Raw genomic sequence first — 56273 nt, 5'->3', positions numbered from 1 at the left:
GCTAAAGCTATTAGTGACTAGCAAGGAGGAAGGGGAGCGAATAATTAGAGCCGTGCTAGAGGTTCAAGAACACCCGTTTGACCGTGATTACTTGCAGTATATCGACAACGACCGCACTTATCCAAATAACCCAGGGACACACAGAGTCTATGGTCGCACAGTCAAGAAATTTGTTCGTAGGCGAAAGTCCCAAGTGAAATTCAGTTACGCTCAATTGCTTGTCTGGGGCAAACAAAACCCCATTAACTTGGTTGCTAAATCTGGCTCTCGCTTGCGAAGCGTCATCGAACGAGTGTAGGCAGAATCATCACAAAAATTTGACGGACAACATATATGTTATCCGGTTGGAAATAGTGAGCCGTATTGGTTGCTATGACTGAAGTGTAGATAAATACACACCTTGACTGAATACTGATATGAGCAGACGCAAAAGCGCAAAACAATTAGAAGAGCAATTAAAATACGCCAAGGCGCGTGAGGCTTATAACCCGCCACTAAGAGAAGAAGGGGCCGCCACGCAAAGACAACCAAAGATCGCTGTTAAATATGCGATTCTCTCGCCTTTGGCTTTGCCAGATGCAGCGCTAACCATCCAAGCCTCAAAAAAAGCAATTGACTTTTTCGGTGGTATTACACCTCTGGGACTAGCTGCATTTAGTACAGACCCTGAAGCACCCAGAGGATTTAAACCTGCCAGGATTTTGGCAATGGTTAGCGATAGCAGCCCTGCAATCGTTAGGGCCAAAGGCAGCAACCGCCCGTATACTCGTTACGGTTCAGGTACTAGAGGTGGCGGGACTCAATATAACTACACCGCACCAATCACTGCTGATACTCCTACCAACTTAAAAGCGAAGGTGACAGCTGTGGTTGCTGCTGAAAAGGGTTCTGTTGGCGGTGCATACGGTCGCATTTGGTTTGAGCCAGAAGATTACCCTTACGCAGCAAGTGGTGAATAATGCCTAATTTGTCTACTCCAGCTATTTGGTGTCCTGGGCAAACTAATGAGGATGTCCAGGAAGAAATAGATTTGATGATGGTGAGGGCAAAGTATACATCGGCTTTTCTCAAAGGTGAAATTCACGCTGATACTTTCCTTGATTTTCTCAATGAGGCTGGTTTTAATGTCTTCGACCTAGCCGAAAGCTGGGGGTTGGGGGATGACACTACAAGTTGACCTAAAAGCAGTCGGAGCATGGGAACTCACCTATTACCAAAAGCACATAGGCAACTTAAATAACCGCCGGATTCGAGCGCCAATTCTTGAGCCAATTGAAATACCTTACCTGACAGACAAACATTTATTTTTGGTAGGCGCAACATCTAGCAAGGCTAAACCAAGCTGGCTCAGAGCTGGGTACTTTTATCAACAAATTGATGGTATCCAAATTAATGACACCATCATTTTTGAGGGATTGGGAGCAGTTCCCAGCACTGAAGTAGATTACACTCGCCGGATGATCAAGCTCAATGCGATTGAGCTTGTCCAGTTCCCTAAAATTTCAGATAATTTTCGCCTACGCTTTGAAGCACTCCCTTGGATTGAAGAAATTACCCTTGGTATTTGGGAGTACACGGGGACAGAAACCGACTCAACAGAAGAATTAATTCAGGCTGTTAGAGCCAAACTAGAAACCATTGAATTCAAAATCAATAATTTATGAGCAGTTCACTTAGTTATTCAGCATTATTAGAAAAACTTGCAGCAGGTTCCATTGAATTTGTTGGCAACAATCAGCTAAAACTAAATCTCAGTTTGTTAACTGAAAGTGGAAGCACCTTAACTACAGATACTTCTTGTGTCAAAGGGATAGTCAAGCTTTTGCAAGGTTTATCTGCATTAACGAATCAAGTAAATGAAGCTCGAATTGCAGCTAACTTGCCTCCCATTCAATTTGCCTCTCAACAGCTTACAGGTACGCCAGAAGCACCAGAATTTGAATTTACGGTGCGGGTCAAGGTCGATACTGCATTGTTTGTTGATAACCTTGATGACCCGACTGAATAATGATTAACAATACTCAAGAAGTTGGTGGTGTTATCAAATTTAGCAATTGTACCAATGCTGATAAATCGCTAACGGGGAATATCTCTGACGTTGTTTTAAGTGCTAACAGTGGTAGAAGTTACGCGGCATTTATAAATAATTCCTCAATTGATATCACTCTTATTTTGGGTGATAAAGCAAATGCAGCAGTCGGGAAAGGAATTATTCTCAAGCCGCGTGGAGGTAGCTATGAAATCAATAGCAACAACCTCTACATAGGCAAGGTCAGCGCCATCGCTACCAATAATTGCAAACTTTCTTTTGTGGAGTGTATTGAATAATGGCTCTTTATAATCCAGCGACTGCAACACTGGTTGAATCAACTAGTGGCACTTCAACCCCAACTACTGTTGCTGCTAGCACTAGTAGCCAGACAATTCTTGCTGCAAACTCTAACCGTAAAGGTGCAACGATTTGGAACGATAGCACAGCTACTCTATATCTAGAATTTGGTGCTACAGCAACAACGAGCGCTTTTACTGCCAAACTATCAGCTGGTGGTTATTATGAAGTGCCATTTCATTACACTGGTGTGATTAGTGGTATTTGGTCGTCTGCTAATGGAAATGCTTTGGTGAGGGAGTTAACTTAAATGCCTTTATTTCCTGGTGACAGTTTCCAAGTCCCAACACTGATAAAAACTACACTCGACGATAGTGATTATGTGTTGTTAGTTGATCCGACTGGAACACTCTGTAAAATTACAAAAGCTAATTTCCTAGCAAGTTTATCCAGTGCTGACGATAATGCAACAAGCAAAACTTATGTATCTGTAGGCGATAACAATGGAATTTTTTACTTCATTGGTACGTCAGAAGATACTTCTTCGTGGGTGAATCCTACAAGCAATGGCTTAATTATTCAATCTAGCAGTATTGGTTCTGGCTCGGTTAATAGTTTAGTAGATAGAAGTAACAGCAGTTTCTACACTAACAGCGATCCGAATAGTTTCGTCAGCTTCTTTCTTGGTGGAACTCGTCAGCTCAAGTGTAACTACTACACTATTAAAACTCGTGCTGATTCAAGTGATTATTACCCTCGTAATTGGAATCTGCAAGGAAGCAACGACGGCAGCACATGGGTGGATTTAGATATTCAGATTAACAATACTGCGCTTAATTCTACCAATCAATGGCTTGCCCTACCTGTTAGCAGTGATGTTGCTTATTCGTACTTTAGAATTTATACCACTGGCGATAATAGTGCCGGGTATCGACATTTAGTATTGGGAGAAGTGGAGCTATATGGTAAGTACTCCGCATAAATCACTAATATCGGAGTACTTGCCACAGTTCACTATAGAATTGATAATTTCATTAAATTTCCTTATGGAGGATTTATGCGGATAAATGTTTCTACTCTTTTTCAAGTTTTAGTGTTGATTGCTCAAGATGTTTTAGCTTTTGAAGGTAAACAATCTGCTGGCAAATCTATCCAGCCTTTACCGTCTGAAACGCCAACGACCAATAACCAGACTCCAGTTCAATAAATACAGGAGCGATTGCAGGAGTAATTAAAATTTATTCCTGCAATTGAATAACAAAATGGATATTCACAACTCAGTTACTTTTGTGGTCGGAGTTATTACGATATTTTCGGCTATTTACAAGCTGGCTCAAATTGAATCAAGCATCAATACTAAAATTGCAAACTTAGAATCGAATATGAACTCTAAAATTGCAAATCTAGAAGCCGCCAATTTTATTACAATTGATAACTTAAAAGATAAGTTCAATGATAAATTTATTGCCTTGGATAGAAAAGTAGACATTCATTTACAAGATTATACTAACTATAAAGATGCTCTTCTCTTACAACACAATGGACTGATTGACGCAATCAAGCACAATTGGAGCAAGACTGAAAAGCTCTTTAATAATGAAAGACAAAAATAAAATAAGTCTACGCGAGAGTTAACACGTGAGCTTACTCGCTGGTTGGTATAGTGTGGGGATTCCTGGCACTCTTTCCAAACGAATTCTCTAATGCTATGATTGCTCAAGAATCGCACAACTGCACCTTGAAAAATAAATACAACACGGCTTCCAGACCCCAGCCATTGCAATTCATCAAAATCCCTATTAGGGATTGAAACATAAAGGCGTAACTGTTAATGGTGGTGAAATGTATTGCAATTCATCAAAATCCCTATTAGGGATTGAAACAAAAGTTGTAGGAGTGATGGGTTGAAGGTCAGAAGGATTGCAATTCATCAAAATCCCTATTAGGGATTGAAACTTGGGGTAGGTAGCAACCAATGTGGCAAACAACCAAATTGCAATTCATCAAAATCCCTATTAGGGATTGAAACCCTTCATATCTTGATGATTACGGATTAGACCCTTTTATTGCAATTCATCAAAATCCCTATTAGGGATTGAAACAAGAGTGGTTTTAGAGTCGGGGTGGCAGCGTGATGGATTGCAATTCATCAAAATCCCTATTAGGGATTGAAACAACACCACCCAATATCCAGTGAATTAATTCTCGCTCTTGATTGCAATTCATCAAAATCCCTATTAGGGATTGAAACCTCTTGTCAATGAGCCGTATATTCTTTGTAGGAATTGCAATTCATCAAAATCCCTATTAGGGATTGAAACCATTCAATCTGATGGCACTGTTCGTTCGACTGACGGCGAATTGCAATTCATCAAAATCCCTATTAGGGATTGAAACAGAGCTTGGTGTAATTTACCAATACCTCCACACTTATTGCAATTCATCAAAATCCCTATTAGGGATTGAAACCTTACAAGCTGATTCATCATGGGATTTATTTATCAAATTGCAATTCATCAAAATCCCTATTAGGGATTGAAACACTTTATAACGTTTACCAAAGTATTTACGCACTATTGCAATTCATCAAAATCCCTATTAGGGATTGAAACGGGTACTACTTTGTATGTAGCATCCAAGACGTATGCTTTATTGCAATTCATCAAAATCCCTATTAGGGATTGAAACTTCACCGCGTCAACATGTTTATCTTTGAAGCCTTCATTGCAATTCATCAAAATCCCTATTAGGGATTGAAACGTGAGTGTTAACTACACTTTAGAGAATGGGCCAAGGATTGCAATTCATCAAAATCCCTATTAGGGATTGAAACGATTGTTTGGGTGAAGGCAAACTTTTAATCTATTTGATTGCAATTCATCAAAATCCCTATTAGGGATTGAAACTTTACCTCCGAAAGCACCGCTACGATGTGGATGTAATTGCAATTCATCAAAATCCCTATTAGAGATTGAAACAACTTATAACCATAATTACCAATAGTTCCAAGTATTGCAATTCATCAAAATCCCTATTAGGTATTGAAACGCAGTGGTATTATCCACCGCAGTCTGAACATCGGTGGGATTGCAATTCATCAAAATCCCTATTAGGGATTGAAACCATTTTCATTTGTCACCAGTGACCTATAAAATGCGAATCCCTCTCTACTGGAGTGTAGAAAGGGATTTATGGGATATCGATACCCTTTTTTTTGATTCCTAGTTTAAATTATTTGCTTTCTCAACTGCTTCCTTTAACTCTTCAAAAGTAATACTACCGTCTTTGTCTGAATCATAATTTACTAATAATTCCTGGGGACTTGTGGTATTTGTTTCTGATGAGATGATTGCACTTAAGCCAGGACTTAAAAAAAGATCGTTAATGGAGACTTTGCCATCTCGATCGCTATCTAAGGTATTAAAAAGAGATTGAAGCTCTTGCTCGGTTGCCATAAGTTTCTATTTGAATTACTTTTTCAGTTTAATATCTCAAAATCTTGACAAAGATGCAAGGATAGTGAAGACAGTCAAGTATGTAGATGTATTAAATTTAACACTTACTAGTGTATCTAAGGATAGTGTCTCAAACGCGATACTTCCAAAATCTCCCTCTAATTCAGTAATGTATTCTCTGATTATCGCTAATCACCTAGAAACGGCGAATCCCTCTCTAGTGGTATGTAGAGAGGGATTTTGGGTGGGCTATGAAGAGGTGAAGGGGATGTTCCCCAGTTAGGAGAGATGTCGGGAAATAAACTTTTTATTACAATAGACCTCTTGCAAAAATCCTTGAATCACCCCTCCCCAACCCTCCTCGATGTGTTGGGGAGGGCGCAAGATTTCAAGTTTCCCCCAATATATCGGGGGGATTAAGGGGGGTCTATTCGACTTATGCAAGAGGTCTAATTTATCAAAATCTCTATTAGGAATTGAATGACTCTTATTTATTCTCAGTAAATAGCTTGCTTGTTAAGCTTATGCGTGGTTTGATTAAATACGGCATCTACATCAATATATCGTATTTTATTGATAACTTAACTATCTGAATCAACTTGTCAGCCATAAAATAAAGATAAAACTTTCTATGACTATCCAAACTATTGGTATTTTAAGCCCAGGTGATATGGGGCAGGCGATCGCAGCTGTTCTCAATCAAAATGGATTGAAAACTATTGCTGCTCTAGATAATCGCAGCGAACGAACTCAGCAATTAGCAGCCGCAGCCAACATTCAAGATGTAGGTTCGCTCACACAACTGGTAATTGAATCTGATGTAATCTTATCAGTTCTAGTCCCCGCAGCCGCGACAGAAGCAGCGAATCTTGTAGCTGAGGCGATCGGCAACGTTGGTAAACAAATCCTCTATGTTGACTGTAATGCGATCGCACCTCAAAAAGTCATAAATATCGCCCAAATCATCGAATCAGTTGGCGGGACATTCGTAGATGCCTCAATAATTGGCCCACCACCACGAATTCCCAATCGTACCCGCATATACACTTCAGGAAAACAAGCACATCAACTCCAACAACTGCGAGATCGTGGCTTAGATGTGCGGGTAATTGGCGATGAAATCGGTCAGGCTTCGGGGTTGAAAATGTCCTATGCAGCCCTGACAAAAGGACTTACAGCAATTAGCACAGAATTGCTGATAGCAGCCCATCGTTTAGGCTTGGATAAGGAACTATGGGATGAAATATCTAATAGCCAAAAGGAACTGGCTAGCATATTAACCCGTTCCATTCCAGCGATGACACCAAAAGCGCATCGTTGGGTAGGAGAAATGGAAGAGATTGCAGAAACCTTTAAAGATTTAGGTTTGACTGAGCGCATTTTTTACGGAGCAGCCGACGTTTACCGTTTGGTAAAAGAAACCTCTTTGGGTAAGGAAACACCAGAAGAATCAAATGGCGATCGCCCCTTAGATGAAATCATTACAATCCTCTCCAACGAAGCAATTTCCGACACCTAATGTAAAAAGCGAAAATCTATGACTCAAGAGCAATGGACTGAACCACGCGTCAGCGCTACAGCAATCCAGACCGTGGGCAGCAAAAGATGCGACGTTGATCGCAATCGTAAACTAAATAATAGCCAGAGATTATGATTTGGTCAGTCTTAGGAGCGATTTTGAGGGAACAAGTAGGCGATCGCTGCGTAACCTGAAACGCTGAGTAAACTAACCAAAAAAGCAGCCAGAACAAAAGTAGACATACACACTTCTACCCAAATGCCAAATAAACTTTATATTCCATACAATTCCAAAATCTCGACACCCATCAAAAAAACCAGATTTTGGATTAATCCGCTTTAGTTAAGGCTTCATCCTCTCTACCACCCTTTTTAAGGAGGGAATAAAGCCCCCCTAGAAAAGGGGGGTTTAGGGGGAGCAAGCGGCGCAAAAGGTTACTAACGCCAAGCGGATTAAATTTTGTATATTTTTAAGTTAACAATTGGGTATGACACAACCGTGACTACCTTGTGTCAATGCCTTGTATCTCAAGGGTTTTGACTCCAATTTAAGCCAAAGGCAGAAAAAACCGAAATGTACTGCCAACTCCCAACTCGCTTTCTACCTGAGTTTGACCGCCTTGTAGTTCAATCAAACGATGGGAAATAGTTAAGCCAATACCTGTCCCTCCCGAATGGCGATCGCGCGATTGGTCGGCTCGCCAAAAACGCTCAAACACATGAGGCAAATTTTCTGGAGCGATACCAATGCCTGTATCTATAACCGCAATCGAGAGAAGAGATGCTTCAGTCCCAACACGAATCGTAATTGAACCTTCGTTAGTGTAACGCACCGCATTACCCAGCAGATTAACCAACACCTGTTCTGTGCGGTCAATATCTGCCAATACAGGAGGTAGCACAGATGGACATTGTAAGATCAGAACTGGCCCATCTTCTAACAGCTGATCGGTAAATTTTTCCACTAATGACTCTAACAATGGACGCAGATTTACCCGTTGGATATTAATTGGTAGATAACCAGCTTCTGCCTTAGACAGTTCTTGTAAATCGTTCACCAATCGCTCTAAGCGCCTAGTTTCTTTAGCTAAACGTCGATAAATTTCAGGAGATGCTTCAATTTCTCCATCAGCCAATTCTTCCAAGTAACCGCGCACTACTGTTAACGGTGTCCGTAATTCATGGGTCATATCTCCAATCACCTCTCGCCGCCGCGCTTCCACCCCTTCTAAACTGGCTGCCATCCGGTTGAAACTAGCACCCAGCCCATTCAGTTCTGGAATATCAGACATAGGTAATCGTGCATCCATCTGACCAGCAGCGAATTTTTGAGTAATTTGTTCCATTTCCGTCAAGCGCTGCATAATCCGTCTGGACACCCAGTAACTCAATCCTCCGGCGGCGGTAGTGCCGACTAAAACTGACCAAATAGTGCTTCGCTGCCAAGCAAGTTCAAATCCTGTAACCAATTCAGTCCGAACATCAATTAAGTCAAACCCCTGATTCTCTAATCGTTCCAAATGCAGCACGAATAAGCGGGGGGAAGAAATTTTGCTGATGCTCACCAGACTAGCTACCCCCACAATCATTACTACTAAGTGGGAGAAAAATAGGCGCGTTCTCAGCCCCATTTTCATAATATTTACGCTACCGGAGGATCTTCAAATTTATAGCCCACACCAACAACAGTTTTAATAAAAGTAGGATTTGCCGAATCAGGCTCAATCTTTTTTCGCAACCGAGCTACATGAGTATCAACCACTCGTTCATCGCCAAAAAAGTTATCTCCCCAAAGTTTATCAATTAGTTGAGTGCGGTTCCAAACTCGACCAGGATTGCTGACAAAGGTGGTTAGCAAGTTAAATTCTAGGGTAGTTAAGTCCAAAATTTCTGGTTCCTGAGAATTCATCTGACGGCTAGCAGTGCGCTGATCTACATCGACGATAAAGTGTTGGGTACGATTGACTTGATGTTGTCCCCCTTGGCGGAGACTACGCCGCAACAGTGCCCGTACCCTAGCTACCAATTCTCTAGGGCTAAAGGGTTTTACCATGTAATCATCAGCACCAGTAGATAGACCAATCACGCGATCGATTTCCTCACCCTTAGCCGTGAGCATTAAAATGTAAGGATCTTTTGCACCTGGTTTCTGACGAATTCGGGCACAAACTTCCAATCCATCCAAACCAGGAATCATTAAATCTAGAATGATTAGATCGGGTGGTTGCTCCTGAAACATCCGCAAAGCATTCATCCCATCGCGGCTAGTGCGACAAAAAAAACCTTCTTTTTCTAAAGATAGTTCAATTAAATGAGCAATTTCTGGTTCATCTTCAACTATTAAAATATCCATTTCAATTAATAATCAGACTTGGGGCAAATAAAGGGCAAACAAGGGGCAAAATCCCCTTGTTAAAAAGCAAGCTTCCGCCAGAGTGGATTAAAGGTTTGAATTTGACGGCGTGCGATAACTATAGCCAAGATGAGAATCTTTTTGAATGTATGTTTTAATACTATCGAGGTCAATGAAGCAGTCAGCAACATCAATCAAGCTTTCGCTAGTAGTAGTTTGGAGACTGACCACTTCCACCCGCACCCCCATTCTGCTAACAGCATTCACAGCATAAGCTAAATCTCCATCCCCACTGACTAAAACCGCAGTATCATAATAGGGAGCTAAAGTGATCATATCTACAGCAATTTCTACGTTCAGATTTGATTTTTTGAAATTCTCTGCTGGTTGCATGATATCTTTGGCAACTACACGATAGCCATTACGACGCATCCACAATAAAAAACCCTGTTGCTTTTCATTGCTGATATCAACCCCAGTATAGAAAAAAGCACGCAAAAGTCTTGAACCATTGGTTAAATGACATAGCAATTTAACGTAGTCAATTTCTATACCCAGTTGTAAAGCTGTATGAAATAGGTTTAAGCCATCAATAAAAATTGCAACTCGACCACGATTCAAGTTATTGACAATAGAACCATCAGGTGCAGGATCTTGGATTTTGGGATCTTTACTTTTGAGCGTAGTATCACTCAAATTTTGCCCTTGCCAATGTGGTTTAGTTTTGAGTACTTTCTGTTCTTTAAATTCATTTCTATGTTTGCTAAAATTAGTTATAATCATTGATACCTCTGATTTTATAAGCGAGAAAGAGTCTTGGGTAAATTGTCTATACTATAGTCTGTACTGATTTATGACCCTAGCAGGTAATTGTCTTGAGTCACAGTTGGGTTGAGGATATATTGCTTGTTTCCACAGATTATGTTAATCCTTACCCACCAAGACAGCAAGAGTTTGGAAAAAATAAATCTTGCTATCAGGGTAGAGGCAAGAATCAGGGAACGCCATCTATACCATTTTAATTTTACCTCTGTATTTTAATAACCTTACAGCTAGGAGGTTGAGATTTACAGCAAACTAAGGAAGCTCAAATATTGGCAGAGTTAAAGGCACTAATAAAGAATATGCGATCGCTCCTCAAATACCATTTATAAAGTAAATCTTAAGCTAGACTGGATTACGGCTTTAGCATAACGCATGACTATATGACATGGTGCGTTAGGTGCTCCTATCAAAATATGCACATAACACACCCGATAATAATTTTTATTTGTACTTTATAAATAGTTCCTCAAAAGGCAAGTTTTCTTAAGGTATTTGGGTAATCTTTAAAATGCAATTTTTATAAAGTTTATCTGAATGAGCTAATGCCCAACCTTCAATAGTTAGAAAATCAATCCGGCTTGGATAAAATCCCCCGCCTATGGCGAACTCTTAAAAAGGGGGGTAAAGAAGGAAAATAGCCCACCTTTTTAAGGTGGGTTTGAGGATCTTTGCTCGGTAAACAAGCTAACCGAATCGGATTGAAAGAAGACTGACGGAAATACATGATTCCTAACTTACTTTGAAGAAATAGGGAATCTGAATCTTAGTCTTTCGCTAACTTATGATGGGATATGTAGTAAACCTTACTACCAGTATCAGGGACAAAATGGCAGCTGATGCATGAATTCCATAATGACTTCCAAATTGGTTCTTCCGATTTGTGAAAATACTCACCCATCACTGGTTTGATTGCCTCAGTTGCCTTCAACAAATTGTAGTGAGGGATGTTAAGGAATATATGGTGAGCAACATGAGTACCGATATCGTGATGGATATGATTAACTAAACCATAATCACGGTCAATACTAGAAATTGCGCCTTTTAGGAAAGTCCAATCTTCTCCACGATACCAGGGAAGCTCAGGCTCAGTGTGGTGCAAGAATGTCACCAAATCTAACCAAACAATGAACACAAGGTAGGGTACAGCGTAATATTTCAGCAACCACATCCAGCCCCATTGGTAGGTGAGAAAACCCAGCAAACCTACCATCCCAATCAAAAGCACAGTACTAGTAATAACATCCCATTTTTCTGATGGTTTGAAAAGCGAACTACTGGGCAAAAAGTGGGAGCCTTCTTTGTTAGGAGAACGCTTAAACAAATACACAGGATAGGCTAATAGAAAAACATAATATCTACCTATTTTTTGTGCTAAAGGCATCTCCTTATATTGTGATTCGCTTACCGGATACCAGCTTTCATCATTATCGATGTTGCCAGTATTTTTGTGATGGGTTCTGTGACTAATCCGCCAACCATGATAAGGAACAAGTATTGGTGTGTGAGAAAGATGTCCAATCAAATCATTGAGCCATTTATGCTTAGAAAAAGATTGGTGTCCGCAGTCATGTCCGACTACAAATAAAGCCCAAAACATCGTTCCTTGCATTAGCCAGAAAATCGGAAAGAAAAGCCAAGAATCCAGGTAAGAAGCAACTGCATAAAGCAGACCGATGATCAGGATGTCACGAAAGAAGTAAAAAAGTGATTTTGTCACATTAGGCTGAAAGCATTCAGCAGGGATTGCAACTTTTAAATCCCCAAGTGTGAAAGGTAATTTAGTTGTCTCCTCAGACTTTTCAGAGCTAGGAGAATTATTGAACGTGATGATATTTGATGACACTGGATTCTTTTGTTGGATATAAATCGGAACTTTAATTAGGATGCCCACGATCCTAGCGATCGCTAACACCTAAGAGAATAATTTCTGGCAATTTATCTAAAAATTTATTCATTAAACAATTGCCAGATTCTATTAAAACACAGCACGATAAACGCTCTCGTTAATTAAAGAGCGTGAGTGCGATCGCAGGGCTATTTATTGCTTTGCGTAATGTTCGTTGAAAGTCTTATAGCCAACATCAGTTGTGTACAGTTGACACTCGTCTGTAATCTGCTTCATTAAAGGCCAAGAAAACTGACACTCATTATGGAGATAAGGCTCCCAATTTTCTTTGATGCTGCTGTAAGCTAGCCGCAAATTATATGAAGGAATTGCAGTGGAAATATGATGAGGGACATGAACATTGATATCGTGGCACAGGATTTCTACCCAACGTGGATAATCGCAGTGGATAGTACCAGATAACTGTGCTAGAGCCTCGTTCCACTTATTTGCTGTCGTAAAAGGAACATCTGCGGCAGTGTGGTGAACAATGGTAAAAGTACTCATCCAAAAATGGTAAATCATCCAGGGTACTAGCCAGAACTTGACAAATCCCCAGATACCAGTTGTGGCAATGAGAAGTGGAAAAGCGATCGCAGCAAATACAACCACTACAGCCACAGAAAGCTTGATGCTGGATTGGTCTTTAGTTTTGAAGTTCCGCCAATCAAAATGCACAACTGCCCAATGGCCGATAGAACCTACCCACCAGAGGCGTTTACGCATGAACAGCTTAAAAGCAGACTGACGGGTTGTATCCCAATCTTCAAACACTTCTGGTCTGATTGGATGCCAAGCATTATCCTCATCCAGTTTATTGGTATGAGTATGGTGATAATTATGCTTAATCCGCCAACTATGAAAAGGATAAATTAAAGGCATCATGAAGAAATGCCCCACCAAATCATTTACCCAACGGCGTTTGGCAAAAGACCTGTGACCACAATCATGACCAATTACAAAAAAACCTGTTAAAGCAGTACCCGTAAAAATCCAAGCTAGGGGCAAAAGAAACCAAGGAGTGATAATCAGGCTGTAATAACCCAAGGCAACTGCCAAGACACTTAGTATTACTTGTGTCCAAGCTTTGCGACGGTTTTGCTGAAAACATTCCCGTGGCAGGGTTTTGATAATATCTTTGAGCCGGAAGTCGGAATTACCAGGCTCGTCACTTAGTTTTTGGCTGTTAATTATTGATGTAGTCATGAACACCTGAAAAACAACAAACTCCTCCACCAAGTCACCAAAAGTAACTTGCCGCAAAAATTCTTCACATTAGCGCTTCGGATTATAGCAATCTAATAGACACAAGCGCACCAGTAAGTATTATTAGTCAAGAGTCAAAAGTAGAGAATTTTGACTAATAACTTTAGATTTTAGATTATTTCGGTTCATGTCCCGATGCCAAGTATCCTTGTGGTCTCTTTCAATTTAAAAGACGCAGGCTTTACACTACGCTATGGGCAATCCAAAATCCAAAATTGCTTGACTTACTGCTTTGTTGGGGCCAACTTCACATTACTAGCCAGACCAACCGCTTGTAGCAATTGAACTGTCATCCAAGTTAAATCGATTTCCCACCATTCCAGCCCATGACGAGCCGAGTATTGAAAGGCATGATGGTTATTGTGCCAGCCTTCACCGAAAACTAGTACGGCTACCCACCAGCAATTAGTCGAGCGATCGCCAGAATCATAGCTCTGATAGCCAAATTTATGAGTCGCACTGTTCACCAACCAAGTGCAGTGGTAAACCCAGACAATGCGAACAAAAATTCCCCAAATAACAAAGGGCCAGCCACCCAGAAGCAAAAGCAATACACCCAAGGCAACCTGGATCAAAATAAAATATTTTTCTAAAAACTGATAAACTGGGTCTTCGGCAATATCTTTGGTGAAACGAGGAACATCAGCGTGAGCGGGACAATAATGAGTCAGCCAACCCATGTGGCTCCACCAAAAGCCTTTATTAGAATCATGGGGATCGGTGTCTGTATCAGAGTTTAAATGATGAATCCGATGTGTCCCGATCCACTCAATTGGGCCTCCTTGACAAGAAAGTGTCCCGAAGAAAACCAAAAGATACTCTAGCCATTTGGGAGTTTGAAAACTGCGGTGGGTGACAAGGCGGTGAAATCCTAGAGTAACGCCTAAACCGCCAGTCACCCAGTACAGCAAGAAACCCACACCAACTGCTGTCCAGCTAAAGTTACCAGGAACAAAAGCAAATAAAGCGCCGATGTGCAGTCCAATGAAAAACAGGGTATTAACCCAGTTAATTTGAGGTTTGGTTGAGGTAGCAATTGTCATGCGATAACCTGAATTTGAATTTTCCTGCCTAGTCTGTGCGATTTTAAAATCCGCATATCTATAATTTAATTTTTTTTGAACGAGGAACTGATGAACAGCTTAGAACAGCTGCGGCAAGCAGAACAGGCACTATTAGAAATTTTTTCTGGAATTGACACTCAGGTCAAGCATAATCTAAAACGAGTGCTGGATGCCTTTCGTAATCACCGTGTGGGCGCACACCACTTTGCTGGTGCAAGTGGCTATGGTCACGATGATTTAGGACGAGAAACTTTAGATAAAGTTTTTGCCGAAGTTATGGGTGCTGAAGCTGCGGCCGTGCGGGTTCAGTTCGTTTCAGGAACTCACGCGATCGCTTGTGCTTTGTTTGGTGCTCTCCGTCCTGGAGATGAAATGTTAGCAGTGGTCGGTTCTCCCTACGATACGCTTGAAGAAGTCATTGGTTTACGAGGCAAAGGTCAAGGCTCCCTTATCGAGTTTGGCATAAATTACCGCCAATTGGAGCTAACCCCCCAAGGAACTATAGATTGGCCAGCTTTAAGTACTAATGTGACTGAAAACACTCGTTTAGTGTTAATTCAGCGCTCTTGTGGCTATTCTTGGCGACCTAGTTTATCAATTGCCGATATTGAAAAAATCGTCCACTTAGTCAAACAGCAGAATCCAAACACCGTTTGCTTTGTGGATAACTGCTACGGCGAATTTATTGAAACAAAGGAACCTACAGCCGTAGGTGCTGATTTAATGGCGGGATCGCTAATTAAAAATCCTGGTGGAACCATTGTCAGCGCTGGTGGTTATGTCGCTGGTCGCGCCGACTTAGTAGAAGCATCTGCTTGTCGCCTCACTGCTCCCGGTATCGGTAGTTATGGTGGTGCTACTTTTGACCAAAATCGCCTGCTGTTCCAAGGCTTATTTCTAGCGCCGCAAATGGTCGGGGAGGCGATGAAAGGGACGTACTTAACTGGTTATGTATTTGACAAACTCGGTTATCCAGTGAATCCTGCTCCCTTGGCTCCCCGTGGTGATGTAATTCAAGCGATCAAACTTGGTTCAGCCGAAAAGCTAATTGCTTTCTGTAAAGCCATCCAACAGCATTCTCCCATCGGTTCTTACTTAGATCCTATCCCAGATGAAATGCCGGGGTATGAGAGCAAAGTAGTCATGGCTGGAGGGACATTTATTGAGGGGAGTACTTTGGAATTATCGGCTGATGGGCCAATGCGATCGCCTTATGTGGTTTATTGCCAGGGGGGGACTCATTGGACTCATGTAGCGATCGCCTTAGAGGCTGCGATTAATGCGATCGGATTTATGACAAATTAATGAAAGGCGATCGCATTACTTATCTTTTGACAGGTTGGAGGAGATTTTTCTTTTTCCAATCTGGTAGAGATTAGGATAAATTTAATTGGAAGATTGGGGCTTTTTGTGCTGAAGCTTCTAAATTTTGGAAATCAGGACTACTGATTCTCAGCAATTCTCATTTTGAAAATAAAACATAAAAAATTCTCTATTAAAACAAGAGAACTTTTGTGGCATTATCATTTTTTTAGCGATCGCCAAATTTCAGATCGGTGCAAATCAGTTCTCATCCCGTCCGTGGACTTGAGCAGGTGGACTAGTTGCTTCAACAGCTGTGAATGGTTCCAAGATTTTGTATGTGTGGCTGGCTCCTATGGGCACAACCCAAGAACTTCCAGGCTCTAGCAAAATCATTTGCCCTTCAATGTGCAATTCGGCACGACCATTAATTACATAACCTACTGTTTCATAGTCGCGCGAACTTGGTTCTTTGTTTTCGCTTGGTTGTTCGTCTTCCCAAAGACGCAGAGAAACAGATTTACCAGAAGCAAGATACTTCTGACCAAGTTTACCTTTAGGGGAGTGGGTAGAATCTATTTTTTTAACGCTGGTGTCGCTCATTTTAAACTAATCACCTTAAGGTTTGAGTACAACTTTGACGCAGTTATCTTTCTTGTCTTTAAAAATTTCATAACCTGGGGCGCTTGTTCTAAAGGTAATCTGTGGGTGACAACAAAGATTGGATCGATTTCACCTTTTTAAACGTGTCTCCATACCAGCAAACTGCCTTCATCATTAGCTAATTCTGAGTTATGATTTCTGGCTCGTTAATATCAAGATAAATGCTTAAATGTAATTGATTTTGAAACGCGATAACTATCGCGTCTCAATAACTGATCGAAGATTGTGAAACAATGGATGAGTCAAAATTTTAGACTCAACCTTTACTACAAGTCTAGATTCTATCTCTCAGTTGTTTGCTAGAAGGATTTTGGTAATAACCTTCTTTATTTCCGGCTTTGTTTTTTGCAGGATCAAAAAACTCTTTTGTAGCTTTAGGAGTTTTTTCATCCAAGTTTAACTTTTCGCGGATATTATCAGCAGCACTTTTTAAGGGATTTTGAGTGCTTCTTAGTTGGGTATCGTTTCTTGTTTCGGTATCGTTTCTAACTTCCCCCCCGTTTGGTGTTCCTTTGTAATAAATACCCTCTGGAGTTTTAACAGTCTCAGCTTGCGCTACATTAACATAGCTAAAAGCCTGACCCAGTAAAAACATAAATCCTACCAGAAAAACTACAAGGATTTGGGAAATACGAATATTTCGCAGCCCTGAAATTACTCGACTCATAAAAACCTCAATTGCATTATGTTGGGTAGACAATTCAAAAGACTGAATGGTTATCAGTATTCAGGTTTAAGAATAACTTTGATGTAGTTATTCTTTTTTGTTGAAAAATATGATATCTGTGGGGTGTTTCCTCGCAAGCCACAGCCACCTGTCATTTCTTTCAACGCTTTGCCAGAATTAACTTTTTCGTAGTTAATCACTTCGCTTTGGCAAAATTTTTCGCCATTTTCAGGCGTTCGGGGAAGCGCTCGCTTTAGTCATTGGTCATTCGCTAAAGTTGGCAGCCCCACTATACCGCGAACGTCTTGATAATTACGAATTACGAATTATATTGACACCGCCGCCCCTGTAGTCGGCTTAGGAGCTTGAACTTGAACACCTATCCGCGCCCGATATAGTTCTACTAATCGCTGTTCGTATTTCAATAAATCGTGGTAAATTTCTTTGAAAATAGCAGTTGCGGCTGGGTCAGTCAACATTGCACACAAATTGCCAATATCACCGATACCAGTTTGCACATCTCCTAAAGCAGAACGTAACTGATATATGTCATCACTTCCTGTTAAGGCAGTTTTCACCTTGGCATACTGATTAGCAATATTTGCCCCTAAAGAAGGTTTTTCACCCAAATGATGAAGATATATTTCCAGTTTTTCAATGTGGGGCTGTTTATTAGCAATTATTTCTTGAAAGACTGAGTTTACTTCGCTATCTGATTCCTTTTCTAAGTATTTTTCAAATGCTTCTAGAGAATAACGTTCACCAGCAAGGGCATTATTTAAACCTCTGCTGATATCACCTTTAGTTGAGCCACCCCAAGCATCAGCTAGTTTCCACCATTCAGCACCTGTGTCTTTCTCATCTGGTAATGCCGCATCTTTGCCACCATAACCCAAACGGCTTAATATAGCTGTGGTGAAAATTGCCAAGTCTCCAGGTTCACGAGATGTAATCAAATTCCCGTCAACTACCACCGGCTCATCTAGATAATTTGCGCCAGCATTAATCATATCCTTGGCAATAGCGCTAAAACCAGTGGCTTGTTTGCCTTTGAGTAAGTCGCCATCAATCAAAACTTGTGGCCCATGACAAACAGCAGCGACTAATTTTCCTTGTTGTACAGCTTCTTGGACAAAACGGACTGTATTGGTGTTCCGCCGCATTTTATCGGGAGCCATCCCACCAGGAATTATTACTGCATCAAATTGGGCTGCGATCGCTTCTGTTGTAGTACCATCTGCTTGAATACTAAGTTTGCCGCGTTTACCCTTATATTTTTCATTCATTCGGGAACCAAGGACTACTACCTCTATTCCAGCTTGTTTTAGTCCATTATAAGGAACTGTAAATTCGGCATCCTCTACTCCCTGTTCAATGAGGATGGCAACTTTTTTATTCTCGGAATGATTGTTATAGTCAGTCATAGATTTGTATTACCTGTTTTTTTCTAGTTTTTAACTAGCTACAGTATTCATCAATAAAGACAGTTCAAGTGTCTGACTTGTTAACGGAATAAAATCACTCAAATTTTCTTTTTTCTCTAATAAAAAATAGCTATGAGTGAGAAGTTAACTACTGAATAATTTCGGTTGAAAAACTCCTAACTCATAACTAAAAATTTCAACTACAAGTTATTTGACCATGATTTCATATTTCCAATGATATGGTGCGATCGCTAGTTTAACTTCGTACCAAGGGGATAGATTCTTTTCTTTCTAAAGCTATACATCTGTAGTAAGATAACTTCGTAGGCGGAAAACGTTATTGTGAGAATGCAGAAAAAGGCTAGTATCATGGCAGAAAAAAATCATAATGACGAAATTGAAACCAATGATTTGCCACAGGAACTTACCGAATCCTACGGTACTGGTGTGAAAGAATTGCCAGGATACAATATTGGTGGGCGCTCAATGAAAGAAGAAAGAGGTGAGTATACAGAAACTAGTCCTAAACTGACTGGTGGTGATGTTGATGCTTATTGGCAAGATGCAGATGCAGTTGGAGATGAAGCTGTTGGTGGTAGCACTGCTACTCCCGATCAAAATGTAACTGAGGAGCTAGAAGCAGCAGTGGGGCTAGAAATGGATGACTCTGAGTTTCTCCATACCAATGATATTTTAGAGGATCGTGATGGCGATCGCTGGGAGTTAGATCCAAAGTCTTCTGAAGATTATCAAGATCGTCCAGAATAATCTTCTCAAAGTCCTCCTTTTTAAGGAGGATTTAGGAGGATCTAAACTTTTGGAGTCATCAGTTTTAAAACATTTTCTAGCAATTATCTAAATAAAGTTAACATCTATCCATCGATATATCTTTTTATAATATCTCGATTTATAGCTAACTTATAATTGCTAACTGCTTTGCTCTACTATTGCCAAGCATTATTTTTGTCTTTAATTTTGAGAATTATTAAACTGTAATCTTTCTAATGCAGGACTACATTCTACAAAATTTATGTTCTGTTTATAATTGTTCTTCTTTCTGATTTTAATACCTCTGTCTTCAGTAGGGTAAAACATTAAGTGTACATTTGATAACGTTGTTAATAGCACTTATAAATTGCAATCGGAGTTAATAATGACATACACACAAACTGGCGATCCTACTATTCGTGAACATGTTCAAGCTTGGCAAAAGTTGGATGTAGATCAACAACTGGCTTTATTTTGGTTCATTTACAAAGAAATGGGTAGCTCAATTACGCCAGCCGCCCCTGGTGCTAGCACTGTTTCCCCAGAAATAGCGGAAGGTTTGTTTAATCAAGTTAAGGAATTATCTCACGAAGAGCAATTACAAGTTCAGCGTGATTTGATTAATAAAGTAGATAGCGAAATTTCTCGTGAATATGGTTCTTTAGGTGATACTACCAAGCTACTGTTTTGGTATCGATTGTCTCAAGGTATGGATGATGGCACGATCATTCCTGTTCCTTCTGACTATCAACTCCCCTCAGAATCTAAAGTGTTGTTGGGCAAAATTCAAGGATTAGCCTTTGAGCAACAAATTACTCTTTTCCGTGATTATGTTTCGCCAATGGGTGCTGAAGCAAAAGCAGGTGCAGGAATTTAGTATATTTGAACTTTGTAAGCTACTTTAAAGTACTTATATAGTCTCTAGATGAGGATGGCTGTTATACGAAGTTCATTTACTTGCAACTTCTGTATACCCATCTATCCTCCTGTTGTTAAAGCTTGCTATATCCGCCAGTCGTTTAATATAAAGCTTAATTTTCATGGCTGGCGTATTCATTTTTTTGATAAATAAACATAGAGTGAAAATTAAAACTTTTATTCTGTGAGCATTTATGTAACACGCTACAATCGAAACGACCTTTGTTTCATACTCAATATATTAAAAGCGATTTCAGACAGAATTATAAATTTGATTTAATAATTCTGAGTTAATAAAGTAGTTATTTTGAGGTGTTTATGACTTCTACAAACGTCAATTTTTTAGAACAAAGTGTATCAAAATTTCAGAGTTTGGATACAGATGATCGCTTGACTGTCCTAGCCTTACTTTACACTGAAATTTCTGATGCAGTTCCGTCACTCTCTCTCAATAATGCACCAAATGAAAATACTGCAAATTTAGTTGCACAAATTCAAAACCTTGCACAGACAGAACAGCTTTCTGCTTTGCGTCAGTTACTAAACCAAGATGAAGTAGCAGAAAAAGGAATTCCTACTGAAGAGTACGCTTCATTGAGTGCTGAGGATAAATTGGCTTTTTGGTATCAACTCGCCCAAAATTTGGGAACTTCAATCATTGGTGTACCAAATGACTATATACCTTCTGAAAAAGCTACAGAAGTATTAGATTTACTTCACACACCGAACATTGAAGATTTAGTGAGTTTCTTCAAGCAGGTGTTGTAACAGTTTTAAGTCAAGAATCAAAGGTGGGGTTATGCCTCACCTTTATTTTTGAGTTAATTCTTTTACAGCTATTTTCAGGTAAATAAACCACGCGGTAGGGGCGCAAGGCCTTGCGCTCCTACAACAGATGTGGCTCAAATACTTGAATTCTGCTGTGATCTCATATCCGGTAAATTACTTGTGATATGTCATTGCGAGTGGAACGAAGTGAAACGAAGCAATCGCAAAGTACGGATGTTGCGATTGCTTCATTCCGCTTCGCTTCATTCGCAATGACAAGTCTTTTATATTCGTGAATGAGCCTTTTATACTCGCTGACGAGTCTTTTATATTCGTGAATGAGCCTTTTATACTCGCTGACGAGTCTTTTATATTCGTGAATGAGTCTTTGATACTCGCTGACGAGTCTTTTATATTCGTGAATGAGTCTTTGATACTCGCCGACGAGTCTTTTATACTCGTGAATGAGTCTTTGATACTCGCCGATGAGTTTTTTATACTTGCCTCCCCTGCCCCCTTCCCCCTTCCACTAACGCAAAACTGCTTGATAGCGACCTAGAGCGATTAAAGGAAAGTATTGTTGATATAGATGATACTTGAGATAAAAATGGCAGGGGAAGCCAGTACCTGTAAAGTCTGCCTCAAACCAAGTACCATCTGGCTGTTGAGTTGCCACTAGGTAGCTAATTCCCCGCTCAATAGCCTCAAGAGCTAATTTACCAGTTGCTTCACCTGCTGCCAAGAGGCCAATTAAAGCCCAAGCAGTTTGAGATGCAGTACTATTTCCTTTTCCTTTGAGACTGGAGTCATCATAGCTGCGGCAAGTCTCACCCCAACCACCATCTGGGTTTTGACATCCCACTAACCAAGCTGCTCCCCGTTCTATACTGAGTTTATGCTTTTGAGGGTCAATCAAGGCCAAAGCTGACAAAACGCCACTAGTGCCGTAAATATAATTTACACCCCAACGACCAAACCAACAGCCTTCGCTTTCTTGTTCGCGTAGAAGATAAGTCAGCGATCGCTCTAAATTATCACTATCAATTGACAAATCACAAGCACCAAGCATTTCTACGACTCTAGCCGTAACATCTGCGGTGTTTGGATCGATCATCGCTTTTAAGTCACCGTATGGGATGGAGTTAAGCCAATCTTGGTCATTGTCCAAATCAAAAGCAGCCCACCCGCCTGGTTTACATTGCATAGATGCAATCCAGTTTAACGCACGAGCGATCGCAGCCTGCTTAATTTTTTCATTGGGGAGTTTCGCTATATGTAGTGCCATTACCACCACAGCCGAGTCATCTACATCGGGATAAAAGCGATTCTCAAACTCAAAAGCCCAAGCCCCTGGTTTTCCCTGACGATTTTTTACAGCCCAATCTCCGTAATCTAAAATTTGTTTTTGCAATAACCATTCTCCAGCTTGTACTACAGCCGGATGATCTGGTGCAAAGCCAGATTCTACTAAGGCACGCATCACCCAAGCTGTATCCCAAACAGGTGAAACACAAGGCTGTACTCGGTAGCTATTTTCTGTTTCAATGGCAAAGTTATCAATTGCTTGCAAACCTCGTTCCACAATGGGATCGTTTCGGTCATAATCCAGACACCGTAAAGCTAGCATTGAATTTAGCATTGCCGGAATAATGCCGCCCCAGTCGCCTGTAGCTTCTTGCCGTTCTAAAATCCATTTTTCGGCAGCTTTGATGCCTTCTTCGCGGAAGGGTACTAAATTCAGGCTTTCTGCCAACTTGAATCCTCGATCAAGGGTGAGGAATAAATCTGTCCAATCACCAGTTTGGGGTAATTCCCACCGGACTTGATCAACACCTTCAGCGTACAGTTCATCTAGGTTGATAGCTGGGTTGGTGAGAAAAACAGGTTTGCGATCACATACAATCAGTAATGGTACTGTGCTGGAACGTGCCCAGCTAGACATCTCGTAAATATTAACTGGGAAAGCTTTGGGCAACAGCATCACCCAAGCCGGTAGCGAGGGAATACCCCGCCAGTTGTAGCAGCCAATCAAGGCTAAGTGTAACTTGGTAAAAATCCGAGTTTTGCTGATACCACCCCGTTGAAGAATAAAAGCTTGCGCCCGAATCAGCGCCGGATCGCTTGCTGGTACACCTAGCAGTCTTAGCGCCATGTAAGCTTCAACTGAAGTGCTAATTTCTCCGCCATCACCGTAGTAAAGTTCCCAGCCACCATGCTGCCGTTGCTCTTGACGCAGATATGCTTCAACTTTGTGTAAAGGTCTGGTTTGGTCTGTTTCCCAAATCTTATGCAAAAGGACGGCTTCAGCAGTGATGGTGACATTAGATTCTAACTCTGCCCACCAGTAGCCTGCTGGATTTTGAATCGAAAGCAAATATTGTTGACTGGCTGCGATCGCATCTGCAACTTGGTTGACTTTTACCCTGTCTTGTGTCTGCATCAAAAACTATTTAACCTCAACACTCAACACTAATTTTGAACACGGCAATCCGATAAAAAGTTTTTTTTCCTCTATCCTTAGACATAGTATTGTGTCTGAGTCACTGAGAATTTGCAATAGGTCATGGATGTAATTGTATTAGGATTGATGCTGTTATCCTTGACAATTTGGTTAGGATTACTGTGTTTTTGGGGACAATTTTGGCGGACAGATCAGCAATTAGAGGTTACAGAAACTCAGCTAGAATCGTTACCTGTGGTTTGTGCCGTCGTTCCAGCCCGTAACGAAGCCCAATTGCTTCCAACTAGCTTGCGATCGCTCTTACTCCAAGATTATCCTGGTTCTTTCAACGTGTTTTTAGTAGATGATCGCAGCACAGACAGTACAGCAAATTTTGCCGAAAGGGTTGCACACGCTGTAGGTAAACCCCAGCAATTGCATATTATCTCAGGTGAATTACTGCCTCCTGGTTGGTCGGGCAAACTTTGGGCAGTAGAGCAAGGTATAAAGAGCGCTAGTAAATTTGCGCCTGACTATTTTTTACTTACCGACGCAGATATCGAACATGATCCTGGTAATCTTCGCCGACTCGTTGCCAAAGCTGTCCAAGAAGATTTAGACCTAGTTTCGGTAATGGTGCGACTCAGGTGTAAAAGCTTTTGGGAAAAACTTTTGATTCCGGCTTTCGTGTTTTTCTTCCAAAAACTCTATCCTTTTCGCTGGGTTAATAATCCAAATAATCCCACAGCTGCCGCAGCTGGAGGATCTATTCTGATCGCCCGTGACGCATTAGAGCGAATCGGAGGTATTCAAGCCATTCGCCAAGCTTTAATCGATGATTGCGCCTTGGCTCAAGCTGTTAAAAAGACTGAGAGACAAAGGGACAAAAAGACAACGGGAATAAACAATGTTCCATACCCCATTCTTACTCAAGGGCGTATCTGGTTAGGATTGAGTAACTTGACTCGCAGTCTGCGTCCTTATGACTCGCTGGCGACGATTTGGGATATGGTTGCCCGTAGTGCCTATACTCAACTGAATTATTCTCCATTAATACTGTTGGGGACTTTAGTAGGAATGCCTCTGATTTATTTAGTTCCACCTGTGTGTGTAATTCTAGGTGCAGTTTGGGGTAATTGGGCGATCGCACTTACGGGTTTATTAGGATGGCTATTGATGACTTTCGCTTATTACCCGACAATCCGCTTTTATAAATGTTCTGTCTGGTTCGCGTTGAGCTTACCTGCGATCGCTTTTCTCTATACCCTGATGACTTTAGACTCAGCACTACGTCACTGGCAAGGGCGCGGCGGCGCTTGGAAAGGAAGAGTTTATCCCAGTTCTGATAATTTATAATTGGGATAAAATTGAAGTATGCCGACAGTGGTTGATTAAAATAATTATGACAACCGCAACACCAACAAATAATCCTGTCATTGTCCCTAAAAAGCTGCCTTTTCTGGAGTCAATTTGTTGGCAAACTGCCGATGTATATCGGTTTACTTTAGAAGAAATGCTGAGTCGTTATGAGCGTGGCTGGCAATATCGCAACCTATTTAATAATCTTGAGGGTGAAGAACTGAATTTTATTCAGGAACTCGCCAGACGCTATAAATCCTGGTTGCAAGTTTGTTTATGACTTCGAGATTTGAACACCATAATAAAATTATCACAGTTCTTGAATGCTTAGATTCTGAAATACTTAAGAAGGGTTCTGCTTACTTCGGTGGCGGAACCCTTCTTGCATTTGAGTTTGAAGAATATCGCTGGAGTAAGGACGTTGATTTTATCGCTTCTGTTGGTACAGAAGGCTATAAGTACCTGCGGACAGTGGTATTTGAGGGTGGGCATGAAGCATTATTTTGTGATTTAAGTAAAATCCAAGTTGGACGTAGCACAACTGACCAATATGGAATTCGGATGATAGTTTTTGTAAATGATGTGCCGATTAAAACGGAAATTATTGCCGAAACTCGTTTTCAACTAGACCCACCAAGGTATCTAAACTGGTCGCTTGTACCTTGCTTAAGCTTCAATGACTGTTTTACCTCTAAGCTACTGTCAAATTCTGACCGTTACGCGGATAACAGCGTTGAGGCAAGAGATTTAATTGATCTAGCAATTCTCAGGCTGCAATCTCCAATCCCTCAAGCATCAATTGAGAAGGCTGAAAAAGCCTATGAGGTTATACGTCCTTTGGAAAGAGCGATCGCACTATTCCAACAAAGACCAGATTACAGAGAGAAATGCTTTCTTAGCCTGCAAGTCGATCGAGATCAGATACCCAAAATTATTGACGGTATTGATTTACTCTCTACAGATTTAGGTTTATCTCCCACGCCAAGGGCTTTTCGAGAACAACATGATATCTTTGCTGATTTAGAAACACAAATTGAAAAACGAAAAGATTCTTAAACAAGTAGCGATCGCCCATCCCTAAATTCTTGAAACTGTTTGTTTATCACTCGCAGGACTAACAGGCAATGGTTGAGCCGCTTTCAATACCGCATCCAGCAACCCTGGAAACAGCATCTCTAAATCTTCACGCCGCAGGATGTTAATGTGATGTGTCCCTTCTTTACGTGTAAAGACTATCCCAGACTCCCGCAAAATCTTAAAATGATTCGACATAGTAGACTTAGCGATCGCAAAATCAAACTGGGCACAGCATTGTTCCCCCTCAGTCGCCAGCAGCCGCACAATCTCTAGCCGCACTGGATCGCCCAATGCATAAAGGACTCCCGGTAAAGAAATATTTTTTCTATCTGGATGATAAAGAAATCTCATAGTTGCATTATCTCATCAGGTGGCATATATTTTTATTATTCGATATTATCGAATTATAGAATTAATTAGGAGGGCAATTTATGTCATCCATTACAAATGTCACGGAAGCCACATTCAAGCAAGAAGTTTTAGAAAGTGAAATTCCGGTCTTAGTAGACTTTTGGGCACCCTGGTGCGGCCCTTGCCGGATGGTGGGCCCAGTTGTCGATGAAGTTGCTGCGGAATACGAAGGACAGGTGAAATTTGTGAAGCTGAATACAGATCAGAATCCTACTGTCGCCAGCCATTATGGAATTCGCAGCATCCCGACGCTGATGGTTTTTAAAGGGGGTCGGCAGGTCGATACTGTCGTAGGGGCAGTTCCAAAAACGACTTTAAATAAGACCTTAGCACAGCATCTTTAATCTAGATACTGTTGTGAGATGCATTTAGTTAGCAGTCTTTTCTAATCAAGGGAGTCAGAAGTCAGATGTATTCTGACTCCTAACTCCTGTAGAGACGCAATTAATCGCGTCTCTACTCCTAACTCTTGTACAGATGCGATTAATTGCGTCTGTACTCCTAACTTTTGAATTCTGAATTCTGTTTCAATTAATGGGGAAAGAGCGAAATGGACTTGAAATTGCCTGGTAAATCCGCGCTGGTGAGTGGCTCAACCGCAGGAATTGGTTTGGCGATCGCCCTTGGGCTAGCTCAAGAAGGTGCAGCAGTGATTGTCAACGGTCGAACTGAGGAAAGAGTAACCCAAGCGATCGCCAAAATTAAGCATTGTACACCTGATGCGAAAGTTTCTGGTGTTGTTGCAGACGCGGGTACTGCATCAGGGATAGAGCAACTTTTGCAAAAAGTTCCTCATGTTGATATCCTGATTAACAATGTCGGTATTTATGAGCCAAAAACCTTCTTTGATATTACAGATGAAGACTGGTTAAAAATACTTGAGGTTAACGTTCTCAGTGGAGTTCGTTTGAGTCGGCAATATCTGCAAAAGCAGCTAGAGCAAAACTGGGGGCGAATAATTTTTATCTCCAGCGAATCTGCGATTCAGATCCCGGTGGAAATGATTCACTACGGCACAACTAAGACAGCGCAACTGGCAATTGCTAGAGGTCTAGCAGAAATGACTGTCGGGACTGGAGTCACGGTAAACTCCGTCCTCCCAGGGCCAACCCGCTCAGAAGGAGTTGAAGACTTTATTTCCCAGCTAGGACAGGAACGTGGTATTAGTTCAGCAGAAGTTGAGGCTGAGTTTTTTCAAAATGTGCGTCCAAGTTCCCTAATCAAACGCTTTGCAACTAATGAAGAAGTAGCAGCGATCGTAGTTTACCTTTCTAGTCCCGTAGCTTCAGCAACTAATGGTGCAGCTTTACGGGTAGATGGTGGTGTTATTCGGTCGATTGTTTAATATTTGAACCACATCTATCGTAGGGGTTGCCCTACCTATGTGGTCTATTTACTTATCTCCGAGATACGGGGTTCCGAATTTTGAATTTTGTTAGCGCAGCGTAAAGGCTTCTCTACGAGAGGCTGCGCCAACGGCATGGCTTCTCTACGAGACGCTGCGCGAACGTTTAGAGCGAGCGATCGAGCGTCATTTTGAATTGGAGCAAAGCGACATGACTACTGATATCAACTTATTTTCTTCTTACCAGTTAGGGAATCTGGAACTACCTAACCGGATAGTAATGGCACCCTTAACCCGAAATAGAGCAGGTAAGGGAAACGTACCACACGAACTTAATGCTACTTACTACGTCCAACGTGCTTCCGCCGGACTGATTATTGCTGAAGCAACACAGGTAACTCCTGAAGGACAAGGCTATCCCGCTACACCAGGAATTCATTCGTCAGAACAAGTTGAAGGATGGAAATTAGTAACCGATGCCGTACATCAGGCGGGAGGAAGAATTTTTCTGCAACTATGGCATGTAGGCAGGATTTCTCACCCAGACTTACAACCAAATGGAGTTTTACCTGTAGCACCTTCTGCGATCGCTCCGAAAGGTGATGCTTCTACTTATGAGGGGCCTAAACCCTTTGTAACTCCCCGTGCTTTAGAAACTTCAGAAATACCGCAGATAGTCGAACAGTACCGTCAGGGAGCGGCAAATGCTCTAGCGGCTGGGTTTGATGGGGTGGAAATTCACTCAGCAAATGGTTATTTAATAGATCAATTTCTCCGCGATCGCACCAATCAACGTACAGATAAATATGGCGGTTCCATTGAAAATCGCACCCGATTCCTGTTGGAGGTGACTGAGGCGGTAACTAGTGTGTGGGATTCTAACCGAGTCGGGGTACGTTTCTCTCCCAGTGGGACTTTTAACGATATAGGTGATTCCAATCCCCTAGAAACATTCGGTTATGCGGCTCAAGCGTTGAACCAATTTAATTTGGCATATCTGCATATTTTTGAGGCAACAGAGGCAGATATTAGACATGGTGGAATAATAGTACCCACCACTCATATCCGCGATCGCTTTACAGGTACGCTCATCGTCAATGCTGGTTATACTCGTGAAAAAGGCGATGCTGTACTGGCAAGCAAAGCAGCTGATTTAGTTGCCTTTGGCACATTATTTATATCGAATCCAGATTTACCCCGACGCTTGGCTTTGAATGCACCACTAAATGAACCTAATCAAGCAAGTTTTTATGGTGGCAGTGAAAAAGGATATACAGACTATCCATTTTTGTCAGCTGCTAATTCGTAATTCGTAATTCGTAGTTCGTAATTACTTGTCAGGGATGTAGGCAAGTTGTTTATTCTGAAACAGGGAATAATTTTTATTTTTGTTTCATGAATAAATAGATTTGGTTGTACTCTAATTACGAATTATTTGGTCAATAACTCAATTATCAGGAGAATCTCATGAGTCCAATCACTCAAACACAACCTTTAGATGTACCCAGTGCGATCGCTCAACGTCGTTCAATCAAAACTTTTAAACCAGACCCCATTACCCCAGAACTGCTCAAGCAACTGGTAGAGTTGACCGTAGCAGCGCCCAGTAGCTATAACATCCAAGACTGGCAAATTATTCTTGTGCAAGATGAGGCTCAAAAAGCAGCACTGTCAGCCGCATCTTTTAATCAACAGCAAATTATTCAAGCACCTGTTACCTTTGTCTTTGCTGCCGATCCTAACGCAAGCGAACAAAACTTGACCCCAATTATAGAGCAGGGACTCGAAACTGGAGCATGGAATGAAGGCACGGTAAATTACTTTAAAACCGCGATTCCGCAATTTCAGGCTGGGCTAGGCGAAAAGCGACGCGAATATGCGATCAAAGATGCTATTATCGCCGCTACCCATTTGGTTTTAGCAGCAGAAAGTTTGGGATTATCAACTTGTTTTATGAACGGTTGGATTGAGGATCAGGTAAAACAAGTGATTGATGCTGGAGATAATCCAGATTTAGCGATCGCTGTTGTTGTTCCTGTTGGCTATGCAGCCGAACCACGCTTAAATCCAGGTCGTTTACCATTCTCCTCCAACGTCTCCGTAGACAGAATCGGTAATCCATACCAGGGTTAGTTCTCTCTAAATTAGGCATGGGGCAAAAGAGGCGCAGAGGAAAGACTTACTAAAACTTCTCCTCTGCTCCTCTGCTCCCCTGCTCCCCTGCTCCCCTGCTCCCCACTCCCCACTCCCCACTATGTCCTTAGCCTCCTTCTTAGCGCGTCGTTCGTTCCACTATGGCTGGCTCGTTGCGGGTTTAACATTCCTAGCCTTGCTAGTGGCAGCCGGAATTCGCTCTGCTCCTGGAGTTTTTATAGTGCCTCTCGAACAGGAGTTTGGCTGGAGTAGAGCAACTATATCTTTGGCAATCTCCATTAACTTAGTTCTGTACGGATTAATTGGCCCTTTTGCTGCCACAGTTATGGAGCGAATCGGCATTCGCAAGATGATGGTATTCTCACTTGCTATCATTGCTCTCGGTGTCGGTTTAACCACTTTGATGTCAGCATCTTGGCAGCTAGTCTTGCTGTGGGGTGTAGTTGTTGGTTCTGGTAGCGGAGTTATTGCCCTGGTTTTGGGGGCTATTGTTGTCAATCGTTGGTTTTTTGAGAAGCGGGGTCTAGTTCTCGGTGTCCTAACTGCTAGTACAGCTACAGGACAACTGGTGTTTTTGCCCATACTGGCCTCAATAGCCGATCGCTTTGGATGGCGAACTGCGGCTCTGGTTTTGACTGGTGCAGCACTTCTAATTATTCCAGCGATCGCAGCTTTTATGCGCGATCGTCCGGCTGATGTCGGGTTGCGACCCTTTGGCGACAACAGCGAAACTGTAGAGATATCAAAGCCTAGAGCAAATTCTATCGCCTCTACCGTCAACGCCCTCTGGCTGGGAATGCATAAACGCGATTTCTGGCTGTTACTTGGTAGCTTTTTTATCTGTGGCGCAAGCACAAATGGGTTAATTGGGACTCATCTAATTCCTGCTTGTATTGACCACGGTATCCCGGAAGTCAAGGCTGCTGGTCTTCTAGCAATCATGGGACTATTCGATTTTTTTGGAACTACTATGTCCGGTTGGCTATCTGACCGATGGAACAATCGCTACTTATTATGCTGGTACTACGGACTACGGGGTTTGTCTTTAATTTTCTTGCCCTTCAGTTTCAACTATTCCTTCTATGGACTTTCCATTTTCGCCGTATTTTATGGACTTGATTGGATTGCTACCGTACCACCGACAGTCCGTCTTGTTGCCAATGCCTTTGGTAAAGAAAATGTCGGCGTAATGTTCGGTTGGATTGTCGCAGGACACCAGCTTGGTGCAGCCACAGCAGCATTCGGAGCCGGAGTCTTGAGAACTTGGTCAGGTAGTTATTTACAAGCGTTTATTTTATCAGGCGTTCTCTGTTTGATTGCCGCAGTTTCTGTACTGCAAATTGGTCAAACTCCCACTAAGGGTAATTCACAGCAATCTTCAGTCACGCTCAATTCTTAATCTATGAATGTCTTAATCGAATGGCATTAAGAAAAGCTCTAAGCTAGGCAGAATAGGCACTACAGGTTTAAAATATGGCAATAACAGCTTTAATTGTCGGTGCAGGTAGCGGACTGAGCGCTTCTTTAGCCCGCTTATTTGCTAAAGAAGGATTTACCGTAGCTTTAGCGGCTCGCGAAATTGAAAAACTCACTCAATTAAGCAGTGAAATTGGCGCAGTTAGTTTCGCTGCTGATGTTTCAAAGCCAGATGAGGTAGAACAATTATTTATTGATATTGATAATAAAATTGGTTCCCCGAATATTGTCGTTTACAATCCTAGTTTTCGGGTACGGGGGTCTCTTGTTGATTTAGACCCTGGTGAGGTAGCAAAAACCTTAGATGTAACTGCTTATGGTGGCTTTCTTGTTGCTCAAGCTGCTACCAAAAGGTTTTTGCAGCTTGGCGGCGGTGCTATATTTTTTACTGGAGCCTCAGCGAGTATTAAGGGTTATCCTCTGTCTGCTCCCTTTGCAATGGGTAAATTTGCACTGCGCGGTTTGGCTCAGAGTATTGCTAGAGAATTAGCACCAAAGAATATCCATGTGGCGCATTTTGTAATTGATGGAGCAATCCGTTCAGCAGATCGCCAAGATCCATTAGATAATCCTGATAGTACTCTTGACCCAGATGCGATCGCTCAAACTTATCTCAGTATTCTACGCCAGCCCCGCAGTGCTTGGACTTATGAAGTAGAACTACGTCCTTGGGTAGAGAACTTCTAGCCTAGACAATTGTTACAAGGATGGTTTTGCAGGTATGAAAATTGATTTTGGTGCAACTGCTGTTGATTATGCAAAACACCGCGCTGGTTTTCCCAGTTCATTATTTAACAAACTGTCTGAATATGGTATAGGTTTACCAGGGCAGAATATTGTTGATCTTGGTACAGGAACCGGAACATTAGCGCGGGGCTTTGCTGATAGAGGTGCTTATGTAATTGGCATAGACCCATCAGCATCACTTTTAGAACAAGCCAGACAGTTAAGCGAATCTGCCCAAATCAAAGTAGATTATCGAGTCGCAACTGCTGAGAATACCGAGTTATCAGACGTAAGTGCCGATGTAGTCACTGCTGGACAATGTTGGCATTGGTTCGATCGTCCGCGTGCTGTCCAAGAAATTACTCGGATATTGAGAAAAAATGGCTCACTTGCGATCGCACATTTTGATTGGATACCCTTAAAAGGTAATGTAGTTGAAGCCACAGAACAACTGATCCAGGCTCATAATCCCGCCTGGAATCTGGCTGGCGGTAATGGCTTACATCCCCTGTGGTTACAAGATATTGGCGAAGTTGGATTCCGAGATATCCGCACATTTTCTTACGATGTATTTGTATCTTATACACACGAAGATTGGCGGGGACGAATTCGGGCTAGTGCTGGTGTGGGAGCCAGCTTGACACCAGAAAAGGTAGAAGTATTTGATCGAGAATTGGCAACATTACTCGAAGCAAAATATCCTACACCAGTCCTTCAGGTTCACCATAGAGTTTGGGCAGCGATCGCCAAAGCACCAGAATCTAATTCGTAATTACGTACAACACAATCACACAATTTTAGGAAAAATAACCATGATCGATCTTTATTATTGGGCAACCCCAAACGGTCATAAGATCACGATTTTTTTGGAAGAAGTCGGCTTGGAATATAGCATAATTCCTGTGAATATTAGCGCTGGGGATCAATTTAAGCCCGAATTTCTCAAGATTTCTCCTAATAATCGGATGCCTGCGATCGTTGACCCTCAACCAGCTGATGGAGGTGCGCCGATTTCAGTATTTGAGTCTGGAGCAATCTTGCTATATTTAGCAGAAAAAACCGGGAAATTAATCCCCCAAGATTTACGCCAACGCACTCAAGTTTTAGAATGGTTGTTCTGGCAAATGGCAGGGTTAGGGCCAATGGCGGGACAAAATCATCACTTTAGCACTTACGCTCCCGAAAAAATTGAATATGCCATTAAGCGTTATGTGAATGAAACGGGACGTTTATATGCAGTACTGAATAAGCAACTAGCAGATAGAGAATTTGTAGCTGGCGATTATTCCATCGCCGATATTGCTGCTTATCCCTGGATTGTGGCCCATGAGATTCAAAGTCAAAACCTAGAAGATTTTCCTCACCTCAAGCGGTGGTTTGAGACAATTAAAACCCGTCCAGCAACAATTCGCGCCTACGAGAAAGCAGAAGCATTCAAAACTCAAGCCCTCGATCCAGAGAAGTTACGAGATTTGTTATTTAACCAGTCGGCGAAAACTATTCAACCTTGAGCCTAATGAAATTGTCTTATGGGTATGGAAGGAGGCTTGATCCCGCATTTCTCACAAGCTTAAGGGGAAGGATGGGCAGAGGGGCAGAGGAGCGGAGGGGCAGAGGGGAAAGAACTTGGTATTTGAACTCTCCTCTGCTCCCCTGCTCCCCTGCTCCCCTGCTCCCCTGCTCCCCTGCTCCCTTGCTCAAGCGCAGGCTTAATCGAGATTGGGTGAAAAGTCTTCTTGTGTCTAAGTTTCATCATCTGTTGATGTCCTAACCACCAAGGCTTGTGCCATAGCATCGGCAGCACAAGATATAGCCGTTTCGTTCTTTGCCTTTAGCTTGTTTGTCGGACAGAGAATCGGCGTAGTAGTATTTGGTAGGATTGTAGATAACTTCAGCTACATTTATTGTTTTATTGTAGTTGATATAGCGATCGCTCTGCTCTGTGTTTGGTTAGTCAAGCAGAAGCAATACAGCACTTGACTTGAATAGTTGTAATTCAAGACTCCCCGCTTCCCCCGAAGTTCCGATCCTGTTAGAATCCATCGATGTCAAAAAAGCAACATCTCTTAAACAAAAAACCCGGTTGGTCTTTGGATGAGCGAGATCCAAAGTTCATAGAATCTGTAATGCCTCTATTGGGCTTTTTCTATAAGTACTATTTCCAAGTTAAAACTAGTGGCTGGGAGAATGTTCCCCACCAAGAAAAAGTCCTGTTTGTTGGTTCGCACAATGGCGGACTCTCATCTCCCGATATGGCGATGGTCATATACGACTGGTTCAGACGATTTGGTGTAGAGAAACCCGTTTATGGTTTGATGCATCCCAAGGCTTGGCAGGTTAGCACACCATTAGCGCAGCTGGTCGCCAAGGCTGGAGCAATCATTGCTCATCCGAAAATGGCTTACACTGCCTTGCACTCTGGAGCTAGTCTGCTAGTTTATCCAGGTGGAGCCGAAGATGTCTTCCGTCCGCATTATTTGCGTAACAAAATCTACTTTGCGGGGCGGCAAGGATTTATTAAGTTAGCGTTGCGAGAAAATGTGCCGATTGTGCCTGTGATTTCCTGGGGCGCTCACGATACGCTGATTGTATTGGCTGATTGCTACAAAATTATGCAGCAACTCCACGAATGGGGAATGCCTTGGTTGCTTGGGATCGATCCAGAAGTTTTTCCAATCTATCTTGGGCTACCTTGGGGATTAGCAATTGGCCCCTTGCCCAACATTCCATTACCTGTACCCATGTACACGCGGGTTTGTCCGCCAATTGTATTTCAACGCTACGGCCCTAAAGCAGCTAGCGATCGCCACTATGTCAATGAATGTTATGAATTAGTTGTTAGTCAGATGCAGCAAGAGTTAGATGACTTAGTGGAGCGAACTGCTAAGACCAATTCTCTATGATGATACATATTAATAATTTAGCTGGATAAGACAGAAGCCTCACACCAGAATGGCACGCTTGTAAAGGGAAAATCGTTGAACCTCTTGGGAGCAGGGGAGCAGGGGAGCAGGGGAGCAGAGGAGCAGAGGAGCAGAGAAGAAAGAATAAGTTTTAGGTATTGCGTTCGGATATTTAGAAATTCCCCTCTGTACCCTTGCCCCCCTGCCCCTCTGCAATCCTTACGCTGCATACTCTTCAGCTTAACTTAGTGCCATTCTGCTCTGAGACCCTTTTGGCAAGGGAATTCCAGGATTTTTCTCCCTCTGCCCCTAGCCAGAACTGCTCCCCTACCTCTTCAGTCAGAGCGATCGCCACAGTGAATCTGAATCAAGATGGTAGATTTTCGTACAACTTGGGTAATCTAAAAGCAGACATCGCCTAAGTGCATCAGGAATTTTATTCTTTTTTATAAGTGCCTTTTAACTTTTGCTTTGTTCGGTGAATGCGGTATTGCAATCACTCGCACTCATCTAAATTGTGCAATTTATCTGGCTGCTTCTGTCATTTGGCTCAATTGATGACACGCCCTAGCAGTACTACTTTTATTCCCACTGCGTTTAATGGTAATACTCCTGGTGATGGTGGCTTAACAGTAGCAGATCGAGGTATTGCCCTTGCTCTTGGTTCTAGCAATCCCACTGTTTACCTCACTAATATAGACGACGCAAGCGATCGCGGACGCTTTTATGCTGTCAACGATCCAACCCCATCATACTGCGGTACTAACACCAACGGGGCTGTAGTTGTGAATATCACATGTAGTCCAGATTTACCCAAGTTAGTCAAAGATTTTTACGGCTTTGTTCGCTTCTGTGCCAAGGTAAAATAATAAAAAGTTATGAGTTACGGTGTTGCTGAATTATGGGATGATTTTGTCTGATACGGAACGACTTTTCAATGAAATATGCAACGCCTAAATTTTTAACTTCTAACTCCTAACTATTTCCCTACCCGCCGCTAACTGGTGGAATTAGCACCACTTCATCACCATCTTGTAGTAGAGTATCTGGTTCGACAAATATTAAATTAATACCAAAACGGGTGATGTCTCGCCATTGAGAGAGTTCGGGGTGTTCAGCTATGAGGCTATCGCATACTGCCTTGACTGGCATACTATTAGGAAATTCCAGCACCATTTCTGAAACCTTAAAGGCTTCTTGATAAGCAGCAAACAGTTTGACGGTAACGGTAATTGCAGATTTAGACATACAACATGCTTTAGCAGTACCAGCAAGTAGTTTAATACCTGACAAGCACCCTGAACTCTTGGGCTTCATTATACATTACCAAGTACATTATTTCACAAACTCATAGCGAAAATTGCCCGATCGAGAAGAATTCAGCTTTAGTTAAGCGACTGGGTGATGAATAGAGGTTATACTAATTCTCTGTGAAGCTGCACTCAAACCCGCGATAATAGTGCGCTACGAACTCCGTTCTAACACAACGCCAGTTGCTACAACGGAGGGAACCTCCGCAACGCACTGGCTCCTCTACAATATCTAATTTCGTTCAAAAATCAAATAGTAGTCCTAATATAAGTCATACAGTTATTTACAATGTCAATCTTTCTATATTAAAAAAGCTATTGCGATGATTGCGAATATCCTTTATATTTTCTCCAGGGTTAGCATTAGACTTAACTATAGACAATAAAAAACGAGAACCTATTATTCGTAATTCATTTGGTATTACATGAGTTGGTATATCAAAAATCCATCCTGTTCCTGCCCATGCAGTATTTTCTGACCTTTCCCAGATTACCTTTGTGTATCCGCCATCCAAATGAAAAATTATTCTTACAGTTTCTCTGGCTAACAAAAATCTTTCATTCATTAAAATAATTATGTAAATATATTTGTAAAAGGGCGGGCAATATGCCCGCCCCACAATAATTACAAACTTTATACCTGTTAATAAACGCCCAGATTCTTTAACCTCTGCCGCATTATAACCTATCGCATTTTTAGTACAGCGTCCTTAAAGCTAACGCTCGACAAGTATTTTTACTTTTTATCCCTTGAATAATCTGATTTTCATGAAACACTAGGATCTTCAGCAGTTTTGATCTCTTTCAATAGTCGTTCGACTTGGTTAACTTTTTCAGCTCTATTCTGTGCTTTGAAAATATTTAAAGCTTTTTCTAGAGAAGATAGTGCCTCGTCTTTTTTATTTGTTTGCCACAATACCAACGCAAAATTAGTCAGGGCCTCGCCATAATTAGGATTGATTTCTAGAGCTTTTTTATATTCAGTCATGGCTTCTTCCCAGCGACTTTGGCTAGCGTAAACCATACCGATCGCATTGTAAGCTAGAGCATATTTAGACTGGAGGCGAATGGCTTCTTGATAAGAGCTAATTGCTTCGTCTGGTTTCTTTTGGCGAAAAAGCACATTTCCCAGTTGAAAGCGTCCAAAGGCATCATCTGGGAATTTTTTAATGAATTTGCGTAAATTTTCTTCTGCACCTGTTAAGTCTCCCTGATTAAATAAAGCATTGGCTTGTTGCAGCATCTGCGATCGCTCTGCCGATCCTGTGTCTGAAGACTGTGCTAGTTTTTGTGGTTGTCTCTGTACATCCGGTTCAGGCGAATGCAGATAAACTTTTCCAGAAACTGCGAATGCTAATGGTGATAAACCAATTACAGTTATCACACTCAGCGTTATGCCGCTAAATGATTGAACAAATGCTGATTTCAGTTTGCGCTTTACCTTCATCGCCCTGAATGCCTCAATAATGTTCTTATCTCCATAATAAAATGTGAGTGCGTTAGTAGGGGAACATAAGAGGTGTGCGCCCCTACAAGGTCATTTAAAATTATTTACGTACCTTCTCGCAATTTATCCAATACGCTCCTATCTTCTAATGTTGAAGTATCACCAGATACCTCTTGTCCAGCAGCTAGATTTCGCAATAAGCGCCGCATAATTTTACCCGATCGCGTCTTGGGCAAAGCGTCTGTAAAGCGAATTTCTCCGGGACGGGCGATCGCACCTATTTCTTTGATGACGTGCTGCTTGAGTTCTTTACTCAGTTCCTCACTTCCCTGATAAGTACCTTCTAAAGTCACAAAAGCAACTACTTCTTCACCCTTAAGATCATCTGGCTTACCCACTACCGCCGCTTCTGCAACGGCTGGATGAGAAACTAAGGCTGATTCTACTTCCATTGTACCAAGGCGATGCCCTGATACATTCAGTACGTCATCAACACGACCCATAACCCAGAAATAACCATCTTCATCGCGTCTAGCACCATCACCAGCAAAGTAAGTATAGTTACCATCTTGGGGCGGAATATGTTCCCAGTAGGTGCGGCGGAAGCGTTCTGGATCGCCGTAGACTGTCCGCATCATTCCTGGCCACGGATGGCGCACCGCTAGATAACCGCCTTCATTATTGGGTACGGTGTTTCCTTCCAAATCCACGACATCTGCAATAATTCCTGGGAAGGGAAGAGTTGCGGAACCTGGTTTAGTGGGGATTGCCCCTGGTAGGGGTGTAATCATAATACCGCCTGTTTCGGTTTGCCACCAAGTATCAACAATTGGACAGCGATCGCCACCAATTATTTTCTGATACCACATCCAAGCTTCTGGGTTTATCGGTTCGCCAACGGTTCCTAACAAACGCAACGAAGACAAGTTTCGCGCCTTGGGATGTTGTTCTCCCATCTTAATAAATGCCCGAATTGCCGTAGGTGCAGTATAAAAAACATTAACGCCATATTTTTCAATTATATCCCAGAAGCAGCCAGGATTAGACGCACGGGGCGCACCTTCATACATCACAGTTGTTGCACCGTTGGAAAGGGGACCGTAGACAATGTAACTGTGTCCCGTAATCCAACCTACATCTGCCGTACACCAGTATACATCTGTATCTTGTAGGTCGAATATCCACTTGGTGGTGATATGGGTATACAAATTATAACCAGCAGTTGTATGCACTACACCCTTCGGTTTGCCTGTGCTACCAGAAGTGTAGAGGACAAATAGCATATCTTCACTATCCATCGGTTCTGCGGGACAATCTGCTGATACACCTTTTTGCAAATCATGCCACCAATGATCGCGTCCGCCCAACTGCATATCAGTTTCTTGTCCGGTGCGCTTGACAACTAGGACATTTTCGACGCTGGGAACAGCACCATCAGCTAGAGCTTTGTCTACCTGTTCCTTGAGAGGAACGATCGCATCTTTGCGCCAACCACCATCAGCCGTGACTACTAATTTAGCTTGAGCGTCAATTAAGCGATCGCGCAAAGCTTCAGCACTAAAACCACCAAATACTACGCTGTGAGGTGCGCCAATTCGGGCACAGGCTAACATGGCGATCGCAGCTTCGGGAATCATTGGCATATAGATTCCAACGCGATCGCCTTTTTGGACACCAAGTTGCTTCAATACATTAGCAAACTGACAAACTTCCCGGTGCAGTTGGGCATAAGTCAGAGTACGAGAATCACCCGGTTCTCCTTCCCAAATCAAGGCTGCTTTATTTTTGCGCCAAGTAGTGAGATGTCTGTCAAGGCAGTTGTAAGAAATATTCATCTTACCGCCAACGAACCACTTTGCAAAAGGCGCTTGCCAGTCTAATACTGTATCCCATTTTTGGAACCATTCTAATTCTGTTCCAGCCAAATCTGCCCAAAATTGCTGCGGATCGGCTTTGGCTTGATCATAGAGACGCTGATAGTCTTCTAGGCTTTTGATATGGGCGTTGTGCGAGAATTCACTAGGAGGATGGAAGAGGCGATTCTCTTGGAGGATTGATTCGATATTTGGTTCAGACATGGTTAGTTATGAGTGCGATCGCTATTATTACTAAAAACTATTGTTAGTCTAGTTGTGCTAGACGATGTTTAGATTTTCGTTAAGCTAGGTGGAAATTGCCGAGTTATTTAGTTTACATTCATTTTCATCGACCAAAAGCAAGCGCTCAAGAAATTTCAGAGGGAACAGGGGAAACCCACGCTTAAAAGGGTGAGATTGTAATCAGTAAACCAAATTTAAGAGCGCTACGCATCTCGAAAAACATCTTTTTTAAAATGGCTTTTGAACTATAACTAAAATTTCTATCCCAATTCCCAACTCCCTTTACATTGCAGCCTATCTACTGCGAATGTTGCAAAATATAAGTAGTCTTGACAAACAACGCCTGAAACTATGACCCTCACCGTCGAAGCTAGCAGCCTATCTCTCTACGATGTTCATCGCTTTCTTAAACTAGACAAGCTTTCAAATGGTTCATTTACAGATTTCTTAAATTTAGAACCGCTAACAGAATTTGAACAACAGGATATATTGCGAATCAGAAATGATTTTGATCGTTATCTAACAATGGGTAAAATTTCTGAAGGTTTGGTTAAATTTTTAACAATTGCGCCACTAATGCGGTTAGCAGGGTTTTACGATGTGCCAATTCGGTTGACAATGGAAGATAGCGTTGCGATCGCAGTTGAAGATGAAGACAGAAGAATTACCGGCCGGATGGATATTTTAGCAATCAACAGTCCTCAAAGTAATATTGCACCGCCTTTTTGGGTTCTAGTGATTGAAACAAAAAATAGTTCGGTGAATGTGATTGAGGGTTTACCTCAATTACTCACTTATGCTTTTAAAAGTTTATCGCAACAAACATCAGTTTGGGGTTTGGTAACTAATGGACAGCTTTATCAATTTGTTTATCTAAGACGTGACACCCAGTCAACTTATGAGTTAATGCCATTATTAAATTTGAGTCAATCTCCAGATGCAATTGAGTTATTGCAAATTTTCAAATCCATCTGTAAGTTACCAAATTTTCAGTAAATAGATTGTGGAGCGATCGCGGATGTCTGAACCTGCTACTTTAGAAATCTCCGATCATATTTCAGAGGAAGAAGTAATTTTTCCTCCTGGTGATATACTGAGTGACGAACCACCCTTGGAAAGCAACTTACAGCGCGATCGAATCGATTTGCTGATTCGCATCCTGAAATTATGGTGGCGAGAGCGGCAAAATTTCTATACTTCTGGTAATTTGACGATTTACTACAGTCATAACCAGAAAAAATCAGAATATTTTCGTGGCCCAGACTTTTTTGTATTTTTGGGAACCGAGAAAAAAGACCGTAAGAGTTGGGTAGTTTGGCAAGAAGACGGAAAATATCCAAATCTGATTTTGGAAATTTTGTCAAGTTCAACGACAGCAGTTGAGAAAGGGTTAAAAAAACAAGTTTATCAAGATACCTTCCGTACACCAGATTATTTTGGGTTTCACCCTGTAACAATGGAACTTCAGGGATTTCATTTATTTGATGGGAAGTATCAAAAAATCCAAGTAACTACTGATGGACGTTTGTGGAGTCAGCAGTTAGAACTTTATTTGGGAGTTTATGAAGGTAAATTAAGATTCTTCACTACTGAAAATCAATTAATATTATCATCGGAAGAACTAGCTGAACAAGAACGTTTACGTGCCGAACAGGCAGAAGAACGGGCCCAACAAGCAGAGCAAGAACTTGCTCGATTGAGGGAGGTATTACGCACACAGGGCATCGACTTAGAAATATTTAATGACATCAGGAAATTAATTGAGTACACTTTCAAGTTAAGATTTAGTGATTAGTGTGTAAAAAAGCGTTATCTTCTGAAAGTAGGGCATCGTTTGCAAGCAACAGAGATTAAGGATAAGCTAAGGTCCCTTACCCTGCAAGCCTCCTCGGTAGATGAGAATTTGGCGAGCAGATTAGAGGAAATCAATCGTTGGGTAAAGAATATCAAGCCAGGTTCACTGACTGCGAAACCATTTGTGATTGCATTTCTCTTAGAGGTAATTACGGATTCTACCATTTGGCTGATAATCAAATCCTTACCTTCGGAAGAAGAACAGAAAGCAAAGTTTGAGTTGATGACACCGATTGAGAGATATTGGTATGGTTATCTATTTCCTAGATGGATTAATGCAAGTGACTCCAAGTTTTATATTTGGAAACAAAAATTGATGTCAGGTGAATTTAATCAGGTTGATGATGATATCATTAAATCAATAGCCCAAGATGTTGTTAGTCGAGAAGGTAGTTTTTGGCAGCGTTATATCGCCGACCTATCGATGGCAACAGACCTAATTGTTAGTAGTCGTAACAATCAACCGCTTTGCATTCAAGTTACTAGTGTTTCTGAAGAACTTAATTACCAAAAGTACCAAGCTTGGCAAAATACACTGCGATCGTGGGAAATAGAGAGAGGATTGTTCTTAAGTTACAATCCCAAGGATGCCAATTTTGTCAACCAGTTAGTCAACGTGGCCCTGTATAACAGTGATTACCTTTCTGGTGGCAAATATTTAAAATTTTCGTGAACTTTAAGGAATTTGATATTCCAGATTTGTGTTCAGCCTACATACTTACGTGCTAATTACAGCTTTTATGGCTAACAAAAGAGAAACTCACTGCAACAATCAAGTAGATACATTTGCTGAAGCTTTAGCAACAGCGCGACAAATGCAGCAGAACTGGCTAACTTACGGGGTTGATTTTGTAAATTTTTACGTTGAAGATGTAGATGGAGACTGGTTAGAAACGTGGGGACATGATGAAATTTTAGGTAATTCCCAATTAGATGCTATCAAAGAATTTTTGGTTAGTTATGATAGTGTAGCTGTGAAAGTAAGAGAGCATTTGGGCGAGCGATCGCTATTTGATTTTGCAGTAAGGTTAGATGAATCTTGGAAAATTTCTGAAAATAATGACAGGTTCTCTGCTGTAAAAAATCTGTTAGCTGGTGAAGGGAATAGTACTAATACAGATGACATCAGGTTCTTGGATTTAGTAAACAGTCTGGTGGGAAAGTTAGCAGAGATTTTGTGAGACTTAGAATTGCATAGTGGTAGAGTAAATTTGGAACTCAAGGGTTTTCATGTTTTATTTTGGTTGCGATTGGGTGGTATACAGGCGATCGTTTTTCTAGATAAGCTTTAATAATTTTTGAGATGTGCAATCTTTATGACTGTTACTAGTAAGGGTTGATACTGAATCTGGTAAATAATGCGGTATTCACCCAAAAGAACTTTATTAGGTTCTCCAAAAGCAGTTCCTAGCACAATTCACTATCTGCAAGTGATTGGCTACGCCTGCATCGGCGATTGGAGTCCGCTACTACCAACCGCCAACCCAGGCGAGGTAATGAGTATTTTAATCCGTCAGATTTTAATGCAATAGGACATATCAAGTCTGACTTTTCACTCATGTGAAAAACAACTACGAAAGACTTAACCCCCTTCCCGACGCGGGAAGGGGAAAAATTCAAAGTCTCTCTCCTAAAAGGAGAGAGAAATAGAAGTGAGATTTTTTAGATACCGTGAAAAGTCAGATATCAAGTAGGGGTAAAGCACATTCCTAAACCCAAAAAGTATCGTCTATGATGAGTTTTTGTAACTAATTGTCTGAAATCCTTTAAAAGGAAAATAGCGATCGCATTTAGGGAACTGTAAGAAATAAATTTACGAGTTACGCATTTTCTCTTATCTCTGTGTTTTCTGCGCCTTTGTGGTTCAAAAAATCACTCTTAAACCGCAGAGGCACAGAGAGCGCAAAGAGGAAAGCTTGCGATCGCATTGCCTAGATGTTAAAACTTTCTATGTATTGACTTATACGCAAATAACCCCGCTCGCACTACGATCGCATCCATTCAAACCCCTTCAAAATGCACCACAACCACGTTAAGCTGAATTAGAGTGGCAATTTATTGCGCTTTTTAATATGCAAATCTCTGTTCTTGTCAAATTTTAATTTTTTCTGCTTGAGAAACCCGGAATGCTAGACCAAATTTTTGATTACCTCGACTTTCATTTCAGCCTTGAAGCCCTTATAGTTCTGGCGATCCTGGTGCTTTTAGAGGCGCTGTTATCTGCCGACAATGCGATCGCTCTGGCTGCGATCGCAAGGGGGTTGGAAGACAAGGAACTAGAGCGTAAAGCCCTCAACTTTGGTTTAGTGGTTGCTTATGTGCTGCGAATCTCCCTGATTCTCACTGCCACTTGGGTACAACAATTCTGGCAATTTGAATTATTAGGCGCTGCTTATCTGCTGTGGTTGGTATTCCAACACTTTATCTCTCAAGAAAGTGAAGACGATCGCCCTCACGAGCCGCGATTTAATTCCTTGTTGCAAGCGATACCTGTGATTGCATTTACAGATTTGGCATTTTCTTTGGATAGCGTGACAACTGCGATCGCTGTTTCTCAAGAAAAATGGCTAGTGCTAACGGGTGCAACAATTGGTATTATTGCGTTGCGATTCATGGCAGGATTGTTCATTCGTTGGTTAGACGAATACGAAAACCTAGAAGATGCAGGGTATGTAACAGTTGCCTTGGTTGGTTTACGCCTGTTGTTGAAAGTGGTGAACGATAGTTTAGTTCCACCAGAATGGATCATGATTGCTGCCATCTTCCTAATTTTAGGCTGGGGATTTTCTAAGCGTGCTGCCATTGAAGTGTCCGAATTAGAACCAGAAAAGAGCGAAGTCTCTAAATAAAAATAGCAGGGAGCAGGGGGCAGGGGAAATAACTAAATTCCTAGTCCCCAGTCCCCAGTCCCTAATGCCTTACTCGTGCAACCAAGGGGTTATGTGTGGTTGCCAATTGACTAATTCTTCATCTTTAAACCATAGAGCTATTTCCTGTTGTGCGGTTTCTGGAGCATCAGAACCGTGGATTAAGTTGCGACCAATATTGATGCCGAAATCACCGCGAATCGTTCCCGGTTCGGATGTTAAGGGGTTTGTAGCACCAATAATCTTTCTGGCAGATGCAACAACGCCATCACCTTCCCATACCATCGCTACCACTGGGCTAGAAGTAATAAATTCCACTAGACTACCAAAAAATGGGCGTTCCCGGTGAACACCATAGTGTTGTTCAGCCAGTTCCTTACTAACTTTCAAGAACTTTAAACCAACTAGGGTAAAACCTTTAGTTTCAAAGCGACGGATAATTTCCCCCACTAATCCCCGTTGTACACCATCTGGCTTAATTGCTAAAAATGTCCGTTCCATTGCCATCTCCCAAAGCTTAATAAAGTTTTTATCTTGTCATTAGTCATTTGTCCAAGGGTAAGGGTTTTGCACTCTTGACCAATGACTAATGACCAATGACTCTTGACCAATCAGAGTTTATCTTAGAAATTATCTTTGGGTACATATACGTTCCCAAATGAATGCGTTAAATTGTTAAATTGTGGGCGACAAACAGAGGTTAGGAAGAAATGGGTGTTGAGTCAACTGCTACATCTGACGAGGTGGTACAAGTACCGTCCAATGGACAAAAATCTGAAGTGAAAAATCTTAAACAAAAGAAACTTTTACCACCTACTACTACCACAGGAACTTTACCTCGCTCCTGGAAAATTGAGGATAGCGAAGAATTATACCGCATTGAAGGTTGGGGACAACCCTATTTTTCCATTAGCGCTGCTGGTCACGTCACCGTCTCACCCAAGGGCGATCGCGGTGGTTCTCTTGACTTGTTTGAATTGGTCAACTCCATGAAACAGCGCAACTTGGGACTTCCGATGTTGATTCGCTTTTCCGATATTTTGGAAGACCGGATTGAACGGTTGAATGCTTGTTTTGCCAAAGCGATCGCTCGCTACAACTACCCTGGTGTATACAGGGGTGTGTTTCCCGTCAAATGCAACCAAGAACGGCATTTGATTGAAGATTTAGTCAAATTTGGCAAACCCCATCAATTTGGCTTAGAAGCTGGTTCCAAGCCAGAATTAATGATTGCTCTGGCTGTCCTCGATACCCCCGGAGCATTGTTAATTTGCAACGGCTACAAAGACCGAGAATATATCGAAACGGCAATGTTAGCCCAAAGACTAGGACAAACACCAGTCATCGTCTTAGAACAGATTGAAGAGGTTGATTTGGTAATTGATGCCAATCGCCAGTTAGGTATTAAGCCGATATTAGGTGTTCGTGCTAAACTCAGTACCCAAGGTATGGGACGTTGGGGAGCCTCTAGTGGCGATCGCGCTAAATTTGGTTTGACAATGCCTGAAGTAATCGAGGCTGTTGATAAGTTACGCGAAGCAAACTTGCTCGATTCTTTGCAGTTGATGCACTTCCATATCGGCTCACAAATCTCTGCCATCAATGTAATTAAAGATGCCATCCAAGAAGCCAGCCGTATTTATGTGGAATTGGCCATGCTGGGGGCAGATATGAAATATCTTGATGTAGGTGGCGGCTTGGGCGTAGATTATGATGGCTCCCAAACCAACTTCTATGCATCGAAAAATTATAATATGCAAAACTATGCCAACGACATCGTGGCAGAGTTAAAAGATACCTGCGCCGAACGACAAATTGACGTACCAACACTGATTAGTGAAAGTGGACGAGCGATCGCTTCCCATCAATCGGTGCTGATTTTTGATGTTCTTAGTACTAGCGATGTCCCCCTTGATTCACCAGAACCTCCACAAGACGGAGAATCCCCAATAATTAATTACCTTTGGGAAAGCTACCAATCCATAAACCAAGAGAATTACCAAGAGTTATATCATGACGCGGCCCAATTCAAAGAAGAAGCCATCAGCCGCTTCAACTTAGGAATTTTACGCCTCAGAGAACGAGCCAAAGCCGAACGGTTATACTGGGCTTGTTGCCAGAAGATTTTGAACATAACTAGACAGCAAGAATACGTACCCGATGAGTTAGAAGACCTTGAGAAAATCATGGCTTCCATCTACTACGTTAATATGTCAGTGTTTCAATCAGCACCAGATTGCTGGGCGATCGACCAGCTATTCCCCATCATGCCAATTCACCGATTGGATGAAGAGCCAATCCGACGGGGAATTTTAGCAGACCTCACCTGCGATAGTGATGGTAAAATCGACCGATTTATTGACCTGCGCGATGTCAAATCGGTTTTAGAACTACATACTTACAAGCCCGGAGAACCCTATTATTTAGGGATGTTCTTGAATGGAGCTTATCAAGAAATCATGGGGAATTTGCACAACCTATTTGGAGATACCAACGCCGTTCACATCCAATTAACGCCCAAAGGCTACCAGATTGAACACGTTGTCAAAGGCGACACCATGAGCGAAGTAGTAAGCTATGTTCAGTATGACTCCGAAGATATGGTAGAAAACATTCGCCAGCGTTGCGAGAAAGCATTAGAAGAAAAACGTATCACCCTAGCAGAATCCCAGCGATTACTGCAAACTTACGAGCAGAGTCTCCAAAGATACACATATCTAAATAGTTAGGGACTGGGGACTGGGGATTATAGCGAATCCTTAAGCAACTAAGGTACAGCTTAACCTCACTCCGATAAAGCTGTCCTTTATCTGCCCTCTCCTTAGTAAGGAGAGGGGTTGGGGGTGAGGTTTCGAGATGTACTTCACTCTTGGGAGCAATGCGATTTTGTGAGATGGGTAAGCAGGGGAGGCAGGGGAAGAGAAAGAAATAAGTGTAGAAGCAGTCTGTTTCGGTAGTAAAAAATACTAAAAATGCCTCTTTACTCCCCCTGCTCCCCCTGCTCCCCCTGCCTCCCCTGCCTATTTCACAAGGATCTCACTTTTTCGCGTTGCTCCCTTCACTCTTATTGGGAAATGCTATAGGAAGATTTCCTAATTCGCGTTTGTCCCCAGCAATTCCTCTATTGCTTGTCGCTCAACAGGGGTATGTGATGGCGGTGTTTGACGGGCATCGGTAATCAGCCAGTCTAAAGCCGCAGCTTGGACATCTATGGCGGCTCCAGTTTTATCCACACAATAACGTCCAAACACCAGCTTATCAACTAAGCGGACTCCTGGCCCCAGGCGCGACCATTCAAAAATCACGCTGTTTTCTACTGTTGCGCCACTACATATCCAACAATTGGGGCCAATCATGGCTGGGCCAACAATTTTCGCTCCGTCTTCTATTCTTGTCATCCCGCCAATGTAAACTGGGCCTGTGATGTCTACTTTATCCCAATTTACAGCGACATTTAATCCAGTGTAGATACCGGGGGCAACTTCATGACCGGGGATTTGCACATTTTTTATTTCACCCAGCAGTACACCGCGAATCGCCCGCCAATAGTCTGGGACTTTACCAATATCTACCCATTCAAAGTCCATAGGAATGGCGTAGAAGGGAGCTTTGATTTCTACCAATTTGGGAAACAATTGGCTACCAATGTCGTACTCGACATCAGAGGGGATGTAATTAAACACCTCTGGTTCAAAGATGTAAATACCTGTGTTGATGTTGGTGCTGAGGGCTTCTTCAGTTGAAGGTTTTTCTTGGAAAGCTTTAACACGCCCCTCTTCGTCAGTGACTACTACACCGTAGCTAGAAACTTCTTCCTTGGGGACAGATTTTGTAATAATAGTAGCGATCGACCCTTTAGCTCTATGCCATTTAACCGCAGCAGTTAAATCTAGGTCAATCAACGCATCACCGCACAAGACCACAAAGGTATCATCAAAAAACGGTGAGAAGTCTTGGATACGCCGCATCCCTCCAGCAGAACCGATTGCTTCTCCCTCTAGTTTCCCTTCGTCATCAATTTTCCCTTCAAAGGAATAGGCAATCTGCACCCCAAACCTTTGACCGTCACGAAAATAGTTTTCTATTTCTTCAGCCAAATGACTAACGTTGACCATAATCTGGTCAAATCCATGTTGGCGTAACAGTTCCAGCAAAAACTCCATCACTGGCTTTTGCAGGATGGGAATCATTGGTTTGGGAATTGTGTAGGTAATCGGACGCACGCGAGTACCCTTACCAGCCGCGAGAATCATCGCTTTCATAAAAATTTATTCCTCAACCACAAGCCAGTTTACTTTTATCAAGTGATACTTAATCATCAGTTTTTATTTCTGCTGTAAGTCATCCCTCAAACAGGGATAACAGGAATTTAGTGGTTATTGCAACCATAAGTATACTTAGATGACAAGCGATCGCTTATCTTTTCAGGGTAACTGAAAGTTTCAACATTTTAAAACCCCTCATTTGTATGAAGGGTTAATGCATCAAGTCATTTTAGACAATTCACCAAACAGCAAAGCTAATTCGACACAGTTGTGAACCTCTAGCCTATGGTTTATCCGTTTTTACGATCGCCTCCGGCACGCGGAACGCAATCGCGCATATTACAGCAGAATTCAGAATTCAGGAGTCAGAATTCAGAATTAGAATAGCCTCTGTGTCTAGCTACCAGACCTAGATGCTGTACTTCTCTAACCTGAAATCTGCTGTATTTATAGTAAATTTAACTAGTAATTAAATTAATTATATAGGATTAATATTTGATTTCTGAACGAAATTAGGTATGTAGAGGAGCCAGTGCGTTGCGGAGGTTCCCTCCGTTGTAGCAACTGGCGTTGTGTTAGAACGGAGTTCGTAACGCACTATTGTCATGGGTTTGATGCCGTACTCTCCGTGCTAACACATCCTACGTATATTTTCTCCAAATCAAACCGGATTCCTATAGTCATAAATGTGACTATTCTAGAAAATATTTGCTATGATATCGGGATTTAATCTAATATCTATGGTAAATATCTAGATATTTTTAACTAATTCAGATAAAATAATAAATTTGTCTGTTGCGTCACACTTCCTTATATGTCCAAAACTTACACCGTAGAAATTAATCACCAAGGCAAAATTCATACATTGCAAGTTCCCGAAGATGAAACGATCTTATCAGTTGCCGATGCTGCTGGTTTGGAACTACCAAGTTCTTGCAATGCAGGTGTTTGTACAACTTGCGCTGGTCAAATATCTCAAGGAACTGTGGATCAAGCTGATGGCATGGGCGTTAGCCCAGATTTACAAAAGCAAGGTTACGTGTTGCTTTGTGTTGCCAAACCCCTTTCTGATTTGAAAGTTGAGACAGAAAAGGAAGACATCGTTTATCAGTTACAATTTGGCAAAGACAAATAATCTGTGAACAGTTATCAGTATATCGGATGATTATTCATAACTGAATAACTGTTCGCTGGAAATTACTAAACCCGATGGATAAGATAAGTATTTCATTGCAACTGACATCAGCTATTCTAGAAACTACAAATTAACAGGATTTCCCAAGATGACAACTCATTTTATTACCGCAGAAATTGATTTACAAGAAACTCCCGCAGAATTACTAGAAGTAATTGAAACAGAATTGAAGAAACAAGGTGAACCCCTGCGTTGGGCTGTTACCTCTGTAGATGTTAAAGAACAAAAAGCTACAGTTGAAGCTGTGGTAACTACAGTCAAGAATTAGGAGTTAGGAGTTAAAAGTTATGAGTTGATGGCTTCTGATTTCTGTAATTCATCACTCATCACTCATCACTTAAAATGAATCGTCCATACACAGCTATCTTAATTGTACCAACTGGCGTTGGGGCTGCCATTGGGGGTTATGCAGGAGATGCTTTACCTGTTGCCAAAGTTATGACACAGGTTTGCGATCGCCTAATTACTCACCCCAATGTCCTTAACGGCGCAAGTTTATACTGGAATCTCCCTAACGCTTTCTATGTTGAAGGTTACGGGCTTGACAAATTTGCCTCTGGATGCTGGGGTTTGCGTCCAGTCCGAAACAACAAAATAGGTTTGCTTTTAGACCAAGGCATTGAGCCAGCGTTACGGCTACGACATATACAAGCTGCCGATGCAGTCAGAGCAACTCTGGGATTGACCTTAACAGATTATGTAATTACAGATGCACCGTTAAATGTAGAATTACGGACTACAGCATCAGGAGCTAGTTGGGGAACAATTGGCAACCCAGATAGTTTGTTACGGGCAGCTGAGATATTAATTGAAAAAGCGGGGGCAGAAGCGATCGCAGTTGTTGCCCGTTTCCCCGATGATATGGACTCAGAAGCAGTAGAAAAATACCGCCACGGTGAAGGCGTTGATTCCTTAGCAGGTGCAGAAGCCGTAATTAGCCATTTGCTAGTGCGAACCTTTCAAATTCCTTGCGCCCATTCTCCCGCCCTTTTAAGCGAACCTCCCCAACCTGATTTATCTCCCCGTTCCGCCGCCGAAGAATTAGGTTATACCTTTTTGCCATGTGTCCTTGTCGGATTAAGTCGTGCCCCACAATTTATAATAGAGAAAAGAGCGATTGCATTAGATAAAGGAGATATTTGGGCAGATGAAGTGGATGCTGCGATCGCACCTGCAAATGCTTGTGGTAGCAGTGCCTTACTGAGTTTAAGCCAAAGACGATGCCAAATAATTACAGTAGAAGAAAATAAAACTCTGATCGAAGTTCCTCCCCAAGCGTTGGGGATCAAAGCTCTACAAGTAAACTCATATTTGGAAGCAGTAGGCGTATTAGTAGCACACAAAGCAGGCATCAACCCTTCCGCTCTCCGTCCCAAATTATTACCTTTGCAGCCAGGAATTAAAAGTTAGGAGTTAGAAGTTATTTCTCTCTCGCTCCCTACCCCCTGTCTCCCCCGCCCCTTTCCCCTTAAAAAACCTGTGGTTGAACAACAAAAGCAAGAGCCAGAAATTCCATATCTGACACGCATCCAAGTCCTTGGGGCGATGGGAGCGACTGCAATCATTTTGTTGATAGTCGCCAAATTTTCATTGCACTTTGGTAACTTTTCCCTATTTTCCTGGAAATGGAACCAGAAGGATTTGCTGTTAGGTGTAGGATTGGGGTTTGTCATCACCGCGTTAAGTGGCGTAGCTTATCGAGTTTGGACTCCCTACCGTAAAAGTGCAGATTATTATTTAGAAGTGGTGCTAAAGCCTTTAGCCTTACCAGACTTAATTTGGTTGGGGTTGCTACCGGGTTTGAGTGAAGAATTATTATTTCGGGGTGTAATGCTGTCAGCTTTAGGCTTGGATAATGTCGCTGTCATTGTATCTAGTCTTTGCTTTGGCATCTTGCATTTTAGCGGTTCTCAACAATGGCCTTATGTGATTTGGGCAACGATTGTCGGGATGATATTGGCATATAGCGCCTTGCTCACGGGAAACTTATTAGTGCCGATTGTCGCTCACATGATTACTAATTGGACTTCTAGCTATTTTTGGAAAATGTGGCAACTGCGGCAATTAAAAAATATGTAGAAATCAGTTGCCTAAAATTACTACTGACAGCCAGTACTTGTTAAATAAGTTTTGTGTAGAATTTGGTGGTGAGGTTATTTCCTTGATTCTCAATTGCACCAATCTAGGTTTAATTTATGAGTCAGTCTTTTTCTCAAAACCAAGCAAGGCGAAATCGTCAACAAAGGCTGTGGCAAAAAAAATGGAGCTTAAAGACTAAAGCAATAGTTTGGGCACTAAGTATCAGTGTTCTTCCTGTTATTGTAATTGGAACAGCTACTTATTTCTATGGGACTAATTTTGTGCCGATGTTGGTATTGCTCCACAGCAGCCTATAGAACAAATTTCCATTGAGATGGTGAAACGCCGTTTGTATTTCTTTAACGTGCCTACTTGCAGAACCCACAGTTAGAACTTATACCTTGGCTTGTCGAAAATCATCGCTCAATGGGACTTGTTAAAGCTATTCGCAAACGGCATGGGGATAATGCCAAAAGGTCACTTGACATTTGGGAACCAGCCTTAACTTGACACCAATGGCTTTTCGGCCCATCCCACAACAAAATTTGGGATATTTTTTTATTTGGAAGTCCCTAAGTAAGTGACGTTAAGCTTAGTGTATTTTTGGATGAAGAAGCTGCCAGAGCGATCGCTAATGGTAGAATCCGATGTTCCTGAATTTGAATCCTGGCGTGGAGTGTTTCTGCTGTATCATCCGGCAATACTGGGACTGCGGCTTGCATTAAAATTGGGCCGCTATCCATTTCTAAACAAGCTATATGTGCCGTACAACCAGTAATTTTTACTCCAGATGCCAAAGCTTGTTCTACAGCATGGATTCCTTTGAAACTAGGTAACAAACTCGGATGGATATTAATAATCTTCTCAGGAAAGGCATCAATAAAAACTGAGGTTAACAATCGCATCCAACCCGCCAAAATCACCCATTCCACATCGTAGCGCCGCAATGTCTGCACAATTTTCTCATCCAACTCTTCTCGAATTTTATAGTTGCGGTGATTCAATAAAACAGCTTCTACACCTCTATTGGCTGCTCTAACGGCTGCTTTCGCCGAGGGGTTATTGTAAATTAAAACTTGAATTTGGGCATTTAGCCGTCCATCTTGGATAGCTTGAGCAACTACATCAAAATTGCTGCCATTCCCAGAAGCCATAATTCCCAGTTTTAAAGGTGCGACTTGCTGGCAATCGCTAATGCTGGGAGAAACCAAGCTAGGGGTAGAATCAGGGCGGAAGGTCATAAACTAGCTAAGAGGGAAAATTATAGATGCCAAAACCAAAAATATATACTAAGTCGTGGTTGGATAATGATACAGCAGCAGCCTGGATTTTTCTCACACCAGCACTAATTTTACTAAGCGTTTTTATCATTTGGCCGATCGCCTATTTGTTTTACCTCAGCTTCACTGCTGGTAGCTTTACTATAAAAGGTATTTATTGGATAGGCTTAAAAAACTATTGGCGCTTGCTACTCGATTCCGACTTTTGGCAAGTTCTGGGTAACACCTTTTATTTTACAGTTGCTACCATCATTCCCAGTATAGTTATTTCCTTGGGCTTGGCAGTGCTATTAAACCGCTCTATTCCCTTACGAGGTATTTTGCGGAGTGCCTATTTTTTGCCTTCAATTATCTCACTGGTGGCAGCCGGTTTGGGATTTCGCTGGCTGTTTCAAACATCAGGGCCAGTTAACGGACTTTTAGATTTTTTTGGGATTCCAGCTATCTCTTGGCTAGGAGATACATTTTGGGCAATGCCGGTAATTATTTTAATGAGTATTTGGAAACAACTGGGTTTCAATATGGTAGTTTTTTTAGCAGGGTTGCAAGCAATTCCTCCCAGTCGTTATGAAGCGGCAGATTTAGATGGAGCAAATGCTTGGCAACAATTTTGGTATATTACTCTGCCTGGATTACGCCCTACTGTAATATTTGCAAGCATCACTACCGCAATTTTTACATTGCGGAGTTTTGAGCAAGTTTATGTGATGACTGGTGGAGGCCCGCTGAATTCGACTAATTTGCTGGTTTATTACATTTATCAAGAAGCTTTTGCTCAATTTGATTTCGGTTATGCCGCCGCCGCCGCGACGGTATTACTAGCAGTGACGATGGTACTAGTTTATTTGCAACTGCAAACTTGGGGAGAAGAGTAGGGGAGGTAGGGGGGAATGTTTTGGAAATTGCTAAATCATGCTGCAAATATGCAATGCCAAAAAATGTAGTGTATTCAATTAGAAACAACTAGAGTTTTTATTTCTTAGATAGGGTGCGGTATTCCCAAGGATTAACAAATTTAGTGTCACTCCAAATACCAAGCCGTTGTTGTTTCGCTTCAGCTTCGGCTTGTTGCACTAAGTCTTTGCTAGGACACTTGTTTAAATAGGGACGATACACTTTTGCCAATCCTTCTTGTAACAATATCTGTTGCACAAAAGTGCCATTTTGTAAACGGACTTCGGCAACTTTGCGTCCATAGCGATCGCTATCAGTGATATTCAAAGTGACGCGATCGCCTCCTTGTTGGACTAGTTGTTGCACCCGTTGTTGGGCTTTCACACCCCAAGTAAATTGATTGCGATCGCTAGTGCGTTTACTTTGCTTTTCTTTGTTGGTATGAGCAATTTCTGGTGCATCTACACAAGCAAAGCGCACGGTAAAATTTTTGCCCCTGTTATCTTTAACTACTAAAGTATCGCCATCACTCACACGCTCAACTGGTTCTCCAGAATTACCAGTAAAGCGATCGCAGCTAATCAAACCCAAAATCATGATAGTTGCACAAAGCCAAAATTGCACTGGTTTAATTAATTTATCCATCCAAACTTACCTACATTACCTCTGTGGGATGATATTAGCAAAATGACCAAATATATTTGTTAACTGCTGACATACTGCCACGGACAATCCCAAAATTTAGAATTATAAGACCCTCTGGCGACAACCGAATAGAAAATGCGGATTAATATAAGAATTGTAACCTTCCAATTATCAGTGGCAATTTCTGATGAACTTCTTAACTCACATTTTGCATCTAGCTGGTTCAGGAGCCTTTGCCTATTACTCTGCTGCTCAAATTCGTGATTCTAAAACCCGTCCCAACATCCTTGCAGGGTTTTATTTTGCTGAATCGGGTTCCGTGCCATTTTTATCTGCACTTAGCGATCGCGCCGCAGCCGAAGGCGATACATGGCTAGCCGCAAAACTAGCAAAACACGCATCCGATGAAACTAGGCATGGTAAGATTTTTGCCCACGCCTTACAACAGCTAAATAAACAAGTTATAGATTTCAAGCATCAACCTCAAACTACATCCACAAAAAAACCACAGCAGCGTAGTCCTTTTTTCGCAGCATTCTTTGAAGGCTACACCCAAGAACAGCTAAAACCGGGTGTCATTGACTGGGATGTGTTTATGGCTAGCACATACATTCTGGAGTTAGATGCAAGCAAAGACTTTGCGCGAATGGCGAAAGTATTACCTGATAACGAGTCAACCGCTCGTAACTTGAAGTTAGGAATGCTAAATATTGCCCAAGATGAAACTGGACATGCTGCTTATCTCTACGAAGCGATGATGCGACGGATGTCTGCGACTGAAGTGCAAAAACTCGTAGATATGTGGCGAACCCGCAAGGTTAATGCTTTGTTGGCAATGGTTGGCGGTATCCTCCAGCGTAATGGCGAAACGCGATCGCTAGTCCAAGACGGTGCGCCGTCGGAAACCGATTCTCAGTTGATAGCTACGTAATTATATTTATCCTTTAGTATCTAATGATGAGCTACCCCTGGCTAACAAAAGTTGGAACCAGGGGTTTCTACATTAGATGGTCTAAAATTTTCTTTTCTTTATATCCACATTTAGGATAGGTTTGACTTGGTTTAACCTGCTTAGTTAGTACTTTTGGAAATATGCCTTGAATATCCTCGAATTTAGGTAGCAATGACCTTGTAATCATTTTTATGCAAATATTAATTATTGTTTTATTTAGAACTGTTTTTTATTTTCACCTCCACTATAACCAAAATCATGCAGAGGCAATCAGAAAACATTGAGTTTAA

At 41.8% G+C, this 56273-nt stretch carries 62 protein-coding genes, 1 pseudogene and 1 CRISPR repeat array (1 of these 64 running past the window's edge); of the genes and pseudogenes, 42 read left to right on the top strand and 21 right to left on the bottom strand.

The genetic code is table 11. The features are described from left to right. The 10 genes from V7K42_RS24925 to V7K42_RS24880 form a co-directional block, all read left to right on the top strand. Positions 1–298, top strand: the end of a protein-coding gene (locus V7K42_RS24925) for a hypothetical protein (protein ID WP_334919934.1). 521 nt of this gene lie to the left of the window's left edge; the window shows 298 of its 819 coding nt (coding positions 522–819); its start codon lies off the left edge, out of view; it ends in the stop codon at positions 296–298. A 118-nt stretch (positions 299–416) separates the two neighbouring features. Continuing rightward, on the top strand, positions 417–959 hold the full coding sequence (locus V7K42_RS24920; RefSeq protein WP_334919933.1) for a hypothetical protein: 543 nt from the start codon (positions 417–419) through the stop codon (positions 957–959). Beyond that, entirely contained in the window at positions 959–1177 is a 219-nt protein-coding gene (locus tag V7K42_RS24915) for a hypothetical protein (RefSeq protein ID WP_334919932.1), read from the top strand. Before V7K42_RS24920 ends, V7K42_RS24915 begins: the two co-directional genes overlap by 1 nt. Further along, positions 1161–1664 carry a hypothetical protein gene (locus V7K42_RS24910; protein WP_334919931.1) on the top strand — a complete coding sequence of 168 codons (504 nt, stop codon included), beginning with the start codon at positions 1161–1163 and terminating at the stop codon, positions 1662–1664. The genes V7K42_RS24915 and V7K42_RS24910 overlap by 17 nt, the downstream gene beginning before the upstream one ends. Beyond that, positions 1661–2008 carry a hypothetical protein gene (locus V7K42_RS24905; RefSeq protein WP_334919930.1) on the top strand — a complete coding sequence of 116 codons (348 nt, stop codon included), beginning with the start codon at positions 1661–1663 and terminating at the stop codon, positions 2006–2008. The genes V7K42_RS24910 and V7K42_RS24905 overlap by 4 nt, the downstream gene beginning before the upstream one ends. Next, on the top strand, positions 2008–2328 hold the full coding sequence (locus tag V7K42_RS24900) for a hypothetical protein (protein ID WP_334919929.1): 321 nt from the start codon (positions 2008–2010) through the stop codon (positions 2326–2328). The genes V7K42_RS24905 and V7K42_RS24900 overlap by 1 nt, the downstream gene beginning before the upstream one ends. After that, on the top strand, positions 2328–2639 hold the full coding sequence (locus tag V7K42_RS24895; RefSeq protein ID WP_334919928.1) for a hypothetical protein: 312 nt from the start codon (positions 2328–2330) through the stop codon (positions 2637–2639). The genes V7K42_RS24900 and V7K42_RS24895 overlap by 1 nt, the downstream gene beginning before the upstream one ends. Further along, positions 2640–3311 carry a discoidin domain-containing protein gene (locus V7K42_RS24890; RefSeq protein WP_334919927.1) on the top strand — a complete coding sequence of 224 codons (672 nt, stop codon included), beginning with the start codon at positions 2640–2642 and terminating at the stop codon, positions 3309–3311. A gap of 75 nt (positions 3312–3386) precedes the next feature. Beyond that, complete coding sequence (locus V7K42_RS24885) at positions 3387–3536, top strand: hypothetical protein (protein ID WP_334919926.1); 150 nt, start codon at positions 3387–3389, stop codon at positions 3534–3536. Between the two features lie 55 nt (positions 3537–3591). Continuing rightward, complete coding sequence (locus tag V7K42_RS24880; protein WP_334919925.1) at positions 3592–3942, top strand: hypothetical protein; 351 nt, start codon at positions 3592–3594, stop codon at positions 3940–3942. 163 nt (positions 3943–4105) lie between these two features. Beyond that, positions 4106–5452: a CRISPR direct-repeat array (repeat unit 37 nt; unit sequence ATTGCAATTCATCAAAATCCCTATTAGGGATTGAAAC). A 98-nt stretch (positions 5453–5550) separates the two neighbouring features. Here the strand turns inward: V7K42_RS24880 and V7K42_RS24875 are convergent. Further along, positions 5551–5784 carry an EF-hand domain-containing protein gene (locus tag V7K42_RS24875; protein ID WP_289796891.1) on the bottom strand — a complete coding sequence of 78 codons (234 nt, stop codon included), beginning with the start codon at positions 5782–5784 and terminating at the stop codon, positions 5551–5553. Between the two features lie 631 nt (positions 5785–6415). Here V7K42_RS24875 and V7K42_RS24870 point away from each other — a divergent pair. After that, positions 6416–7303, top strand: a complete 888-nt coding sequence (locus V7K42_RS24870; protein ID WP_334919924.1) for an NAD(P)-dependent oxidoreductase — start codon at positions 6416–6418, stop codon at positions 7301–7303. A gap of 547 nt (positions 7304–7850) precedes the next feature. Here the strand turns inward: V7K42_RS24870 and V7K42_RS24865 are convergent. The 6 genes from V7K42_RS24865 to V7K42_RS24840 form a co-directional block, all read right to left on the bottom strand. Then, positions 7851–8939 (bottom strand): sensor histidine kinase, encoded by a 1089-nt coding sequence (locus V7K42_RS24865; RefSeq protein ID WP_334919923.1) that lies wholly within the window; start codon positions 8937–8939, stop codon positions 7851–7853. A 5-nt stretch (positions 8940–8944) separates the two neighbouring features. Further along, positions 8945–9655, bottom strand: coding sequence for a response regulator transcription factor (locus tag V7K42_RS24860; RefSeq protein WP_334919922.1), 711 nt, complete (start codon positions 9653–9655; stop codon positions 8945–8947). An 87-nt stretch (positions 9656–9742) separates the two neighbouring features. Then, the gene (locus V7K42_RS24855; protein WP_334919921.1) at positions 9743–10438 is read right to left on the bottom strand and encodes a LabA-like NYN domain-containing protein; all 696 of its coding nucleotides are present in this window, start codon (positions 10436–10438) and stop codon (positions 9743–9745) included. Positions 10439–11243: 805 nt separating this feature from the next. Continuing rightward, positions 11244–12323 carry a fatty acid desaturase gene (locus V7K42_RS24850; protein ID WP_334919920.1) on the bottom strand — a complete coding sequence of 360 codons (1080 nt, stop codon included), beginning with the start codon at positions 12321–12323 and terminating at the stop codon, positions 11244–11246. Between the two features lie 195 nt (positions 12324–12518). Next, positions 12519–13571, bottom strand: coding sequence for a fatty acid desaturase (locus V7K42_RS24845; protein WP_334919945.1), 1053 nt, complete (start codon positions 13569–13571; stop codon positions 12519–12521). Positions 13572–13855: 284 nt separating this feature from the next. After that, the gene (locus V7K42_RS24840) at positions 13856–14674 is read right to left on the bottom strand and encodes an acyl-CoA desaturase (RefSeq protein WP_094331340.1); all 819 of its coding nucleotides are present in this window, start codon (positions 14672–14674) and stop codon (positions 13856–13858) included. 90 nt (positions 14675–14764) lie between these two features. Here V7K42_RS24840 and V7K42_RS24835 point away from each other — a divergent pair, with 90 nt between their 5' ends. Further along, entirely contained in the window at positions 14765–16000 is a 1236-nt protein-coding gene (locus tag V7K42_RS24835) for a methionine gamma-lyase family protein (RefSeq protein WP_334919919.1), read from the top strand. 258 nt (positions 16001–16258) lie between these two features. Here the strand turns inward: V7K42_RS24835 and V7K42_RS24830 are convergent, their stop codons facing one another. The 4 genes and pseudogenes from V7K42_RS24830 to V7K42_RS24815 all read right to left on the bottom strand — a co-directional run bounded on the left by V7K42_RS24830 (position 16259) and on the right by V7K42_RS24815 (position 18751). Beyond that, the gene (locus V7K42_RS24830) at positions 16259–16600 is read right to left on the bottom strand and encodes a cupin domain-containing protein (protein WP_094345829.1); all 342 of its coding nucleotides are present in this window, start codon (positions 16598–16600) and stop codon (positions 16259–16261) included. Positions 16601–16615: 15 nt separating this feature from the next. After that, positions 16616–16734, bottom strand: a pseudogene (locus tag V7K42_RS24825) (glutathione-dependent formaldehyde dehydrogenase); the annotation flags it as partial. A 200-nt stretch (positions 16735–16934) separates the two neighbouring features. Continuing rightward, a complete protein-coding gene (locus V7K42_RS24820; RefSeq protein ID WP_334919918.1) occupies positions 16935–17255 on the bottom strand; it encodes a hypothetical protein in 321 nt (106 codons plus the stop codon). A gap of 398 nt (positions 17256–17653) precedes the next feature. Then, positions 17654–18751: a DJ-1/PfpI/YhbO family deglycase/protease gene (locus V7K42_RS24815; RefSeq protein WP_334919917.1), complete on the bottom strand. Its 1098-nt coding sequence runs from the start codon at positions 18749–18751 to the stop codon at positions 17654–17656. Between the two features lie 369 nt (positions 18752–19120). Here V7K42_RS24815 and V7K42_RS24810 point away from each other — a divergent pair, with 369 nt between their 5' ends. From V7K42_RS24810 to V7K42_RS24800, 3 genes are all read left to right on the top strand, one after another. Continuing rightward, complete coding sequence (locus tag V7K42_RS24810) at positions 19121–19519, top strand: DUF6335 family protein (RefSeq protein WP_334919916.1); 399 nt, start codon at positions 19121–19123, stop codon at positions 19517–19519. Positions 19520–19904: 385 nt separating this feature from the next. Further along, entirely contained in the window at positions 19905–20396 is a 492-nt protein-coding gene (locus V7K42_RS24805) for an orange carotenoid protein N-terminal domain-containing protein (protein WP_334919915.1), read from the top strand. 359 nt (positions 20397–20755) lie between these two features. Beyond that, a complete protein-coding gene (locus tag V7K42_RS24800; protein WP_334919914.1) occupies positions 20756–21205 on the top strand; it encodes an orange carotenoid protein N-terminal domain-containing protein in 450 nt (149 codons plus the stop codon). A 529-nt stretch (positions 21206–21734) separates the two neighbouring features. On the opposite strand, the gene shc is transcribed toward V7K42_RS24800, so the two are convergent. Next, on the bottom strand, positions 21735–23645 hold the full coding sequence (gene shc / locus V7K42_RS24795; RefSeq protein WP_334919913.1) for a squalene--hopene cyclase: 1911 nt from the start codon (positions 23643–23645) through the stop codon (positions 21735–21737). 123 nt (positions 23646–23768) lie between these two features. On the opposite strand from shc, the gene V7K42_RS24790 reads away from it, so the two are divergent. From V7K42_RS24790 to V7K42_RS24780, 3 genes are read left to right on the top strand one after another with little or no spacing between them, the layout of a single operon-like run. Continuing rightward, positions 23769–25001, top strand: coding sequence for a glycosyltransferase (locus V7K42_RS24790; RefSeq protein WP_334919912.1), 1233 nt, complete (start codon positions 23769–23771; stop codon positions 24999–25001). 46 nt (positions 25002–25047) lie between these two features. After that, the gene (locus V7K42_RS24785) at positions 25048–25284 is read left to right on the top strand and encodes a hypothetical protein (RefSeq protein WP_334919911.1); all 237 of its coding nucleotides are present in this window, start codon (positions 25048–25050) and stop codon (positions 25282–25284) included. Further along, positions 25281–26060 carry a nucleotidyl transferase AbiEii/AbiGii toxin family protein gene (locus V7K42_RS24780; protein WP_334919910.1) on the top strand — a complete coding sequence of 260 codons (780 nt, stop codon included), beginning with the start codon at positions 25281–25283 and terminating at the stop codon, positions 26058–26060. The genes V7K42_RS24785 and V7K42_RS24780 overlap by 4 nt, the downstream gene beginning before the upstream one ends. Positions 26061–26081: 21 nt before the next feature. Here the strand turns inward: V7K42_RS24780 and V7K42_RS24775 are convergent, their stop codons facing one another. Next, a complete protein-coding gene (locus V7K42_RS24775; RefSeq protein ID WP_094345837.1) occupies positions 26082–26432 on the bottom strand; it encodes an ArsR/SmtB family transcription factor in 351 nt (116 codons plus the stop codon). Positions 26433–26512: 80 nt separating this feature from the next. Between V7K42_RS24775 and trxA the strand changes: the two genes are divergently transcribed. The 10 genes from trxA (at position 26513) to V7K42_RS24725 (ending at position 35965) form a co-directional block, all read left to right on the top strand. After that, entirely contained in the window at positions 26513–26836 is a 324-nt protein-coding gene (gene trxA, locus V7K42_RS24770; protein ID WP_012412473.1) for a thioredoxin, read from the top strand. 206 nt (positions 26837–27042) lie between these two features. Next, positions 27043–27837, top strand: a complete 795-nt coding sequence (locus tag V7K42_RS24765) for an SDR family NAD(P)-dependent oxidoreductase (RefSeq protein ID WP_334919909.1) — start codon at positions 27043–27045, stop codon at positions 27835–27837. A gap of 211 nt (positions 27838–28048) precedes the next feature. Then, positions 28049–29146 (top strand): alkene reductase, encoded by a 1098-nt coding sequence (locus tag V7K42_RS24760; RefSeq protein WP_334919908.1) that lies wholly within the window; start codon positions 28049–28051, stop codon positions 29144–29146. Between the two features lie 158 nt (positions 29147–29304). Further along, complete coding sequence (locus V7K42_RS24755; RefSeq protein ID WP_334919907.1) at positions 29305–29970, top strand: nitroreductase family protein; 666 nt, start codon at positions 29305–29307, stop codon at positions 29968–29970. Positions 29971–30091: 121 nt separating this feature from the next. Then, on the top strand, positions 30092–31390 hold the full coding sequence (locus V7K42_RS24750) for an MFS transporter (RefSeq protein WP_334919906.1): 1299 nt from the start codon (positions 30092–30094) through the stop codon (positions 31388–31390). A 74-nt stretch (positions 31391–31464) separates the two neighbouring features. Next, positions 31465–32154 carry an SDR family NAD(P)-dependent oxidoreductase gene (locus tag V7K42_RS24745; protein ID WP_334919905.1) on the top strand — a complete coding sequence of 230 codons (690 nt, stop codon included), beginning with the start codon at positions 31465–31467 and terminating at the stop codon, positions 32152–32154. Positions 32155–32188: 34 nt separating this feature from the next. Continuing rightward, complete coding sequence (locus tag V7K42_RS24740; protein ID WP_334919904.1) at positions 32189–32965, top strand: class I SAM-dependent methyltransferase; 777 nt, start codon at positions 32189–32191, stop codon at positions 32963–32965. A gap of 40 nt (positions 32966–33005) precedes the next feature. After that, a complete protein-coding gene (locus V7K42_RS24735) occupies positions 33006–33704 on the top strand; it encodes a glutathione binding-like protein (RefSeq protein WP_334919903.1) in 699 nt (232 codons plus the stop codon). A 534-nt stretch (positions 33705–34238) separates the two neighbouring features. Next, positions 34239–35096 (top strand): lysophospholipid acyltransferase family protein, encoded by an 858-nt coding sequence (locus V7K42_RS24730; protein ID WP_334919902.1) that lies wholly within the window; start codon positions 34239–34241, stop codon positions 35094–35096. A 557-nt stretch (positions 35097–35653) separates the two neighbouring features. Further along, on the top strand, positions 35654–35965 hold the full coding sequence (locus V7K42_RS24725) for a hypothetical protein (protein WP_334919901.1): 312 nt from the start codon (positions 35654–35656) through the stop codon (positions 35963–35965). A 118-nt stretch (positions 35966–36083) separates the two neighbouring features. On the opposite strand, the gene V7K42_RS24720 is transcribed toward V7K42_RS24725, so the two are convergent. The 4 genes from V7K42_RS24720 to acs all read right to left on the bottom strand — a co-directional run bounded on the left by V7K42_RS24720 (position 36084) and on the right by acs (position 39931). Beyond that, positions 36084–36344 (bottom strand): MoaD/ThiS family protein, encoded by a 261-nt coding sequence (locus V7K42_RS24720; RefSeq protein ID WP_334919900.1) that lies wholly within the window; start codon positions 36342–36344, stop codon positions 36084–36086. Between the two features lie 346 nt (positions 36345–36690). Continuing rightward, on the bottom strand, positions 36691–36972 hold the full coding sequence (locus V7K42_RS24715; RefSeq protein ID WP_334919899.1) for a hypothetical protein: 282 nt from the start codon (positions 36970–36972) through the stop codon (positions 36691–36693). A gap of 200 nt (positions 36973–37172) precedes the next feature. Further along, on the bottom strand, positions 37173–37853 hold the full coding sequence (locus V7K42_RS24710; protein ID WP_334919898.1) for a tetratricopeptide repeat protein: 681 nt from the start codon (positions 37851–37853) through the stop codon (positions 37173–37175). A gap of 104 nt (positions 37854–37957) precedes the next feature. Further along, complete coding sequence (gene acs / locus V7K42_RS24705; protein WP_334919897.1) at positions 37958–39931, bottom strand: acetate--CoA ligase; 1974 nt, start codon at positions 39929–39931, stop codon at positions 37958–37960. Positions 39932–40303: 372 nt separating this feature from the next. Here acs and V7K42_RS24700 point away from each other — a divergent pair, with 372 nt between their 5' ends. From V7K42_RS24700 to V7K42_RS24675, 6 genes are all read left to right on the top strand, one after another. Continuing rightward, positions 40304–40948 (top strand): restriction endonuclease subunit R, encoded by a 645-nt coding sequence (locus tag V7K42_RS24700; protein ID WP_334919896.1) that lies wholly within the window; start codon positions 40304–40306, stop codon positions 40946–40948. A 22-nt stretch (positions 40949–40970) separates the two neighbouring features. After that, positions 40971–41747 carry a Uma2 family endonuclease gene (locus tag V7K42_RS24695; protein WP_334919895.1) on the top strand — a complete coding sequence of 259 codons (777 nt, stop codon included), beginning with the start codon at positions 40971–40973 and terminating at the stop codon, positions 41745–41747. 39 nt (positions 41748–41786) lie between these two features. Continuing rightward, a complete protein-coding gene (locus V7K42_RS24690) occupies positions 41787–42479 on the top strand; it encodes a hypothetical protein (protein WP_334919894.1) in 693 nt (230 codons plus the stop codon). A 67-nt stretch (positions 42480–42546) separates the two neighbouring features. Continuing rightward, positions 42547–42987, top strand: a complete 441-nt coding sequence (locus V7K42_RS24685) for a hypothetical protein (RefSeq protein WP_334919893.1) — start codon at positions 42547–42549, stop codon at positions 42985–42987. 177 nt (positions 42988–43164) lie between these two features. Next, a complete protein-coding gene (locus V7K42_RS24680; protein ID WP_334919946.1) occupies positions 43165–43338 on the top strand; it encodes a hypothetical protein in 174 nt (57 codons plus the stop codon). A 594-nt stretch (positions 43339–43932) separates the two neighbouring features. Beyond that, positions 43933–44655 carry a TerC family protein gene (locus V7K42_RS24675; protein WP_334919892.1) on the top strand — a complete coding sequence of 241 codons (723 nt, stop codon included), beginning with the start codon at positions 43933–43935 and terminating at the stop codon, positions 44653–44655. 69 nt (positions 44656–44724) lie between these two features. On the opposite strand, the gene ndk is transcribed toward V7K42_RS24675, so the two are convergent. Further along, positions 44725–45174, bottom strand: coding sequence for a nucleoside-diphosphate kinase (gene ndk, locus V7K42_RS24670; RefSeq protein WP_012412496.1), 450 nt, complete (start codon positions 45172–45174; stop codon positions 44725–44727). Between the two features lie 209 nt (positions 45175–45383). Between ndk and speA the strand changes: the two genes are divergently transcribed. Continuing rightward, positions 45384–47402 (top strand): biosynthetic arginine decarboxylase, encoded by a 2019-nt coding sequence (gene speA, locus V7K42_RS24665; RefSeq protein ID WP_334919891.1) that lies wholly within the window; start codon positions 45384–45386, stop codon positions 47400–47402. A gap of 363 nt (positions 47403–47765) precedes the next feature. On the opposite strand, the gene V7K42_RS24660 is transcribed toward speA, so the two are convergent. Beyond that, a complete protein-coding gene (locus V7K42_RS24660; RefSeq protein WP_094332070.1) occupies positions 47766–48935 on the bottom strand; it encodes a sugar phosphate nucleotidyltransferase in 1170 nt (389 codons plus the stop codon). Positions 48936–49752: 817 nt separating this feature from the next. On the opposite strand from V7K42_RS24660, the gene V7K42_RS24655 reads away from it, so the two are divergent. From V7K42_RS24655 to V7K42_RS24635, 5 genes are all read left to right on the top strand, one after another. Then, on the top strand, positions 49753–50073 hold the full coding sequence (locus V7K42_RS24655) for a 2Fe-2S iron-sulfur cluster-binding protein (RefSeq protein ID WP_094332069.1): 321 nt from the start codon (positions 49753–49755) through the stop codon (positions 50071–50073). Between the two features lie 148 nt (positions 50074–50221). Continuing rightward, on the top strand, positions 50222–50401 hold the full coding sequence (locus tag V7K42_RS24650) for a hypothetical protein (protein ID WP_094332068.1): 180 nt from the start codon (positions 50222–50224) through the stop codon (positions 50399–50401). 74 nt (positions 50402–50475) lie between these two features. Then, positions 50476–51543, top strand: a complete 1068-nt coding sequence (locus V7K42_RS24645) for a DUF3326 domain-containing protein (protein WP_334919890.1) — start codon at positions 50476–50478, stop codon at positions 51541–51543. 69 nt (positions 51544–51612) lie between these two features. Next, positions 51613–52212, top strand: coding sequence for a CPBP family intramembrane glutamic endopeptidase (locus V7K42_RS24640; protein ID WP_334919889.1), 600 nt, complete (start codon positions 51613–51615; stop codon positions 52210–52212). Positions 52213–52328: 116 nt separating this feature from the next. Then, the gene (locus V7K42_RS24635; protein ID WP_334919888.1) at positions 52329–52529 is read left to right on the top strand and encodes a hypothetical protein; all 201 of its coding nucleotides are present in this window, start codon (positions 52329–52331) and stop codon (positions 52527–52529) included. A gap of 255 nt (positions 52530–52784) precedes the next feature. Here the strand turns inward: V7K42_RS24635 and purN are convergent, their stop codons facing one another. After that, a complete protein-coding gene (gene purN / locus V7K42_RS24630) occupies positions 52785–53453 on the bottom strand; it encodes a phosphoribosylglycinamide formyltransferase (protein ID WP_334919887.1) in 669 nt (222 codons plus the stop codon). A gap of 26 nt (positions 53454–53479) precedes the next feature. On the opposite strand from purN, the gene V7K42_RS24625 reads away from it, so the two are divergent. Beyond that, positions 53480–54367 (top strand): carbohydrate ABC transporter permease, encoded by an 888-nt coding sequence (locus tag V7K42_RS24625; RefSeq protein ID WP_334919886.1) that lies wholly within the window; start codon positions 53480–53482, stop codon positions 54365–54367. A 97-nt stretch (positions 54368–54464) separates the two neighbouring features. Here V7K42_RS24625 and V7K42_RS24620 read toward each other — a convergent pair whose 3' ends face one another. Continuing rightward, entirely contained in the window at positions 54465–55031 is a 567-nt protein-coding gene (locus V7K42_RS24620) for a thermonuclease family protein (protein ID WP_334919885.1), read from the bottom strand. A 187-nt stretch (positions 55032–55218) separates the two neighbouring features. Between V7K42_RS24620 and V7K42_RS24615 the strand changes: the two genes are divergently transcribed. Further along, positions 55219–55962, top strand: coding sequence for a ferritin-like domain-containing protein (locus V7K42_RS24615; RefSeq protein WP_334919884.1), 744 nt, complete (start codon positions 55219–55221; stop codon positions 55960–55962). The last annotated feature ends 311 nt before the right edge of the window (positions 55963–56273 follow it).

The sequence above is a fragment of the Nostoc sp. genome, assembly GCF_036917455.1.
Taxonomy (GTDB): Bacteria; Cyanobacteriota; Cyanobacteriia; order Cyanobacteriales; family Nostocaceae; genus Nostoc.
Note: the sequence above shows the minus strand (reverse complement) of the source record. Positions and strands in the feature narration are given on the sequence as shown.

Excerpts from the sequence above, each read along its gene's own strand:
- V7K42_RS24895 (WP_334919928.1), top strand. The coding sequence starts at position 2,328 with ATGGCTCTTTATAATCCAGCGACTGCAACACTGGTTGAATCAACTAGT.
- V7K42_RS24875 (WP_289796891.1), bottom strand. The coding sequence starts at position 5,784 with ATGGCAACCGAGCAAGAGCTTCAATCTCTTTTTAATACCTTAGATAGC.
- V7K42_RS24760 (WP_334919908.1), top strand. The coding sequence starts at position 28,049 with ATGACTACTGATATCAACTTATTTTCTTCTTACCAGTTAGGGAATCTG.
- V7K42_RS24750 (WP_334919906.1), top strand. The coding sequence starts at position 30,092 with ATGTCCTTAGCCTCCTTCTTAGCGCGTCGTTCGTTCCACTATGGCTGG.
- V7K42_RS24745 (WP_334919905.1), top strand. The coding sequence starts at position 31,465 with ATGGCAATAACAGCTTTAATTGTCGGTGCAGGTAGCGGACTGAGCGCT.
- V7K42_RS24675 (WP_334919892.1), top strand. The coding sequence starts at position 43,933 with ATGCTAGACCAAATTTTTGATTACCTCGACTTTCATTTCAGCCTTGAA.
- V7K42_RS24830 (WP_094345829.1), bottom strand. The coding sequence starts at position 16,600 with ATGAGCGACACCAGCGTTAAAAAAATAGATTCTACCCACTCCCCTAAA.
- V7K42_RS24865 (WP_334919923.1), bottom strand. The coding sequence starts at position 8,939 with ATGAAAATGGGGCTGAGAACGCGCCTATTTTTCTCCCACTTAGTAGTA.
- V7K42_RS24805 (WP_334919915.1), top strand. The coding sequence starts at position 19,905 with ATGACATACACACAAACTGGCGATCCTACTATTCGTGAACATGTTCAA.
- V7K42_RS24635 (WP_334919888.1), top strand. The coding sequence starts at position 52,329 with ATGAGTCAGTCTTTTTCTCAAAACCAAGCAAGGCGAAATCGTCAACAA.
- V7K42_RS24740 (WP_334919904.1), top strand. The coding sequence starts at position 32,189 with ATGAAAATTGATTTTGGTGCAACTGCTGTTGATTATGCAAAACACCGC.
- V7K42_RS24715 (WP_334919899.1), bottom strand. The coding sequence starts at position 36,972 with ATGAATGAAAGATTTTTGTTAGCCAGAGAAACTGTAAGAATAATTTTT.
- V7K42_RS24840 (WP_094331340.1), bottom strand. The coding sequence starts at position 14,674 with ATGACAATTGCTACCTCAACCAAACCTCAAATTAACTGGGTTAATACC.
- V7K42_RS24710 (WP_334919898.1), bottom strand. The coding sequence starts at position 37,853 with ATGAAGGTAAAGCGCAAACTGAAATCAGCATTTGTTCAATCATTTAGC.
- V7K42_RS24915 (WP_334919932.1), top strand. The coding sequence starts at position 959 with ATGCCTAATTTGTCTACTCCAGCTATTTGGTGTCCTGGGCAAACTAAT.
- V7K42_RS24905 (WP_334919930.1), top strand. The coding sequence starts at position 1,661 with ATGAGCAGTTCACTTAGTTATTCAGCATTATTAGAAAAACTTGCAGCA.
- V7K42_RS24735 (WP_334919903.1), top strand. The coding sequence starts at position 33,006 with ATGATCGATCTTTATTATTGGGCAACCCCAAACGGTCATAAGATCACG.
- V7K42_RS24800 (WP_334919914.1), top strand. The coding sequence starts at position 20,756 with ATGACTTCTACAAACGTCAATTTTTTAGAACAAAGTGTATCAAAATTT.
- V7K42_RS24615 (WP_334919884.1), top strand. The coding sequence starts at position 55,219 with ATGAACTTCTTAACTCACATTTTGCATCTAGCTGGTTCAGGAGCCTTT.
- V7K42_RS24855 (WP_334919921.1), bottom strand. The coding sequence starts at position 10,438 with ATGATTATAACTAATTTTAGCAAACATAGAAATGAATTTAAAGAACAG.
- V7K42_RS24650 (WP_094332068.1), top strand. The coding sequence starts at position 50,222 with ATGACAACTCATTTTATTACCGCAGAAATTGATTTACAAGAAACTCCC.
- acs (WP_334919897.1), bottom strand. The coding sequence starts at position 39,931 with ATGTCTGAACCAAATATCGAATCAATCCTCCAAGAGAATCGCCTCTTC.
- V7K42_RS24655 (WP_094332069.1), top strand. The coding sequence starts at position 49,753 with ATGTCCAAAACTTACACCGTAGAAATTAATCACCAAGGCAAAATTCAT.
- V7K42_RS24860 (WP_334919922.1), bottom strand. The coding sequence starts at position 9,655 with ATGGATATTTTAATAGTTGAAGATGAACCAGAAATTGCTCATTTAATT.
- V7K42_RS24900 (WP_334919929.1), top strand. The coding sequence starts at position 2,008 with ATGATTAACAATACTCAAGAAGTTGGTGGTGTTATCAAATTTAGCAAT.
- V7K42_RS24730 (WP_334919902.1), top strand. The coding sequence starts at position 34,239 with ATGTCAAAAAAGCAACATCTCTTAAACAAAAAACCCGGTTGGTCTTTG.
- V7K42_RS24725 (WP_334919901.1), top strand. The coding sequence starts at position 35,654 with ATGACACGCCCTAGCAGTACTACTTTTATTCCCACTGCGTTTAATGGT.
- V7K42_RS24700 (WP_334919896.1), top strand. The coding sequence starts at position 40,304 with ATGACCCTCACCGTCGAAGCTAGCAGCCTATCTCTCTACGATGTTCAT.
- V7K42_RS24845 (WP_334919945.1), bottom strand. The coding sequence starts at position 13,571 with ATGACTACATCAATAATTAACAGCCAAAAACTAAGTGACGAGCCTGGT.
- V7K42_RS24870 (WP_334919924.1), top strand. The coding sequence starts at position 6,416 with ATGACTATCCAAACTATTGGTATTTTAAGCCCAGGTGATATGGGGCAG.
- shc (WP_334919913.1), bottom strand. The coding sequence starts at position 23,645 with ATGCAGACACAAGACAGGGTAAAAGTCAACCAAGTTGCAGATGCGATC.
- V7K42_RS24625 (WP_334919886.1), top strand. The coding sequence starts at position 53,480 with ATGCCAAAACCAAAAATATATACTAAGTCGTGGTTGGATAATGATACA.
- V7K42_RS24890 (WP_334919927.1), top strand. The coding sequence starts at position 2,640 with ATGCCTTTATTTCCTGGTGACAGTTTCCAAGTCCCAACACTGATAAAA.
- V7K42_RS24820 (WP_334919918.1), bottom strand. The coding sequence starts at position 17,255 with ATGTTTTTACTGGGTCAGGCTTTTAGCTATGTTAATGTAGCGCAAGCT.
- V7K42_RS24660 (WP_094332070.1), bottom strand. The coding sequence starts at position 48,935 with ATGAAAGCGATGATTCTCGCGGCTGGTAAGGGTACTCGCGTGCGTCCG.
- V7K42_RS24685 (WP_334919893.1), top strand. The coding sequence starts at position 42,547 with ATGGCTAACAAAAGAGAAACTCACTGCAACAATCAAGTAGATACATTT.
- speA (WP_334919891.1), top strand. The coding sequence starts at position 45,384 with ATGGGTGTTGAGTCAACTGCTACATCTGACGAGGTGGTACAAGTACCG.
- V7K42_RS24885 (WP_334919926.1), top strand. The coding sequence starts at position 3,387 with ATGCGGATAAATGTTTCTACTCTTTTTCAAGTTTTAGTGTTGATTGCT.
- trxA (WP_012412473.1), top strand. The coding sequence starts at position 26,513 with ATGTCATCCATTACAAATGTCACGGAAGCCACATTCAAGCAAGAAGTT.
- V7K42_RS24765 (WP_334919909.1), top strand. The coding sequence starts at position 27,043 with ATGGACTTGAAATTGCCTGGTAAATCCGCGCTGGTGAGTGGCTCAACC.
- V7K42_RS24920 (WP_334919933.1), top strand. The coding sequence starts at position 417 with ATGAGCAGACGCAAAAGCGCAAAACAATTAGAAGAGCAATTAAAATAC.
- V7K42_RS24910 (WP_334919931.1), top strand. The coding sequence starts at position 1,161 with ATGACACTACAAGTTGACCTAAAAGCAGTCGGAGCATGGGAACTCACC.
- V7K42_RS24835 (WP_334919919.1), top strand. The coding sequence starts at position 14,765 with ATGAACAGCTTAGAACAGCTGCGGCAAGCAGAACAGGCACTATTAGAA.
- V7K42_RS24815 (WP_334919917.1), bottom strand. The coding sequence starts at position 18,751 with ATGACTGACTATAACAATCATTCCGAGAATAAAAAAGTTGCCATCCTC.
- V7K42_RS24780 (WP_334919910.1), top strand. The coding sequence starts at position 25,281 with ATGACTTCGAGATTTGAACACCATAATAAAATTATCACAGTTCTTGAA.
- V7K42_RS24620 (WP_334919885.1), bottom strand. The coding sequence starts at position 55,031 with ATGGATAAATTAATTAAACCAGTGCAATTTTGGCTTTGTGCAACTATC.
- V7K42_RS24755 (WP_334919907.1), top strand. The coding sequence starts at position 29,305 with ATGAGTCCAATCACTCAAACACAACCTTTAGATGTACCCAGTGCGATC.
- V7K42_RS24880 (WP_334919925.1), top strand. The coding sequence starts at position 3,592 with ATGGATATTCACAACTCAGTTACTTTTGTGGTCGGAGTTATTACGATA.
- V7K42_RS24720 (WP_334919900.1), bottom strand. The coding sequence starts at position 36,344 with ATGTCTAAATCTGCAATTACCGTTACCGTCAAACTGTTTGCTGCTTAT.
- V7K42_RS24810 (WP_334919916.1), top strand. The coding sequence starts at position 19,121 with ATGGCAGAAAAAAATCATAATGACGAAATTGAAACCAATGATTTGCCA.
- V7K42_RS24645 (WP_334919890.1), top strand. The coding sequence starts at position 50,476 with ATGAATCGTCCATACACAGCTATCTTAATTGTACCAACTGGCGTTGGG.
- purN (WP_334919887.1), bottom strand. The coding sequence starts at position 53,453 with ATGACCTTCCGCCCTGATTCTACCCCTAGCTTGGTTTCTCCCAGCATT.
- V7K42_RS24695 (WP_334919895.1), top strand. The coding sequence starts at position 40,971 with ATGTCTGAACCTGCTACTTTAGAAATCTCCGATCATATTTCAGAGGAA.
- V7K42_RS24785 (WP_334919911.1), top strand. The coding sequence starts at position 25,048 with ATGACAACCGCAACACCAACAAATAATCCTGTCATTGTCCCTAAAAAG.
- V7K42_RS24680 (WP_334919946.1), top strand. The coding sequence starts at position 43,165 with ATGCGGTATTCACCCAAAAGAACTTTATTAGGTTCTCCAAAAGCAGTT.
- V7K42_RS24790 (WP_334919912.1), top strand. The coding sequence starts at position 23,769 with ATGGATGTAATTGTATTAGGATTGATGCTGTTATCCTTGACAATTTGG.
- V7K42_RS24775 (WP_094345837.1), bottom strand. The coding sequence starts at position 26,432 with ATGAGATTTCTTTATCATCCAGATAGAAAAAATATTTCTTTACCGGGA.
- ndk (WP_012412496.1), bottom strand. The coding sequence starts at position 45,174 with ATGGAACGGACATTTTTAGCAATTAAGCCAGATGGTGTACAACGGGGA.